General features: G+C 60.0%; 53 protein-coding genes and 3 pseudogenes (1 of these 56 running past the window's edge). 20 read left to right on the forward strand and 36 right to left on the reverse strand.

The genetic code is table 11. From position 1 onward, the window contains the following. Positions 1-119: 119 nt before the first annotated feature. The 5 genes from N8A98_RS00005 to N8A98_RS00025 form a co-directional block, all read right to left on the reverse strand. Positions 120-371, reverse strand: a complete 252-nt coding sequence (locus N8A98_RS00005; protein ID WP_262165507.1) for a YMGG-like glycine zipper-containing protein — start codon at positions 369-371, stop codon at positions 120-122. Between the two features lie 114 nt (positions 372-485). Continuing rightward, complete coding sequence (locus N8A98_RS00010) at positions 486-1,874, reverse strand: sensor histidine kinase (protein WP_262165508.1); 1,389 nt, start codon at positions 1,872-1,874, stop codon at positions 486-488. A 14-nt stretch (positions 1,875-1,888) separates the two neighbouring features. Next, a complete protein-coding gene (locus N8A98_RS00015; protein WP_262165510.1) occupies positions 1,889-2,563 on the reverse strand; it encodes a response regulator transcription factor in 675 nt (224 codons plus the stop codon). 209 nt (positions 2,564-2,772) lie between these two features. Next, positions 2,773-3,384, reverse strand: coding sequence for an outer membrane protein (locus N8A98_RS00020; RefSeq protein WP_262165511.1), 612 nt, complete (start codon positions 3,382-3,384; stop codon positions 2,773-2,775). A 744-nt stretch (positions 3,385-4,128) separates the two neighbouring features. Next, on the reverse strand, positions 4,129-5,097 hold the full coding sequence (locus tag N8A98_RS00025) for a quinone oxidoreductase family protein (protein WP_262165895.1): 969 nt from the start codon (positions 5,095-5,097) through the stop codon (positions 4,129-4,131). A gap of 171 nt (positions 5,098-5,268) precedes the next feature. Between N8A98_RS00025 and N8A98_RS00030 the strand changes: the two genes are divergently transcribed. Further along, complete coding sequence (locus tag N8A98_RS00030) at positions 5,269-6,159, forward strand: LysR family transcriptional regulator (protein WP_262165513.1); 891 nt, start codon at positions 5,269-5,271, stop codon at positions 6,157-6,159. 320 nt (positions 6,160-6,479) lie between these two features. Here N8A98_RS00030 and N8A98_RS00035 read toward each other — a convergent pair whose 3' ends face one another. Then, the gene (locus N8A98_RS00035; protein ID WP_262165515.1) at positions 6,480-7,373 is read right to left on the reverse strand and encodes an NmrA/HSCARG family protein; all 894 of its coding nucleotides are present in this window, start codon (positions 7,371-7,373) and stop codon (positions 6,480-6,482) included. A 110-nt stretch (positions 7,374-7,483) separates the two neighbouring features. On the opposite strand from N8A98_RS00035, the gene N8A98_RS00040 reads away from it, so the two are divergent. After that, entirely contained in the window at positions 7,484-7,876 is a 393-nt protein-coding gene (locus N8A98_RS00040) for a winged helix-turn-helix transcriptional regulator (RefSeq protein WP_262165517.1), read from the forward strand. 55 nt (positions 7,877-7,931) lie between these two features. Here the strand turns inward: N8A98_RS00040 and N8A98_RS00045 are convergent, their stop codons facing one another. Then, a complete protein-coding gene (locus N8A98_RS00045; protein ID WP_262165518.1) occupies positions 7,932-8,834 on the reverse strand; it encodes a LysR family transcriptional regulator in 903 nt (300 codons plus the stop codon). 117 nt (positions 8,835-8,951) lie between these two features. Between N8A98_RS00045 and N8A98_RS00050 the strand changes: the two genes are divergently transcribed. Next, positions 8,952-9,365 carry a RidA family protein gene (locus N8A98_RS00050; protein ID WP_262165520.1) on the forward strand — a complete coding sequence of 138 codons (414 nt, stop codon included), beginning with the start codon at positions 8,952-8,954 and terminating at the stop codon, positions 9,363-9,365. 95 nt (positions 9,366-9,460) lie between these two features. On the opposite strand, the gene N8A98_RS00055 is transcribed toward N8A98_RS00050, so the two are convergent. The 3 genes from N8A98_RS00055 to N8A98_RS00065 all read right to left on the reverse strand — a co-directional run bounded on the left by N8A98_RS00055 (position 9,461) and on the right by N8A98_RS00065 (position 13,277). Then, positions 9,461-10,138: a CPBP family intramembrane glutamic endopeptidase gene (locus tag N8A98_RS00055; protein WP_262165521.1), complete on the reverse strand. Its 678-nt coding sequence runs from the start codon at positions 10,136-10,138 to the stop codon at positions 9,461-9,463. Positions 10,139-10,453: 315 nt separating this feature from the next. Beyond that, the gene (locus N8A98_RS00060; RefSeq protein ID WP_262165523.1) at positions 10,454-12,565 is read right to left on the reverse strand and encodes a mechanosensitive ion channel domain-containing protein; all 2,112 of its coding nucleotides are present in this window, start codon (positions 12,563-12,565) and stop codon (positions 10,454-10,456) included. Positions 12,566-13,025: 460 nt separating this feature from the next. Further along, the gene (locus N8A98_RS00065) at positions 13,026-13,277 is read right to left on the reverse strand and encodes a YMGG-like glycine zipper-containing protein (protein ID WP_113122743.1); all 252 of its coding nucleotides are present in this window, start codon (positions 13,275-13,277) and stop codon (positions 13,026-13,028) included. Between the two features lie 524 nt (positions 13,278-13,801). Here N8A98_RS00065 and N8A98_RS00070 point away from each other — a divergent pair. Next, positions 13,802-14,557 carry an aminoacyl--tRNA ligase-related protein gene (locus N8A98_RS00070; RefSeq protein ID WP_262165526.1) on the forward strand — a complete coding sequence of 252 codons (756 nt, stop codon included), beginning with the start codon at positions 13,802-13,804 and terminating at the stop codon, positions 14,555-14,557. Positions 14,558-14,861: 304 nt separating this feature from the next. Here N8A98_RS00070 and N8A98_RS00075 read toward each other — a convergent pair whose 3' ends face one another. The 12 genes and pseudogenes from N8A98_RS00075 to N8A98_RS00130 form a co-directional block, all read right to left on the reverse strand. After that, the gene (locus tag N8A98_RS00075; RefSeq protein WP_262165527.1) at positions 14,862-16,187 is read right to left on the reverse strand and encodes a HipA domain-containing protein; all 1,326 of its coding nucleotides are present in this window, start codon (positions 16,185-16,187) and stop codon (positions 14,862-14,864) included. Further along, a complete protein-coding gene (locus N8A98_RS00080) occupies positions 16,187-16,525 on the reverse strand; it encodes a helix-turn-helix transcriptional regulator (protein ID WP_262165529.1) in 339 nt (112 codons plus the stop codon). The genes N8A98_RS00075 and N8A98_RS00080 overlap by 1 nt, the downstream gene beginning before the upstream one ends. A 301-nt stretch (positions 16,526-16,826) precedes the next feature. Next, positions 16,827-17,742 (reverse strand): annotated as a pseudogene (locus N8A98_RS00085) (nucleotidyltransferase and HEPN domain-containing protein). Between the two features lie 292 nt (positions 17,743-18,034). Beyond that, positions 18,035-19,042: an aldose 1-epimerase family protein gene (locus tag N8A98_RS00090; protein ID WP_262165530.1), complete on the reverse strand. Its 1,008-nt coding sequence runs from the start codon at positions 19,040-19,042 to the stop codon at positions 18,035-18,037. A gap of 34 nt (positions 19,043-19,076) precedes the next feature. Further along, the gene (locus N8A98_RS00095) at positions 19,077-19,928 is read right to left on the reverse strand and encodes an inositol monophosphatase family protein (protein WP_262165532.1); all 852 of its coding nucleotides are present in this window, start codon (positions 19,926-19,928) and stop codon (positions 19,077-19,079) included. After that, on the reverse strand, positions 19,912-20,715 hold the full coding sequence (locus tag N8A98_RS00100; protein ID WP_262165534.1) for a glycerophosphodiester phosphodiesterase: 804 nt from the start codon (positions 20,713-20,715) through the stop codon (positions 19,912-19,914). The genes N8A98_RS00095 and N8A98_RS00100 overlap by 17 nt, the downstream gene beginning before the upstream one ends. A gap of 16 nt (positions 20,716-20,731) precedes the next feature. Then, positions 20,732-21,592, reverse strand: a complete 861-nt coding sequence (locus N8A98_RS00105; RefSeq protein ID WP_262165535.1) for an ABC transporter permease — start codon at positions 21,590-21,592, stop codon at positions 20,732-20,734. Beyond that, positions 21,579-22,511, reverse strand: coding sequence for an ABC transporter permease (locus tag N8A98_RS00110; RefSeq protein ID WP_262165537.1), 933 nt, complete (start codon positions 22,509-22,511; stop codon positions 21,579-21,581). Before N8A98_RS00110 ends, N8A98_RS00105 begins: the two co-directional genes overlap by 14 nt. Continuing rightward, positions 22,508-23,509, reverse strand: a complete 1,002-nt coding sequence (locus N8A98_RS00115) for an oligopeptide/dipeptide ABC transporter ATP-binding protein (protein WP_262165538.1) — start codon at positions 23,507-23,509, stop codon at positions 22,508-22,510. Before N8A98_RS00115 ends, N8A98_RS00110 begins: the two co-directional genes overlap by 4 nt. Continuing rightward, a complete protein-coding gene (locus N8A98_RS00120) occupies positions 23,506-24,453 on the reverse strand; it encodes an ABC transporter ATP-binding protein (protein WP_262165540.1) in 948 nt (315 codons plus the stop codon). The genes N8A98_RS00115 and N8A98_RS00120 overlap by 4 nt, the downstream gene beginning before the upstream one ends. Positions 24,454-24,514: 61 nt before the next feature. Next, positions 24,515-26,086: an ABC transporter substrate-binding protein gene (locus tag N8A98_RS00125; protein ID WP_262165541.1), complete on the reverse strand. Its 1,572-nt coding sequence runs from the start codon at positions 26,084-26,086 to the stop codon at positions 24,515-24,517. Positions 26,087-26,566: 480 nt separating this feature from the next. Further along, positions 26,567-27,466 (reverse strand): LysR family transcriptional regulator, encoded by a 900-nt coding sequence (locus tag N8A98_RS00130; protein WP_262165543.1) that lies wholly within the window; start codon positions 27,464-27,466, stop codon positions 26,567-26,569. A 241-nt stretch (positions 27,467-27,707) separates the two neighbouring features. Here N8A98_RS00130 and N8A98_RS00135 point away from each other — a divergent pair, with 241 nt between their 5' ends. Both N8A98_RS00135 and N8A98_RS00140 read left to right on the forward strand, forming a co-directional pair. Further along, positions 27,708-28,553: a glycerophosphodiester phosphodiesterase gene (locus N8A98_RS00135; RefSeq protein ID WP_262165544.1), complete on the forward strand. Its 846-nt coding sequence runs from the start codon at positions 27,708-27,710 to the stop codon at positions 28,551-28,553. Between the two features lie 177 nt (positions 28,554-28,730). Further along, a complete protein-coding gene (locus N8A98_RS00140; RefSeq protein ID WP_262165546.1) occupies positions 28,731-30,371 on the forward strand; it encodes a Na/Pi cotransporter family protein in 1,641 nt (546 codons plus the stop codon). A gap of 24 nt (positions 30,372-30,395) precedes the next feature. Here the strand turns inward: N8A98_RS00140 and N8A98_RS00145 are convergent, their stop codons facing one another. Then, positions 30,396-31,274: a LysR substrate-binding domain-containing protein gene (locus N8A98_RS00145; protein WP_262165547.1), complete on the reverse strand. Its 879-nt coding sequence runs from the start codon at positions 31,272-31,274 to the stop codon at positions 30,396-30,398. Positions 31,275-31,381: 107 nt separating this feature from the next. Here N8A98_RS00145 and N8A98_RS00150 point away from each other — a divergent pair, with 107 nt between their 5' ends. The 6 genes from N8A98_RS00150 (at position 31,382) to N8A98_RS00175 (ending at position 38,682) form a co-directional block, all read left to right on the forward strand. Next, positions 31,382-32,332, forward strand: coding sequence for an extracellular solute-binding protein (locus N8A98_RS00150; protein ID WP_262165549.1), 951 nt, complete (start codon positions 31,382-31,384; stop codon positions 32,330-32,332). Continuing rightward, positions 32,332-33,420, forward strand: a complete 1,089-nt coding sequence (locus N8A98_RS00155) for an ABC transporter ATP-binding protein (RefSeq protein ID WP_262165551.1) — start codon at positions 32,332-32,334, stop codon at positions 33,418-33,420. Before N8A98_RS00150 ends, N8A98_RS00155 begins: the two co-directional genes overlap by 1 nt. Before the next feature lie 16 nt (positions 33,421-33,436). Beyond that, positions 33,437-35,566, forward strand: a complete 2,130-nt coding sequence (locus tag N8A98_RS00160) for an ABC transporter permease (RefSeq protein WP_262165552.1) — start codon at positions 33,437-33,439, stop codon at positions 35,564-35,566. Further along, complete coding sequence (locus tag N8A98_RS00165) at positions 35,566-36,816, forward strand: aminotransferase class III-fold pyridoxal phosphate-dependent enzyme (protein WP_262165554.1); 1,251 nt, start codon at positions 35,566-35,568, stop codon at positions 36,814-36,816. The genes N8A98_RS00160 and N8A98_RS00165 overlap by 1 nt, the downstream gene beginning before the upstream one ends. Positions 36,817-37,144: 328 nt before the next feature. Further along, a complete protein-coding gene (locus tag N8A98_RS00170) occupies positions 37,145-37,444 on the forward strand; it encodes a helix-turn-helix domain-containing protein (protein WP_262165555.1) in 300 nt (99 codons plus the stop codon). After that, positions 37,441-38,682, forward strand: coding sequence for a type II toxin-antitoxin system HipA family toxin (locus tag N8A98_RS00175; protein ID WP_262165557.1), 1,242 nt, complete (start codon positions 37,441-37,443; stop codon positions 38,680-38,682). Before N8A98_RS00170 ends, N8A98_RS00175 begins: the two co-directional genes overlap by 4 nt. A gap of 238 nt (positions 38,683-38,920) precedes the next feature. Here the strand turns inward: N8A98_RS00175 and N8A98_RS00180 are convergent, their stop codons facing one another. The 7 genes and pseudogenes from N8A98_RS00180 to N8A98_RS00210 all read right to left on the reverse strand — a co-directional run bounded on the left by N8A98_RS00180 (position 38,921) and on the right by N8A98_RS00210 (position 45,105). Next, positions 38,921-39,952 carry an Atu2307/SP_0267 family LLM class monooxygenase gene (locus N8A98_RS00180; RefSeq protein ID WP_262165559.1) on the reverse strand — a complete coding sequence of 344 codons (1,032 nt, stop codon included), beginning with the start codon at positions 39,950-39,952 and terminating at the stop codon, positions 38,921-38,923. Continuing rightward, positions 39,949-40,637, reverse strand: a pseudogene (locus tag N8A98_RS00185) (NADPH-dependent F420 reductase). The gene N8A98_RS00180 and the pseudogene N8A98_RS00185 overlap by 4 nt, the downstream one beginning before the upstream one ends. Further along, on the reverse strand, positions 40,638-41,690 hold the full coding sequence (locus N8A98_RS00190; protein ID WP_262165560.1) for an LLM class flavin-dependent oxidoreductase: 1,053 nt from the start codon (positions 41,688-41,690) through the stop codon (positions 40,638-40,640). Between the two features lie 9 nt (positions 41,691-41,699). Next, the gene (locus tag N8A98_RS00195; RefSeq protein WP_262165562.1) at positions 41,700-41,873 is read right to left on the reverse strand and encodes a DUF2934 domain-containing protein; all 174 of its coding nucleotides are present in this window, start codon (positions 41,871-41,873) and stop codon (positions 41,700-41,702) included. Positions 41,874-41,881: 8 nt separating this feature from the next. Continuing rightward, positions 41,882-43,138 (reverse strand): DUF5996 family protein, encoded by a 1,257-nt coding sequence (locus N8A98_RS00200; RefSeq protein WP_262165563.1) that lies wholly within the window; start codon positions 43,136-43,138, stop codon positions 41,882-41,884. Positions 43,139-43,179: 41 nt separating this feature from the next. After that, positions 43,180-44,115, reverse strand: a complete 936-nt coding sequence (locus N8A98_RS00205) for a pirin family protein (protein WP_262165565.1) — start codon at positions 44,113-44,115, stop codon at positions 43,180-43,182. A gap of 120 nt (positions 44,116-44,235) precedes the next feature. Continuing rightward, positions 44,236-45,105, reverse strand: a complete 870-nt coding sequence (locus N8A98_RS00210; RefSeq protein ID WP_262165566.1) for a LysR family transcriptional regulator — start codon at positions 45,103-45,105, stop codon at positions 44,236-44,238. Positions 45,106-45,641: 536 nt separating this feature from the next. Between N8A98_RS00210 and N8A98_RS00215 the strand changes: the two genes are divergently transcribed. The 5 genes from N8A98_RS00215 (at position 45,642) to N8A98_RS00235 (ending at position 48,438) form a co-directional block, all read left to right on the forward strand. After that, complete coding sequence (locus N8A98_RS00215; protein WP_113122769.1) at positions 45,642-45,896, forward strand: DUF2171 domain-containing protein; 255 nt, start codon at positions 45,642-45,644, stop codon at positions 45,894-45,896. A 152-nt stretch (positions 45,897-46,048) separates the two neighbouring features. Beyond that, on the forward strand, positions 46,049-46,408 hold the full coding sequence (locus tag N8A98_RS00220; protein WP_262165568.1) for a nuclear transport factor 2 family protein: 360 nt from the start codon (positions 46,049-46,051) through the stop codon (positions 46,406-46,408). An 84-nt stretch (positions 46,409-46,492) separates the two neighbouring features. Continuing rightward, positions 46,493-47,329: an alpha/beta fold hydrolase gene (locus N8A98_RS00225; protein WP_262165570.1), complete on the forward strand. Its 837-nt coding sequence runs from the start codon at positions 46,493-46,495 to the stop codon at positions 47,327-47,329. A 100-nt stretch (positions 47,330-47,429) separates the two neighbouring features. After that, positions 47,430-47,891, forward strand: a complete 462-nt coding sequence (alaE, locus tag N8A98_RS00230; RefSeq protein WP_262165571.1) for an L-alanine exporter AlaE — start codon at positions 47,430-47,432, stop codon at positions 47,889-47,891. A gap of 199 nt (positions 47,892-48,090) precedes the next feature. Next, entirely contained in the window at positions 48,091-48,438 is a 348-nt protein-coding gene (locus N8A98_RS00235) for a EutQ-related cupin domain-containing protein (protein WP_113122772.1), read from the forward strand. A 269-nt stretch (positions 48,439-48,707) separates the two neighbouring features. On the opposite strand, the gene N8A98_RS00240 is transcribed toward N8A98_RS00235, so the two are convergent. Next, a complete protein-coding gene (locus N8A98_RS00240) occupies positions 48,708-49,448 on the reverse strand; it encodes an SDR family NAD(P)-dependent oxidoreductase (protein WP_262165897.1) in 741 nt (246 codons plus the stop codon). 54 nt (positions 49,449-49,502) lie between these two features. Then, positions 49,503-50,609, reverse strand: a complete 1,107-nt coding sequence (locus N8A98_RS00245) for an alpha/beta fold hydrolase (protein ID WP_262165573.1) — start codon at positions 50,607-50,609, stop codon at positions 49,503-49,505. Positions 50,610-50,754: 145 nt separating this feature from the next. Between N8A98_RS00245 and N8A98_RS00250 the strand changes: the two genes are divergently transcribed. Further along, complete coding sequence (locus tag N8A98_RS00250) at positions 50,755-51,636, forward strand: AraC family transcriptional regulator (protein ID WP_262165575.1); 882 nt, start codon at positions 50,755-50,757, stop codon at positions 51,634-51,636. Between the two features lie 340 nt (positions 51,637-51,976). On the opposite strand, the gene N8A98_RS00255 is transcribed toward N8A98_RS00250, so the two are convergent. Next, complete coding sequence (locus N8A98_RS00255; protein WP_262165577.1) at positions 51,977-52,696, reverse strand: DUF6683 family protein; 720 nt, start codon at positions 52,694-52,696, stop codon at positions 51,977-51,979. 154 nt (positions 52,697-52,850) lie between these two features. Beyond that, the gene (locus N8A98_RS00260) at positions 52,851-53,141 is read right to left on the reverse strand and encodes a hypothetical protein (RefSeq protein ID WP_262165578.1); all 291 of its coding nucleotides are present in this window, start codon (positions 53,139-53,141) and stop codon (positions 52,851-52,853) included. A gap of 270 nt (positions 53,142-53,411) precedes the next feature. Here N8A98_RS00260 and N8A98_RS00265 point away from each other — a divergent pair, with 270 nt between their 5' ends. Then, positions 53,412-54,095, forward strand: coding sequence for a hypothetical protein (locus N8A98_RS00265; protein ID WP_262165580.1), 684 nt, complete (start codon positions 53,412-53,414; stop codon positions 54,093-54,095). A gap of 359 nt (positions 54,096-54,454) precedes the next feature. On the opposite strand, the gene N8A98_RS00270 is transcribed toward N8A98_RS00265, so the two are convergent. Next, complete coding sequence (locus tag N8A98_RS00270) at positions 54,455-54,922, reverse strand: hypothetical protein (protein WP_262165582.1); 468 nt, start codon at positions 54,920-54,922, stop codon at positions 54,455-54,457. Positions 54,923-55,254: 332 nt separating this feature from the next. Here N8A98_RS00270 and N8A98_RS00275 point away from each other — a divergent pair, with 332 nt between their 5' ends. Next, a complete protein-coding gene (locus N8A98_RS00275) occupies positions 55,255-55,854 on the forward strand; it encodes a YcxB family protein (protein ID WP_262165583.1) in 600 nt (199 codons plus the stop codon). A gap of 452 nt (positions 55,855-56,306) precedes the next feature. Here N8A98_RS00275 and N8A98_RS00280 read toward each other — a convergent pair. Continuing rightward, positions 56,307-56,498 (reverse strand): annotated as a pseudogene (locus N8A98_RS00280) (hypothetical protein) (it continues 718 nt past the right edge of the window).

Consider the following 56,498-nt stretch of genomic DNA (forward strand, 5'->3'; position numbering starts at 1 on the left):
CATAGGCGTTGGGGACGAAATCCCGCAGGGCCTTGCTCCATTCTGAATGTCGCAATGAGCTCGATTTAAGCCGTCCGCGCGGGCAGCAACGGGGTGGAAGTTCGGGAGCCGGCCCAGCCTCAGCAGACATCGATATACTGGCGTCCATAACGATCGCGGTAGACGCATTTGCCCGGCTCGGACGCCTTACCGATGACCGCACCGGATGCACCGCCAACCGCAGCACCGACTGCCGCACCTTCCCAGGAATTGGTCGTCAGCCCTCCGATGATGGCGCCGGATGCCGCGCCAATCGCCGCCCCCCGGCCTGCCGATTGCGAACAACCGGAAACGGCGATGGCAACCGCAGCGATCGCGATGATCTTTTTCATAGTGGCTCCTTTACTAAGCAGTTCGGCTTCTGCGTCGTATTCGACGCTGCGTTTCAGACCTGCTCGGTGGGCTTGGAGCCATTCACTTACATGAGCATTACGCGGCCTGTGCAATTAAGTAGAATCTGCAGGCGTGAGGAACTTTCCATCCCTGATGCCTGCATGAACGTCGCTGGGCGAGACGACGGGAAGCCTTACGACGAAGCGGCTTCCCGAAGGCGAACTCTCCGCGAGAGTGGCTTCACCACCGTGAAAATGTGCAATATCACGCACCATTTTCAGGCCCAGGCCCGAACCGGCGCCATGCGGGTTGACCCGATAGAAGGGCTCGAAAATCTGCTCGTGCCGATCAGGGGGAATACCTGGACCTTCGTCTTGAACGGCAATTGCACCATCCGCCGCCAAGGTTACCTTCAGAGCACCCCGTTTTCCTCCGTGCTGGACGGCATTCTGCACCAAGTTGATTACCAGTCTGTCCAGAGCCTGCGCGTCGCCATGCACCCAGACCGCCGTCTGGGGCTGGTCAAGCTCGATGGAGTATCCCTCGGCAATGGCATAGGGCGCCAGATCAGCAACTACCGTTGAGACTGTAGTTCTGAGATCAAGAAGCTTTTTCTCCATTGGATTCTGTCGGAGGCGTTCGAGGTCAAGGATTTGATTGACGACAACTGTTAAGCGCCGAACCACGGCCCTCAGCTTCTCGTGCGCGATGTCCGCCGGAAAGGCATCGAGCTGAACCTGGAGGATTGCAATGGGGGTCCGCAGCTCATGTGCTGCATTCATGAAAAAGCGCTGAGTAACCTCGAAGCCGGCATCTATACGCTGAAGAGCCTCGTTGACGCCGGCGACGACGGGAAGAATCTCGCGCGGTACCCGGCTATCGGTGAGCCGAGTGCCACGAGCTGCGAAATCAATCCGATCAATCTGCTCGGTCAGATCCCGGACTGATCTGAGGCAAAACCTGATGACCAAAGGAACGCCGATCAGGGTAAGAACGGTCAGCGCTATGCCGGGAACGATGGTTGCAATATGGCCGAACAGCAGGACGGCATGGAACAAGGACAAAAAGCCGCCGCCACCAGATAGGATAGCGAAAGTTCCCACAGGTGTGGTTGTTCGGTCGAAACGAGCGGTGACTTCAGGACTTTCTGGTTGCCCCTCAAACGTGGCGGAAGTCAATCTGTCGGCCATGTCGGCGACCGCCAGCATGGAGGCGGGGGGTACGCCGAGCGTCACCCGCTCGCCGCTTTCAGAAACGGCGACCGCCCAGAGGCCGGGCGTCGAAACAATCAGTTCTTCCAGCTGCGGGCTGGGGGTGATGTCGAGCGTACCGGAGGCGTTGCGCGTGAGTGATTGGCCGACCGCCTCGTTCAAGTGCAAGGAGGCGATCACGCCCAGTGGGGCGCTTTGAAATGCTAGAGCGAACGTAAGAAGCGAGGAGACGACAAGGGCCAAGACCTGAAAGATCAGCAGGCCGATGGTCAGCCGCCAGCGAAGCGACAATTGCCGGGGCCGTATCATGCTGCCGGCCGGATCAGGTAGCCAACACCACGGATATTGTGGATCTCCACGCCAGCATCGATATCGACCAGTTTCTTGCGGAGGCGCGAGACATTGGCCTCGAGCGAGTTGGATTGGATCTCGTCGTCAAATGTGTAGACGGCGTCTTCAAGGAAGGTCTTTGTGACGGTCCGCCCAGGCCGCCGAAGCAGGCTCTCCAAAATCAGTAATTCGCGCCGGGTCAGCTCAACGCGGATGCCGCGGACCAAGGCCTCGCGCGACTGACTGTCATAGCAGAGTTCCGCCAAGACGGTCTGCTGTTCCGACAATTCGCCCCCGCGACGGCGAACGGCTGCAATCCGGGCAAGCAGCTCCTCCACCTCAAAGGGCTTAGGAAGATAGTCGTCTGCGCCCAGATTCAAGCCCTTTATCCGGTCGCCCGACGTGCCAAGCGCGGAGATGACAATAGTGGCGATGGGTCTGGGACTGACGCGCAATGTGGCGATCAACGATACGCCGTCACCATCGGGCAGTTGTCGATCGATCAGGACGATGTCATGAACATTTCTGGCCAGCGCCTCGCGGGCCATGGCCAGCGTCCCGGCATAGTCGACGGCGATGGCGTGTCGCGAGAGTGCGGCACCAAGGGCTTCCGCCATGTCCGGTTCGTCTTCAACCAAGAGCAGTCGCATGGAGTTTCTCCTTCACGCGGGTGCAAGATAAAATGACAAAATCTGGCAGCATGTGCCGCCGGATTGAAGAAGCGTGCCGCCAGGCAAGTGTCAGCGGTTTCTGCCAAGTTACATTGGCGGGCACCCGTTCAATAGCTACCCGCCATCCTGGCCGGCCACGACATACGCCGCGATACGCCGCGAGTTGTAAGTGCAGCCGGGAGCAGCGTCTAGAATTGGAGGTTAAGGCCAGCCTTGACACTGTGATTGGTCAGGTTGTCGGAAAAGCTCACGCCATTGGTAACCGTGCTGACGTCATCGAGGCGCATCTGGTTATATTCGAGGCTCACCGAGAGAGCGTCGCCGAGCTTCTGCTCGACGCCACCGCCAAGAATCCAGCCGCCGGCCCAGCCCGCGTCTTCCGTGCTGCCGGAACCAGATTCCAGATTAGCGAAACCATAGCCGCCGGTGCCAAACACCATGGTCGAGCCCAGAGCTACACCGGCTTTGAGCTTGGCCGCACCCGACCAGTATTGCTCCAGCACGCCGCCACCGCCGGTGGCGTAGGACTCCCCGTTCGAGTAGTTGCCCTGCAGCTCCCCGCCAACGACACCGGGGCCAACCTGCACCCGATAGCCAAACTGGGCGCCGCCAATGAGGGTGGCATCGCGGAAGATGTTGAGGTCGTCATCTTTGGAGAGGCCACCAGTGACACCGACATAAGCACCCGACCATGTGTCGCCGCCATAGGAATTGTAACTTTGGGCATAGGCACCCGATAGACCGACGCTGGCAATGAGAATGGCAAGGGTCGATCGCATGGCCAAGGTTGAGGTTTTCATTCTGCACTCCGCGGTGCCCGATCACGTGATCCGGGCGAACACAACAATCCCGCGCCGAGGCGACATCTCGCCTGACTGCGGATAATGCGGTTCTGCGTCAGTTGACTTACGGCAAAGTTACGCGGAGTACTCAAAAGGCCTTGTCGGCGGCCATAACATCATGCTGTGTACGGCCAAGATCAGAGCCAATCGCCCCCAAAGCTAACTGTTCGCTTGATCTTATTCCGATACTTGCACGCCCCGTTTATGCGTTCAGATCAGCAGCGCGCTCCCATTGCGGCTGGCGCGCGAGCCCACTCCACTGATGGCATCGGAAGCCTCACGCATCGAGAATGCCCGGGGATCGATTTTCTTGCTTCAGATGAGCATAATAATTCCGAGGCTCGGGCCAAAATGCATGCTGAGACGTACCCTCGCAAAGCCAGCCCGATACAAGAAGCCGACGGCCTAGTTGAAGAGTGGTGCGGGGGGCCGGGGTCGATCGGCACTGCTCTCGGAACTGGATTTTAAAGTCTGTCGTGTCTTTCCGCGCCCGCATCTAGGCAATATTGCCTGCGTCGTATCGTTCTTGTGCTTGCTCAATGTACTCGTTACTGCCGATCTACAGGTCCACTTCTGCGATCCGCATACCTGTGATCCGAGGGTAAAATGACATCTCGCGGACAGCGGCCAATCATTGCAATAGGCATCAACAGTACTGTGCGGCGACGTTGCGATAGGGAGCGCGAGAAAGCACTGCAACACTCATTGGCGAGCCGGAGTGATTATTACACGTCCGAGGATGGAATTGCCTTCGGCATAGGAATGGGCTTCGGCAGCGGCCGCAAGTGGAAAGGTTTTGTCTACTATCACCCGGAGATCGCCAGTCGCGGCCGACTTCAGCATCTGGACCACCGTACCATAGACGTCTGGCTTTTCGAATTGCGTTCCCATGAAAACGCCCAGCAGCGACTGATTCGACTGTAGCGCCGGCCAAAGATCAATGCTGAGCGGCGAACCCCCGGCGTTGCCGACGAACACAAGACGTCCCTCCGATCGCAGTGCCGCCAGCGAGCTTTGCAAGGTGGTTCCCACAGGGTCCACGACGAGATCGACGCCACGCCCCTTTGTCAGACGCATGACCGTATCGACGACATCAACCGACCGATGATCGATTGGATGATCAAGGCCAAGCCCGACGAGATAATCGGCCCTCTCGGCTCCAGAAACCGTTGCAAGCACGGTGGCGCCTGCCTGGTGCGCGAGCTGGATGGCGGCGAGCCCGACCCCACCGGCACCTGCCTGGACCAAGACAGTTTCGCCACGCTTCAAACCACCTCGAGCGAAGAGGCAGTGATGAGCAGTCCCGAAAGGGATCGGCAGCGCTGCAGCCGAGGCCATATCGAGTTCTTCCGGCACGAGCCACGTTCGGCTGGCGGGAACCGCACGCAATTCGGCATGCGACCCGGCGAGATCGAAGCTCGTGACCCTTTGGCCGACATGGCGGTTCTTCACGTTCTCTCCGACAGCGATGATTTCGCCCGCGGCAGCATAGCCGACGACGAAGGCCGGATGGGGTGGAGGGGTGGACGAGCGGTTGATCAGGTCACCTCCCTCGATCGCGGCAGCCTCGACGCGGATCAGAACGCCGTCGATTGGGTAGACCGGATCGGGGATATCTGTGTAGCACAGGACGTCTGGAGTGCCAGGGTAATCATAGACCGCTGCTTTCATGGTTCTCTCACTGTGCATCACTTGCTTGATGGCGCGGCTCATCGCCACAGATAGGACGAACATATTTGTGGCACGAGCCAGTCCGTTGGCTGCCAGCAATTTGTCGTTCCTTTTGACGATGCGGTAGCGCCACACTTTGATAAGCAGTGTCGCGAAACAAGGAACGCTGGAATGGATATTGAAGATTTACAGACATTCGTTGCGGTGGCTGATGCCGGGGGTATATCGGCCGCCGCGCGTCGACTCGGGGTCTCCAAGTCAATCGTCAGTCGGCGGTTGGTCCGGGTTGAAGCGGAACTTGGCGTTCAACTGCTTGCCCGAACGACCCGTGGTGCTGCGCTGACAGAAGCGGGCATGACGTTCAGGGACCATGCAGCGCGAGCCAGCGCCGAGATCGATACCGCCAAGGAGGCGATCCTACCTGCCGGTGAGCTACGCGGCCGCCTGAGAGTTGCCATGCCGCTTACCTTCGGCCCGACGCACTTTGCTCCCGTGCTTGCAGAAATGGCGTATCTGTACCCGCAGCTTCACATCCACACTTCCTATAGTGATCGTTTCGTCGATCTGATCGGCGAAGGTTTCGATTGCGCGATCCGCGGGGCTTATCTTCAGGATTCCGATCTGAACGCGAAGCGCGTCGGGCCGATCCACGGCAAGCTCGTCGCCAGCCCGCACTATATCGAAGCAAACGGGTCACCAGGCACGCCGGGCGAACTTGTTACCCATCAAGCCCTGTTGCAGGGAACGGAAGTCTGGCAGTTTATGGATGGCGACAAGATTGTCACGGTCCAGCCGCATGGCAGGTTCAAGGCCGATAGCGCCGCAGCCCTTGTTGCGGCGGCAGCAGCAGGGCTCGGCATTGCCCGTCTCCCCGATTGCATCACACACCAATACGTAGCCTGCGGTACGCTGGTTCCGATCATGACGCGCTATCCGGTACCTTCAGGGGCTGCCTACGTCGTTCGCCCTCCGGGTCATCCGGCGCGGAAGGTTCGGGTGCTCACCGATATGCTGGCAGAATATTTCAGACGAAACACAGATATTTGGGGCCTCGACGGCTAGGGCCGTAACGGTGTTAACCTCGCCGCAAAATGCGACGACGCGACACTCGCCCCGGCGGCAAGCTGTTCAAGCGCCGCCTGCAGGCGCAACTGCTGGCGCCAATGGCCGAATGCCCGTCTGACGGGTAGCAAAGATCATCGGGGCGATCGTTTCCTTCGAGCGAACTTCCGATGCCTTGGCGTTCCTTACGCGATGTTGCTGTCATTCCTCAATCGTGACCACCATAGCGGCGGCTGTCGGTGGCGAATAGGACGGGTAACGTCTTTGAATGGGTTCCTACCCGCCACATGAAGCAGATTATTCCGCCACCGAGGCTGGGGTCATTTCAGTGGATCCGCTGTCCCCAAGGCTTCCTCAAGCGCTCCGCGCCCGCTGCCCGCGAGCCACGAACGGAGGCTGAGCAGCTCCGGGTTGATCTCACGCATGGCATTGAGGTCGACCCACTCTGCGAGTGGGCCGTCTTCCAGGCTCTTTGCCATATGCGCGAGGTCCGCATTTGCTGCGAGAACATCATCAGGAAAGCGTTCATAGGTGATCGGACGTCCGGCAGCTTCAGTGAAGGCGGCCTCAAGCTCACGCCCTGTCACCCGGTCGCTGGCAATCTTCACGGTCTTACCGCCAAAACGGGCCTTGTCGGCAAACACGGCAGCAGCAAACTTGCCGATGTCTTCCACGGCGGTAAGGTGAATCGAGTGAACCGGTCGGATCAGCGACACCAACCGGCCCCGATCCAGGCCGAAGCCCGGCCGCACCAGCATCTCCATGAAGATCATCGGCCGAATGATGGTGGTCATGATGGGAAGTTTGCGGAGGTGCGCTTCGATACGCGGCTTGGCGTCGAAGCGCGGGACACCTGTCAGAACATCCCCGGAACTGGCCCCCGAAGAATATACGAAATGCTCAATACCGGTTTCGGCTGCGATATCCGCAATCGCGAGCCCATGGCGAACTTCGTCTTCAGCAGTCAGGTTGGCCGGCAGAACACTGAATACACCATAGGCATCTTTCATGGCCGAGCGGATGACATCCGTGTCCTCGAAAGAGCCTTCCACAAGCTCAACGCCTGAATTCCGTAACTTCAAAGATGAAGTGTCGGCGGCGTCTAGTACAAGCGCGCGAACGGACAATCCCGCCCTCAGCAATGCTTTCGCGACAGATCCTCCCTGCCGCCCGGTGGCGCCGAAAACCAGAATGGGTCTTTTGTCATTAGTCATTGGATACCCTCGCATGGAATAAGGGTTCTCCATATATACCGATATAAACCCGCCGGAAGACGGCACATTTTTCTGCATCGGGCACAAGTATGGTACCCTTGGACAAACAAATGCATGCCAACGCACCACAAGGATCAGGGGATGGTCGAGCGTTCAGACCTGTTCCATCAAACGGGGTCTGCACTCTGCTGAGCGACAAGTGGACTGTCCCGGTCCTTTGGCGGCTTTCACTCGCGGAGGAAACTCGGCTCCGCTTCTCAACGCTCAAAAAGGAAGTTGACGGTGTCACTCAGCGAATGCTGACGCTCACACTCCGTAACCTTGAGCGCGACGGACTGGTTGCCCGCCACTATTTCCCGGAAGTGCCACCGCGTGTCGAATATGAATTGACCGAAATGGGTATCGGAGCTTTGCGCGCGCTTGAGGTGTTTAACTTCTGGGTCCAAGATAACCTGCACACCATCAGAGAGCACCGCCGCGCTTACGACGACGTGAGATTGTAAGCCTGTATCATTCAGGGCGACCGCCAGAAACAAACTCGGAGAAAGCAGCCTTCGATCAGGCTGTGGACCTCAATGCCGTCGCAAGCGTATCGATAAAGTGTCGCACCTTGCCTTCAAGGTGCCGTCGATGCGGATATAGGGCGACAATGGGCACACAATCACGCGTGGCTTCAGCAAGCACGCGGCGCAACTGTCCAGTGGAAAGATCGTCCTCGACCAAAGAATAGGGAAGGTAGGCGATGCCTCCACCGGCAATTGCGGCAGCCTGCAATGCTGCACCGCTGTCGAGCCTCAACCGACTACGCCCGCGCGCAATGGTGACGCTGCCGTCGCCTTCGCGAAGGCTCCAGCTCTGACGTTCATTGAGGTGCGCGTGGAACAGAAGGTTGTGACTATCGAGTTGGTCGATGCGTTCGGGTATGCCGTGCCGGTCGAAATAGGCGGGGGCTGCGCACAGGACCACCGGCTCCTCGCGCAGGACCCGCATGATCAGGCCGGGATTTGGGCTGGTCACGCCAATCCGGATCGCAAGGTCAAACCCTTGCTCGACCATGCTGACGACCGCGTCAGAGAAGCTAACCTCCACCTGCACGTGGGGCCATCGATCCAGGTAGTTGGCTACCACAGGGAGGACAAACTTCCGTCCGTATGCATCGGGCACCGTCAGCCGCAGCGTGCCCAGCGGTTCCGAAGAGTGTTGCGCAAGGCTCGCCTCCGCATGATCAAGCGCAGCCGCGATGGCCAGACCCTGCTGATAAAGGCTGTGACCTTCATCAGTCAGGGCCATTGAGCGCGTATTGCGGTTCAATAATCGGGTGCCAAACTTGGCCTCCAGCCGCGCGATGGCCTTGCCTGCGGCAGACCGCGACAGGCCCAGCGTACGACCACCCGCCGCAAAGCCATTCGCGTCGACGACAGCCATAAACATCTGAATGTCGTCAACATCGCCCCCATCCATCGATAGCACCGTAGCTTGAGTTTCGGCAGACTGACGCCGTCACTTCGTCAGTAGTTTGTTTCATACTATCAGCGATGGGCGCCGTCACGCGTCCCCAGCTATCGAAAGAACTATTGGATGACCGCACCGAACCGACTTAACCCACCAACACTTCCCAACAGTGAGGCCATCGGCTATTCGCAGATTTCGATCACCACGGGCCGCCTCGCCTTCGTTTCGGGCCAGGTGGCGATCATGGCGGACGGCGGGTTAACCCCTGCGGACATTGTGTCGCAAACAGATTTGATCATCGCAAACCTGACCGAAGCCTTGAAGGCCCTTGAGGCATCGCCCCATGACATCGCGCAGATTCGAATTTACGTCGTTGATATGACCCCGGTCGAGGTGGAGACCGTGATGAGAAAAATGGGCGAATTCCTCTCCGGCGCAAAGCCGAGCCTGACAGGTATTGGCGTAAGCGCTTTGGCATCTCCGGAATTTCTGCTTGAGATTGAGATGGTCGTTCAGCTTGCGGATCGATCTGCAGACTGACCCCATGCCTTGGAGTTTGGCTCGGCTACTCTCAATTCCACGCGCGCGAAGACCTTACGGTCCCAGGCCCTGGTGGTTCCGACGCACAGGATCGCCTACAGCGTGGCGTAGTGCAGCAGGTGAGCGCCGTTGTAGATGACGTGCACGACGATTGCTGGCCATAGCGAGTTGGTTTTTCTGAACAGGTAACCGGTCAGAACACCCACCATGAATGCGTCCAGCAGGATAACGCTGGGACCGTGAACGACTCCAAAAATGGCCGCGCTTCCCACGATTCCCGCCCAGGGACCATATCGATTGAGAGCATTGGCGATAACACCCCGGAACAGGACTTCCTCGCCGAAAGGGGTGAAAAGCGCGCCTGTCACCACCAGCACGATCAGGGATACCGGACCCGCTGTTGCAGCTGCCTGAAAATCGGCCTGGGTATTCGGCTCGGTCACGAACATGAAGTAGATGCCCTCGATAGCAAAGCTCAGGCCAAACGCCAGCAGGCCCAGACCAATGCCGGCTGCCAGCCACTTCTGCTCGACGGCACAGAAACCGAAAGCACGGAAATTTCGTATGCGCACAATCCAGGCTGCCAGCAGAGCCAGGCCGCCGGCCACGCCATTGGCAGCCATGCCAAAGATGCCGCGTATTGCGGCCTGCTCGTCCGGCATTTGGAGCATTGATACGCCGATGACCACGATGAGGGCGAGGTAGACGGCCAGTCCGACCGCGACCTCTAGCCAGCCGGGTCTAATCTCGTTTTCAGAGGAGGTGGCGTGCATTATGTTCTCTTCGAATGGCGGCGTTGAGGCGGCAGCAAAGCCGATGCCATGCGTTCGGGCGCCGAGTTGCCGCTAACCCTGAAGCAGGCCCCTTACGCCTGGATTACGGCGGGCGGTGCGTGATCAGTCGACTGATCTGGTGATTCTCGACCCGTTGGTTCGACGAAGCTCCGATTGCCAGTGTTCGCCTGCCGCATCGTATCCCGCCGGGCTTCCAGGGGAACTGGAACGAGAACGCGACGTCCCGCTAGAACCGGTTCGTGAGTGCCTTCGAGATCGACCTTACGGGCGGCTCACGACCACACCCGAGAAGACTCACAACTCGATCCCTCTCTCCGCAAGAAGCGCGCGGAAAGTGCCGTTGAAGGCTCTGGTCAGGTCGGCCTGGCGGAGTGGGGCAGTTCGCAACGAACCGCTGACGATGACGGAGCCGGCGTTGATTTCCTCGATACCAAGGTTCTGCAAGTCGCCCATGAAGGCGGAGGTGTAGCGCGGATTGGCCTTGAGTGTGGCGCTAGCATCGCGCATCGCGTCCAGAACCTGTTCCGGATCGACGCTCGATGGCACCGAGTAACGGGGACGGAAGACCCCGAAATTGCGCGAACTGTTCTTCAGCGCCTTGATGGTAGAGAACGGTATCGAGTGCAGCGCTCCATCGGCATCGCGCAGGCGCACCGTGCGCAGGGAAATGCCCTCCACCACGCCGCTTCGATCGCCCGTGTTGATGGTGTCCCCTATGGCCAGGGTATCCTCGGCCAGAATGAACACACCGGTGATGACGTCTTGAACCAGTTGCTGGGAGCCAAAGCTGATCGCCAGGCCAAAGACACCGGCACCGGCAAGCAGCGGCGTCACGTCGACGCCGATATTGGCCAGGATCGCGATACCCGCCAGCAGAACCAATAGCATCATCAGGCTGTTACGCAGCAGCGGCAGAAGCGTTTGTGCCCGGTTGGAGCGTTGGCGTGGCCGCCCGAACGCGTCGGTGGGGGTGAGGGCGCTGGCGATCCAGGCATCCAGCGCCACCCAGATGAGCCAGGTGATCACGGCACATATGGCTGCGGCGGCCAGCGGTTGGCTCAGCTGGCGGCCATCCGCTTGCAACCAGCTCCAGAGGTCAAAGCCCCATATGCGGGCGATGACGACGATAGCAAAAAGAGCGATCGCTATGTCGGTCGCCAATCGCGTGACACGGAGCATACCGGCAATCAGTGCGTGCCGCACCGCGCCATGCAGCCTGCGCCGGCGGTTGAGTACGCCATCGTAGAGGCGATGTAGAAGGGCAACGGCGACCAGGCCGACAAGCACGGTGCCGAACGACCAGAAGACCTGGGTGAAGACGTCGTTATCGCGCTGTCCGGCAAACAGGCTGACGGCACTCAAGCCGATGAAGGCGTAAGCCAGCAGGTGCCAGTACCTGGCAAGGCGGCGCGTGGCATTTCGAATGGCATTTTTTGACCTGGGACTGTGCGCGGCGCGACCAAAAATCAAACGGCCAATGACCATGCGATGCCGGATGACCAGCGCCAGGGTTATGGCGGCGGCCGACATGTTCAGCGTAAAGGATGCGATATCGGCCGCGGACCAGCCGACGACGCGGCGCAGTTCGGCATCGCGCAGGAGCGCAGCGAAGGTCGACAGCATCCCGATCGGCAGCGCCCATTTGAAGAGGCGCCTTTGGGCAAAGTGGACGACGCGGACGCCGCGCATCCCGCCAAGTGCCGACAGTCCTGCCATCGCCAGATCGGTCATCAGGATGGACAGTAGGAGGCCGGCCGACAGGGTCAGAAATATCCGCGTGCCCAGATCCTGCGGAAGCATCAGGGACAATATCAGTGCGGCTAGGAGGAAGAATGCGACGTTGGCGATAATCTTGAGGCTCACTCCGACTGCCAGCAGGCGTTTGCGCACAGGCTGGGTTGGGGCAGTAAGACCACGTCCGACCCGGCGCAGAAAAAGACCGCCAGCAACGACGATCATGAAGCCGGGAAGGGCCCACATGAAAAAGCGCGTCAGTTCGCCACTTGCCACCCCGGCTTCTATTCGCGTCGCCAGTTGGGTCTGTGCCTGCTGCGCTTTCTGATCGATCGGGATGCCGAACGTGGTGGTCGGCAATTGCTCGACAATAGTCGTGGACCATTCCGACAGTACATCGATGAGCCCGGGAGCGGCGATGTCTTCTCCTGGCTGGGGCTCTGTGGTCGGAGTCTCGTCCTCACCGCTCTGATTGCTGGCGGCCGGTGGCGTGGCCGACATCTTGCGCAACTGCTCCAAGAGGTCCGTACGGACAGCGTCGTCCTCGAGCACGAGAATGAGGCGATCGATGGCCTCGGTGCGGGGATCGCGCGCGGGTGCGTCCTGCCCATTGGCAATCGAGGCCGAAAGCATGACCAGCAGCGCTGTTGCGATTGTCGCCAAGATTTTCAAAGCGTAGTCCTGGTTTGTGGTAGGTCGATTGCGCAAGGGATGTCGAGTGGCTGCGACATCCCTTCACTTTTGCAGCGCCCCGGTGCGTTGGCTACGGTGCATACCGGAATTGGAGGTCGCTTCGCCGCTCAAGTGTTCTGATTGAGGAAGCACCGTCAGAAGCTCAAGATGTGACACAGATGAGCGTTATTTTTGAGCTCCATTACGGCATGATGGAGTAGTTGAGGTGCAGGTGATGGGAAACCAGGTGCAGCACCACGGTCGAGATCGGCAGGGGGTTTGCAGAACAGAAGGCCGGCTTGAATGCCGGTCGCGACCGCGTTCTGCATCGACGCCGCCTTGTCGGATTTCTCGTATGCGGCAACGGCGCCTGCGCTGAGCCGATAAAAAAGGTTGTGACCAGATCCACATCGCCTTGCTCCATTTTCCGGATGGGTGGTTGGCGGTATTTTGGGGCCGATCAGCAGACGTCTATGTACTGGCGGCCATGGCGGTCGCGGTAGACGCATTTGCCCGGTTCGGTCGCCTTGCCGATGACGGCTCCGGATGCGCCGCCTACGGCCGCGCCGATTGCGGCCCCTTCCCAGGAATTGGTGGTCAATCCGCCGATGAGAGCGCCGGACGCAGCACCGATCGCTGCGCCTCCGCCCGCAGACTGCGAACAACCGGCAAGGGCGACGGCTACCGCTGCGATCGCGATGATCTTCTTCATGATGGTTCCTTTCGTAAGCAGGTTCTGGGATCAGTGTCGCAATCGACACCGCCGAGTCCGAGCCTGATCAAGAGGCTGTGGAGCCATTCGCTTACGGGGGACTTACGGCGAGCGGACAATCACACCAAACGCGGGGGCGTCAGGAACCGTCCATCCCATATGCGGTCGATGCTGGGCGGCCGCAGCCATCGGAGGAGGCGAAAGCGTCAGATTCGCATAAAATGCGGTCTGAAATGGCAACTACCGACCTCATTGCGGTCACAGGTGTAGGTGGTGGGTCGTCCTAAGACCGGACGTTGCAACGTATTGCTGCTGTCACGTTTGTGACCTATCATCGAGTTCATGTTCATGTTCATGTTCGCGAACATTGCTGCGCTGGTTGTTCCGGCCACCTTTCTTGGTGGCGCCGGTCGTCGAGGTATTGGCGTCTTCCGCTAGACGCGGAGCTCGGCAGGTGCCGTCTCCCCATGCTGGAGACGTAAAGCCCAGAGCACACCTCCGATAAACCGATTGCGAGAGAGCAAATGCTTTCCCTTTACGATGCCAACGGGCTCGTCCACTGGACAGAGCGCGACATTCGCGTGCGCGAAAGCGCCATCACCCATCTTTCTACCGAGGTCTCGACTGCACTCAGGGCAACCAACTCTGCTTGGGATATTCGGCGAGTAGAGGCACCTTTGCTGTTACCTCGTGCGATGGTTTCTGAAGCCTATACGGCTGAGGATATCTTCGTTCAGCAACGCCTGACAGAGCATGACCATGATTTGGTACTACGGCCCGAAACCACGCCGTCCACCTATGTCTACATGAGCCATTTGTTGGCCTCACACACTAAGGTTCGGTTGCCGCTCTGTGTCTGGCAGGCGGGCAAATCGTTTCGCCGTGAACAAGATCAGGCGACGAAACATGTGAGGCTCAAGGAATTTTGGCAGATAGAATTCCAGTGCGCCTATGCCGCCGATACTGCCAATGATTATCACAGCGCAATTCTCGAACCAGTGCGGCGCATGCTTGCCGCCATCACGCGGCTTCCAACGCGCATTGTCCCCTCTGATCGGCTACCAGCCTATTCAGAGATCACCATGGATGTGGAAGTGGACAATGGCGACAAGTGGATGGAAGTCGCTTCCATTTCGCGCCGAACGGACTTCCCGGGGACCGTAACTGTGGTCGGTAAATCAGGCACGCGCCAGATCGAGGTCAAGGTACTCGAAATCGCCATTGGTCTAGATCGATGTGTCTACAACTGGTCGATCGCAGACGAACGCGAGCCGGCCTGAACTAATAGGGAGGGGTGTACGCACCCCTCTCTTATCCTATCCAGCGGAGATGCGTCCCGGCGGGGCGATGGCGGATGTCAGCTATCTCCTATGCGTTTCCAAAAGCTGTCATTCTGCTTACCACCCCAATCTGGTTGCGCATCTGAGTGGACTCTGCTCCCAAACGGGGGTTCGTTGCCTGTCAGTCGAGCGGGCTACGCGATCAGAGCGGTTAACCGCTGGGCGCGCACCCGCCTCACGAAATCGCTGCAGGGTGTCGATCACGAGCTTCTCCGGCAGAAGCGCTCACCAGCCTGCGGACATGCTAGCGGACGAAGGTGTCTCGGTCGCCGGCCGGCGTGGGGATCTCGATGTCCAGCCGACGGCAAGTCGTGCGGATGTTGGTGGCTAAAAGGTCCGCGAAGTCCTTAAGGTATTCCGCAGCGATGTCTTCGATTTTCTCGTTAAGACGCCGAATTGTGGCGGGAACGATGTCGCCAGCCAATCGACGCCGCCCGGCTCTTGAGGAAAAACCTAGGGCGGCCAGAAAATCGTCCACAGCGTCCCAGCTCAACGCGTTGAGAAGTTCAGCATTTCCGATGCGGTAAGCAAACTCGTCGGTGGTGCCGCGGTCAAGCATGGTGGGCATGACATCGTAACGGGGGGTGCTATGTATTCGGTTTCCCGGAAGATGAAAGATTGAGAAATTCTTGGCGTGACCGTCGACATTTCCGATGAGGAGATCGAAGAAGGTCTCTTCGACGAAGAGACGCTTTTCTACGGCCGGGTCAATCGTTTGGTCGAGCAGTTGACCAACGGCGACCGCATCGAAGCGCCGTCCTTCGGTGCCCCTTCGTTCGTATTTTTGTCGGGCAGGGAGCCCAAGGGCTTGGCAGAAGTCTTCCTGATGGCGGCGAATGATCCTGCCGTCTTGATCGATTTTCCGGTCAAATCGCTCTACAGCCAGAACGGAAATACCGCCTATTTCCACAACGCTTGTGGATGCGGTCGGGAAGCCAAATGAGCGAGAAAGCTCCATTGCGGCGTGCTCGTGCAGCGCGTCGCGCCGGTGTCGGTCATCGGGCACTTTCAATATATGCGTCGTTGGCGCGCCAGACCCTTCACGCGGCTCAGCGAAGCGTCCGTCGGGAAGGCGGGTAACCGCGATCTTGCTTTGGACGCCTGCGAGGGGCGAGGGATCCTGCACGTCCGCGGGTAGGGCACGTCTCTCGTGCAACGACTGGATGATCGCGATAAGACGATCATCGGCCAGAGGCACATAGTCCGCCAATAGATCGCCTGGCACCTTTGTGGCCGGCGCTCCCTCCGGTAAGACCGATATTGCGCCCGAACAGTCCTTGCCGAGGTGAAGCAATATGCCTGCGATGTCATCGTTGGCGATGTCATACTTGGCGATTATGTCGGCTCTGGCCGTATCGCGCTCCTGCAAGAGATTGTCGAAGTAGGCGCGAGTAGGTGGGTCGCCGTAACCGGTTTCGCTAAGCGGAAGAGACATTGATATCGCCATAGCGTCCGGCCGCGCCAAATAGTCGGGGCGATATGCAAACGCGACCCCGCCGCGGTCGTCCCCAAACAGGTGACCGATCGGCTGGTCGAAACCATCAAGTCGGACGTCCAACGTTATGGGCATCAACGATCCTTCACGATGAGGTCGATACCCAGGGCGTTCAGCACCTTTAGGACTTTGCCGATTTCCGCAGTTGGCTTGCCGGATTCGAGCTCCGACACAAACCGCCGACCCACACCTGCTAGATCGGCAAACTCCTGTTGGGTGAGCTTTTTTGCCTTTCGACGGGTCATCACGAATTCGCCAAGCTGGTCTAGAGAGCGGATCTCACGGGATACGGTCAGCTTTGCTGACAATGTCCCCTCTCCGCTAATGGCCCCCTTTAGGTACTGGTTTGTCTTTTTAGCCGCCAACTCTAGGGCAGATACAGCGTCCTTCGTATCACTGGGCTTCATCATCATTATGCTCCCGTACGGTAGCTGGTACCACATCTTGCGGGTTCATGCTACTAGTTGCTCCCGTACGGTAGCTTTGTACCAGCGGTCCCGCAATTTGCACCCGTACGGTAGCGTTATCCGAAACAGAGCATTGGCTCAGTTCGAGCTGGAGGACACTGCCTTATTGCACCTTCAGCGCGCCGACCTCAGTTCGGCCCTCTAGAGCCTAGGTCTGCCTTAACGCAACGGCTTTGCCGTCCTCCGCTCCGGCATGCTGTGCGTTCACGACATTGAGGGATACAAACGCCGTATGCTTCGCCGGCGGCTAGCGCTCGTCTATCGCGACTTTTTCTAGGTTTTCCAGGCGTTCTTCACTCACCGTCCGGACAAGCGCGTGCAGATGCTCGGTGCGCTCGATGAGCCATGCCAGCGCTTCTTCGCTGATCTCATAATGCTTGGAATAGCGGGCCTTGACGTAGGCTTCGTTGAGAACATTAAACCAGGCATTATGGCGGTGCTGGTCGGGTGGCCAGGCCTCAATGAGGCGACGGTCACGATCCTCGGCGAGCATCCGCAGGAATTTCAGGTTATGCGAGGGCGGGCTGTAATTCGTCAGCACCAGCAGCACTGTTGCATAAGCTTGTTCAATCGACTGGTGAAGCAGAAATGCGGCTTCTTTATCATTGCGTTCGGTCTGATAAAATCTGGCACCTTTCAGAAAATTGAAGGCAACCTGAAAGCGTTGGTTGTACTGCTCTCGACCGATTTCCAAAGCCTGCTGCGGCGAGAGAATGCCCGGCTCAGCTAGCTCCCGATCATCCATCTCATAGAAAAGGACGCCTTCTTTGCGGATGTCCGAGAAGAAGTACTGCGCATTGCGCAGAGTATTGTTCACTTCGCGACCTGAATGCACGATCAGGCCTACTGGCACGCCGATGGCGGCGTCGCGGTTCAGTCGGTCCGTGGCCCGATCCCAATATTCAAACCCCGCGAAACGGCTCTCGTTGACGAGCACCAGGACATCGAAGTCTGAACGATAGCCCTTCAATGGTGTGAGGCTCATCGACCCAGGTGCCCTTGGCGTAAGATCCGAACAGAATGATCTTCAGGATGCGCCCACGGCGCTTGGCCTCTGACTTGGCTTCCTTGAGCGCGTCATCGAACTCCTCGTGGATGATCTCGACGATACGCGCGACATTGCGCTGCTTGCTTTCGGGAAGGTGATCGAGGCTGATCTTCATTCCAGGACGGCCCCCTTCAGGTTCGCGAACAATTCGGCTTGTGAACTATGCCCAACCAGGAGTCGACACACAACTCCACTGGGCCGGCTGAGGAGAACGGCGTGAGAGATCTTTGCGACGTTCGACCTCCTGCCATGGCGATTTTGCGCATAAGCGTGGCGTCAATCAACTGACCAGAATTCATATCGAATTATTGGTCAGTAAAACCCTCGCTGAGAGACCTCGGCTCCACAGTCGGCGCCGATGCGGCGACCCTGGCTTGTCGATCCGGACACGGCACCAGGGGCATTCTCTATTCGCTGGTGGGGCGCAGTGCTATTTCGATCTGGTAGGCGGCGGTCTCTCCGGCTCCCAGAGTGATTGAGTCATCTGCCCCGTCCCAACTAAATCGGCGGGCCGGCTCCAGCGCGAATGCATAAACACCGGACTGAAAAGCTCTCCAGATTCCGAAAGTCGGCAGTGCTTTACGAGGAAACGACAGCTGGACGCATAATCCTCCGAGCAGAGCACTATTGTGCAGCTCGACCGAAGCCGTCGGCAGATCGGAAATGACGGGCGTCTCCTGGTAATAGTCGACGAAGTCATCCCGTGGGCGCTTGTCCTCGCTGTTGAATGCCGAGACGATATCCTTGGTCAAGTCACCGGAGATTCGGGTCGCCTGATCAAGAAACGGATAGCCGAAGTTTATGTGGTAGAGGATCGCATGCGGCGTGGGGCGGAATCCTCGATTCTCGACGGCATCGTCTATGCGGATCGCCTGGCCGAAAACATCCACCACGATGCGACGGCGCAGCACAAGGTTCTCTCCGAACACCGAACTCTGCCTGACAACGCCCTCGGCCCATATGATCGGGGCGTCTGTCGTCCAGTCGATGCCGTAGCCCGAAAGCGTGGCCCGCTGGCTGGAAATCCTGCCATGCAGGGGATGGAAAACCTCCTTCCGATGTTTGTGGATATAGCGGTCCGCGTCACTTCGGCGGGCGCCACCGATATGGTCCAGGCCACAGGTGACAAGGAAGCCATCGAAGTTCCTGTAAAAACCAACGCCCTCTTCGGCATCGACCGAGTTGGGCGGCCACGGCATCCCGTTTGCGCTGTTCCAGCCGATATTTATGCCGCGCCAGGTCATGTTGGAAATATCAAAGCCCCGGTCCACAGCGATCTCGAAGGCAATGCCCGCCGCGTTGCGAACGACAAGCAGCCGCTGTCCTCGCCCTGGACCATCCTCAACCTGCAACATCCGAATGTCGGCGGCGCCCCTGCCGTCCACGGTGCGCCGGCGCAATTGCGCAGCCGACATATCACGACCCGGGCAAACGTTTGAGGGGACGCCGCTATCCATGGCTGGCAGCGCCCGACATGGGGTTGCCGCCGACGCTCTCCAGTAGAGGCCGCACCTTTGCCAGAAACGCCTCGCTTCCGCAGGCGAAGCGTAGCTTTGCGCCGAGATCCGTGCGATCCCAATCGATTGTGTGAGACACACCAAGATTGCTGAGGATGGGCAGCCCGGCCATCACATCCCAGGTCGAATCGCCGAGCGCCACGTAGCCATCGGTCTCACCCATGGCCACCTCGATGAGGGAGAGGGTAGAAGACCCGCAACAGCGGAACGCGATGCGTAGTTCGTCGGAAATATAGCGCAATAGTTCGAGACGATCCTGTGTGGCGACCGAAGGATGTAGACCGATCCCCATAGAGGCCTGCGATAGATCGAGCACAGGCAAAGATCGCATCGGCTTGCCGTTCAGCCGGGTTTCGACAGACCCACCCCCGCTCAACATGAGGTCGCGGACAGGGACGTAGATTACCCCGAATGTCGGACGCCGATTTTCATAGAGGCCGATCGAAATCGCCCAGTTCTGCCCGCCCCGCACGAAATTGAACGTCCCATCAATCGGGTCGATCACCCATATCCGCCCGGAAGTGCCCGCGATGTTGCCGCCCTCTTCGCCATAGACACCGTCGTTTGGAAACACCTGACGCAGGCTGGCAATCAGGAATTCCTCGACCTCTCTGTCGGCCTTGGTGACGAGATCAAGATGGCCTTTCTTCTCAACCGGTATGCTGGCCAATGACCGAAAGTACCGCAGAGCAATTTCTCCTGCGCTACGTGCGATTTCCTCGATAACGGACTCCGTGGCGCGTTCAGGCAATGTCGATCCGTTAAAATCAGCCACGAGCTTCATTCCTGATCCTGGCCATCTGCGCGACGTCGTCACTGATGATCTGATCCAATTGACCCTCCCGTACCCAACGGACGGCCTGAGCCTCCACGTCCACGCCGTATGACTTGAGCTTCTCAAGCCGCTCCGGGCGCGGAACATGCAAGAAGACCGCGAAGCCGGCGTCGTGGAGCTGATGCGCTTCGCCGCTTGGGAAGTGCTGGATTTCGAGATTGATCGCATCCACATTTGCTTCCCGCGCAATGGCGGCAGGATCGATCAGGCGGGAATGCGACAGACCGACCGTAGGAACCTCAGGGATAGCCTTCTTGAGCGCCCTCAGTTGAACGAAATCGAAGGAAGAGAACTGCAATAGGTCGGCGCAGCCCAATTCGTCGATCAGCGCCCTTAGCTTGGGGAGGATGACATCGTCCCGGTCATATATCTTGAGCTCGAGCTGGTAGATGATCCCCAGTTCGCGCGCCAGTTGTAGGGCGTCCGTGAGACGCGGGACGCGTTCTCCCGCGAAGGCTTCACCAAACCATCGGCCTGCATCGAGCTTGGCGAGATCGGCATAGCTCATGTCGCGGACAAGACCATGACCATTGGTGGTGCGGTCCACGGTCTCGTCATGAATCAAGACGAACTCGCCATCGCTGGTCAGCGCAAGGTCGGTCTCGCAGGTGATGCCATGGCCGCCAAACTCGCGAGCTTTCCGGAACGCGGCGATGGTGTTCTCCGGCGCACCGGCGCTATGGCCGCGATGTCCGGCGATCCTTATCGTCTCCGGCGTCATGAGCAGCGGGTTCATTATTTCTCCTATTTTTCTAGCGTAGGCGCGCGTCAAAACGATCGCGCAAATAGTCGCCGAGCAGGCTTATGGACAAAGTGGTGAGCACTATGATCAAGCCGGGCAGGGCGGTGAGCCACCAGGCGATTGCAACGTAATTTCTGCCGTCGGCAACCATGAGGCCAAGGCTCGTCGCGGGCGGTTGGATACCCAGACCCAGAAAACTCAACCCGCTCTCGAGCAAAATGATCTCGGGAAAGTTCACCGTGAGCTGGACGATGAGAGGGCCAGCAATATTGGGAAGAATGTGGCGCAGGTAGATGCGCAGGGATGGAACGCCCACGATGCGAGCCGCCTCTGCATAGCCGTCCTGGTTGGCACTCAGTACGAGGCCACGGGTCAGGCGCGCATAGCGTTCCCAGGAGGCCACGCCGACGAGGAAGACAAAAAGCAGCGGACTCGAACCGAAAAAGGCCAGTACGCCCAGCGCAAAGATGATGAAGGGCACTGACGCCATGGCGTCGGCAAAGCCCATGATGAGATTGTCGATCCAGCCGCCAAAATGGGCGGCAAGGAAGCCGAGGCTTGTACCAATAAGTGCGCAGATCGCCGAGCCGGCAAGCGCGATCATCAATGACGTCTGGGTTGCGACCAGTATGTTGCTGAGCAAATCGCGGCCAAGATAATCGGTGCCCAGCAGATGCCCCGGCAGCGCGCCGGGCGGCGCGAAGCGCGAAAGCGGGGCCTGCTGCAGATAGTCATAAGGCGAAATCCATTGTGCCGTTGCGCCTACGACCACGACCACTACCACCCAGATGGTGCACAGCCAGATACTGGCCGGCAGGCGGGAGGCGAACGTTCGGAATTGCCAGCTCGGCAGCGTCCTAGCTTGCGTCATTGTTCTGCAACCTGATTTTCGGATTGAGGACGGCGTATAGAATGTCGACGGTCAGGTTGATCGTGACCATGAACGTGGTGAAGGTGATAATCATGGCCTGCACGACGTTGAGATCGCCGGTATTGACGGCGCGAACGAAGCCGCTGCCCAGACCGGGCCACGCAAACACGGTCTCGACGAGCACCGCGCCTCCCAACAACCCTCCGGCGCTAAAGCCCAACATGGTCACCATGGGGATCGCGGCATTTGGAAGGGCGTGCCGAAGGATGACCTCCCATTCGGGCACGCCGTCTGCACGGGCCGCGACGATATAAGGCTGGCCAAGCACGTCGATCATTGTGGAGCGGGTAAAACGGGAAATTGCTGCCGCGCCTGCCATGGCAAAGGTAACTGTCGGCAGGATCGCATGTTGCCAGGTGGAACTGCCCGAGCTGGGCAGCACACGCAACCAGACGGCAAATACGAAGATCAGGGCAACGCCGAGCAGGAAGTTGGGAACGCTGTATCCAATCACCGCACCCGCCATGACGGCTTTGTCGGCGGGACTCTCACGACGCACCGCTGCGAGAATTCCGGCCGGAATCCCGAAGAGCATAATCAGGACGAAGGCCGAAACGGTCACCAACAGCGTCTTGGGAACACGTTCGGCAATGACCGCGAACACCTGCCTACCATCGGCGGATGACACACCGAAATCGCCACGCAGCGCGTTGGTCACATAGATGAAGAACTGCTCGGGGATCGATCGGTTGAGGCCCCAATTGCTGCGGAATGCCTCCAGCGCTTCGGGCGAAGCGAGATCGCCCAGCATCTGTTCGGCCGGATCGCCGTTCACCCGAAGCACGATGAAGACGAATGTCACGGTGAGAAAAAGGACAACCAGGGCCCGAAACAGGCGTGCGAGGATGAAGGAAATCATTGCGCGACCTCCATCCGGGTCGCAACCGGCCGTGGGAATTCCTCGGCTCGATGACAGGCCACATCCTGGTGTTCAACCAGACGAAGCGCCGGGACCTCGGTCGTGCATCGCTCGATGGCGAATGGGCATCGTGACCGAAACGCGCATCCCTGCGATAGCTTACTGATGTCCAGTTCACCCTGGATGGGCGGCGCCACGTTTCGGACCAGCGGGTCCATCGTCGGCACCGAGGCCAGGAGGGCTCTGGTGTAGGGGTGACGCGGCCACGCATAGACGGACCGAATGTCCCCTGTTTCGACAACACGGCCCAGATACATGACAGCGATGCGGTCAACCAGGTGTCGGACGATGCGCAGGTCATGCGTGATAAAGACATAGGCCAGGTCCAACTCCTGCCAGAGCGACCTCAGGATCGAAACCACTTGCGCCTGCACCGATACGTCGAGAGCCGAAACGGCCTCGTCGAACACAACCAGCTTGGGCTGCAGGATCAAAGCGCGCGCGATGACAACGCGCTGTCGCTGGCCGCCAGACATCTGATGGGGAAAACGGCTCATCATCGCACTCGACAGGCCAACCCTTTCGAGCATGGCGGCCGCTCGTTCGCGGGCACCGTTGCGATCGGCCACCCGATGCACCCACACGGCCTCTGCCACCTGCTCCCCAATGGTCATTTGCGGGTTGAGGGCCGAGAGCGGATTTTGCTGCACTAGGGACGTCTGCATGCGAAATCTGGACCAGTCCTGCGGTCGGCGGTCCCTGTGTTCCACGCCTTCGAACCTGACTTCACCCAGCGTCGGCGGGGTCAGGCCGAGCAGGAGACGGCCCAGCGTCGACTTTCCGCTGCCGGACTCGCCCACCACGCCGATGCGTTCTTGGGGCGCGAGCTCCAGGTCGATGGCGTTGACCGCTACATGGCTGGCTTTTCTTGCAAACAGCCCGGATCGCAACCGGAAGGTTTTGGTCAGATTGCTAGCTTGGAGGAGAGGGGGGCTCATGCGGCCACCGGGTGGTAGCAGGAGGCCTCATGGAAAGGGCTGACATTTGTCGGATCGGGGAAACTGACGGTGCACACTTCGGTCGCGCGAGGGCAGCGGGGATGGAAATAGCAGCCCGCCGGAAGGTTCTCGAGCAGCGGAACCGATCCGGGGATGGGAATTGGCGGCGCAAGGTCGTCGGGATCAATCGTGGGCATGCAGTCGATCAAAGCGCGGGCATATGGATGGGCAGCCCGCTCCAGCAGCTCACCAACGGGCGCTGTCTCGACGATCTTGCCGCAATACATGACGGCGGCCCGATCTGCCAGGCGGGCGATCACACCCAGGTCATGCGACACGATCAAAAGGGCCATGCCGGTTTCCGCTCGCAGTTCCTCCAGCAGGTAGAGGATCTGGGCTTGCGTCGTGACGTCCAATGCCGTTGTGGGTTCATCGGCGATGAGCAATTTTGGTTTGGCAGCCAGAGCGTGCGCGATCATCACGCGCTGGTTCATGCCGCCCGAGAACTGGTGGGGATATGAGCGCAGCCGGCTCTTGGCCTGGTCGATGCCCACACGTTCCAGCAGCCGCATCGCCTCCATGCGCGCGTCGGCGCCCTTAAGGCCCTGATGCCGATAGAGGCTCGATTCCAGATAATACCCAATCGTATGAACTGGATTGAGGCTGCTTGTGGGATCCTGAAAGATCATGGCTATCGTCGGGTCGTCCGGCTTGCCGGTGCCGTCAGTATCTTTGGCCAGCACTATGGAGCCGCCCGTTTGTGCTATGCCACGCGGCAACGCCCTGGCGATGGCGTAGCAAGTCATGCTCTTGCCACAGCCAGACTCGCCGACCAGCCCGAGCGTCTGGCCGGCATCAAGCGAGAAGCTGATGCCATCAATGATTTTGGTTGATCGCGCCGGCACCTGAACGACCAGGTCTCGAACCGTTAGTAGATTTGACAATGAATGTTCCTCCGCGGGCGGCGCGCACCAGGATGCGCGCCGCCAACTCGTCCAACGCCTCTCAGTTGAAGCTGAGATTGTGCGCCCGCAATTCCATCGTTTCGAAGCTTACCGGCTTCCAGTTCACGTCCTTGCGTGCACCATAAACGTCGAACGGCTGGTAGAGGATGACGGCTGGCGCCTCTTCCTCGAAGATGTCGCGCATGCGGTTGAAAGCGTCGAAACGCTCCGGACCGTCCGGCAGCTCCTGCACCTTCATCGCCAGTTCGTTGAACTCGGCCGGCGCCTCCCAGCCCCAGCGCGTTTGAATGCCGCGGCCCGGTCCGAACTCGGAGACGATGGTGTTCAGGGCATCGGTCAGGGAGAGGCCGTTGGACCAGTTCCTGATCCAGATATCTTCGTCCTTGGCCGTCGTGCCGGGAGCATAAATCTCCGGCACGACATTGACGCCGATCTCCTTCCACATCTCGATCATCATCAGCAATGCCGGGATAGCGTTGGCGTAGTAGTTGCCCATAGTGCGGTAGGTAATCGCCGTGCCGTCGTAGCCGCTTTCTGCCACCAGCCGCTTGGCCTCCGCGACGTCATACTCCAGAGGACGGCGATCCGGATCATAGGTCGCGCCGAAATGCGGGAAGTTGAGGCCATTGGGGATCACCGCCAGGTTCTTCCACAGCGCCTCGACGATCAACGGGCGGTTGACGGCGAGAGCCATGGCGCGCCGAAGCGTCTTCGACTTGAAGACTGGCTGGTTCATGTTGAAGGTGAACATGTGGAAGTTCTCGATCAGAGTTCCACGGGTTTCGAGATCCGGATAGCTATCGACGAGTGCCACGTCGTCCGGGGTCAGCGTCGTAACAATATCGTATTCGCCGCTGATCAGCCCCGCCACGCGGGTGGCCGGTTCAGCCACCACCTGGTAGGTGATTTTCGAGGCAGACGGCTTTTCACCCCAATAGTTGTCATTGGCGTCAAGAACCACACGGTCTCCGGCAATGAACTCGACGAACTTGTAGGGCCCAGTGCCAATGGGCTTGTTGCCGAACTCGACCGCCCCAAGACCCTGATAATATTCCTTGGGAACGACGCGACCAACCCATGACGCCACGATCTTTTCGATCAGGTAAGACGGCGTTTTGGTACGCAGGACCACGGTATACTTGTCTTCCACGACCGGCTCGTCCCAGTTGGGCGAGAAGTTGCGGCCATTGGGGATCGTTTTGATCGCCTCGTCGCCCCACAGCCGATCCGATGAGAATGTGTAGGCCACGTCGTCCGCCGTCATCTCCACCCCGTTGTGGAACAAGACGTTCTGACGCAGCTTGAAGCGGACCGACTTGTCGTCGATGCGCTCCCAGCTCTCGGCCAGAGCCGGCACCAACTCGCTGCCGTTGCCAGGGGCACCGTCGTGAAACCAGTCACGTGCGATAAGCGTGTCGAAAATCTGGGTAACAATGCGAACGCCGGTATTGCTGATGGCATTCACCGGTTCCAGCGAGTTGGGGAGCCCATTAACTCCCAACCGCAGCTCGCGCCGCTCCTGCGCAAACGCCAGATTGACGCCCGACGTTGATGCCAGCAAGGCCGCGGCACTCACGCCAATCAAAAAGTTCCTACGATCAGTTCTGAGCATTTGGTTCCTCCCTGCTCTGTGTCGATGCTGTTGATGGGCTCACAAAGATAAAGAGCCATCCGGTGACGTCACGCCAGCTCCCGGGAGAACAGTCTCTCGGGACGATCATCCGGCGGTCTAGACTGCGTGTCATAGCTATTATTCCCTGTCCTCGAACACCGTCCAAGGTGCGGCGAGGGCAACGCAAAAACAGGTCATAGAGAGAATTGTGAAACGCCCGGAAAGCGAGGGTATTGGTGGTGGGCGTTGTCTCCTCTGCAGGCATTTTTAGGCCGGACGAAGCGGCTGAGGCCAATGCTTAGTGCGCGGAGTTCTATGCCTCCAGGCTATAAGCGTCATGCATCTGAGATTATTTCTGCCACGCCGCCCGAAGGGGTGATTTGTTCGGGGCATCAAGGCTTTCGGCTATAAAGCGGCCGTTTGAGCCATCGCAAGTGAGCGTTGCCGGCCGATGTTCTACCGCCAACCCAGTGGTGTGCCTCAGCGTACCGCGCTTGGCAGAGCAGGATGCGCGCCCGCGCGCAGTTCACGTTTCCAAAGGTTGAAGATCGCTCGGGTGACGCCGCGGCTACTACCAGTATGGGAACAAGCGAAATGGAGAGCGACCGACATGTCGGGCTCATCAAAGGTAACATAATGGTCGACGCCGCGCTCGATCAGGCCGGTATAGCCCATGAGGCCGACACTTGCCGAGTTGCGGATGACATCGAGGATGACTTCGTTAGAATCGAGCACCTGTACGATATCTATATTGAGATTGCGGGATTGAAGCGCCCGGTCGAGAGCGTGGCGCGATTGGCTGAGATGCGATGTCGCGACGACCGGCTGTCCCACTAGCTCGAATACCGAGACCGTTTTTCTGCTGCGCCAAGGATGATCATTCCCCACGAGGGCAATTAATGGATAGGTGCCGACGGTGAAGTGGTCAAACTCGGTACTGTCCTGTGGCAGGGTCAGCATGCCGATATCGCAATCGCCATCGAGCAGCGAGCGGTAAACCTCGTTGCTGCGCCTCATGCGCACATCGAACCGGCAACTCTTAAAGTTGCGGTGACCGAAGGCCAGAAAGTCTGTCATGCGCGATGTGTATACCGAGTCCACTCGCACCAGCTTTTCATGCTCGGTCCTGAGATAGCTCTCGGCTTCTTCGAGACCTGCAAAGATCGGCTCGCAGATTTCCAGCAACCGCCGGCCCTCCTCGGTTAGTTCGAGTTTGCGCGTGCTACGGCGCAGCAACTTGACGTCGAAATCACCTTCAAGCGTCAGTAATTGCCGCGTCAGCGTGGGCTGGGAAACGCCAAGTGCCTTCGCCGCCTGGGTGAAACTGCCCAGCCGAGCAACGTGATAGAATGATCTTAGATGCGTGACGTTTATAGCCATGGGGCATAGAACTCCGTGCACTAAGCATTGGTCTCTTCCCCGTCGCTCAGCCTAAAAATGGCCCTACAGGGAAACGATGTCCACTGTTGGTACCCACGCTTTCCGGGCGTTTCGGTACTCCAGCGACAAATCTGTTCGCGTGGCACCAGCCGCGTTGCGGACGGTGCCCTGCGACAGGGAATAATAGCTATGACACGCAATCTCAACCGTCGACAATTGCCTGTCTCCAACAGGAATTCCTATGTTTGATCTTTTACCCTCGCGCTCTCGACACATTCTCGTCTGCGGCCATCGTGGCCATGTCGTAGACGGCCACGAAAACACCCGTCCGGCCTTCCGCCACGCCGCCGGGCTTGGCGCCTCGCTATGTGAAATTGACCTGCGTTTGACCCGCGATGAGCGGCTCGTGGTGTTCCACGACGATATCCTCGACGACGCCTCGACCGGCGCCGGCCTTATCTCGCAGTTGGATTATGGGCAAATCGCCCAGTTCCGCACCAAGGCACGCAACGGCATGCCAATTGAGGGACAGCCGATCGAACTCTTCGAAAACGTGCTCGCCTTCTGCCACGACCTCGGACTTGGGCTGATCGTGGAGATTAAGGACAAGGTCGAGGACGCAGCCTATCTCGAGCAGGTGGTCGCACTGCTCAGGGCGGCAGGAATGTTCGAGCGGGTGCTTATCAGCTCATTCGACTATGTGGTGCTGCGCGACATCAAGCGTCTTGCCCCTGGCATCCGTACCATGGGCATCAACTACCATCGTCTCGTTGAGCCGGCGGCCAGCGCCCGCTCGGCAACGATGGATGTCATGAATACCGACTATCCGCAGTTTGCGCCCGATCTCGCCGAGAGCCTTCATGGCGCCGGTATCGGGGTGAGCCATTTCGTGCCGCGGCCCGAATTCTTCGCATTGCGGCGCGGCTATGGCACTGACTATCTCGAAAAACTCGACGTCTATCTGCGCGCCGGGTTGATCGACATGCTGGTCTGCGACGATGTCGGTTGGGCCGTCGATTTTGTCGTCAACAGCGGCCTCACCGTCGCCCGGCTCGATCCCATCACGTCACCGGGCCCGGCGGTCTAGCCCCTGCGCGCGCCGAGCCGATGCCGGTGGACGACCATCCCGCCGCGAATTCGCCATCCCGGCCACTTTGTGAGGCGGGCGGGAAGCCGGTGGGCAGTAAACCTCCCGGTTTGCCCGCCGGCACCTTCATCAGGAGCGTGTCACTCAAGCGCCTCCCCTCGATCGGCGGAGTGTCTGTTGGCCTCAACACTTGTTCTAATTGATCTATTGGGGGCCGCCGCCCTGCTCCTATTGGGCTTGCGCCTGCTTAAGTCCGGCGTGAGCACTGCGCTTGGTGCCCGCCTGCGCCAGTTCCTTGCTTCCAGCACGCGAAACCGCCTCACGGCGTTCGGAGCCGGCTTACTCACGACGCTCGCCCTCCAGAGCAGCACCGCCATGGCCGTCATCGTCAGCTCGTTCGTAGCGCAAGGGCTCGTCGCGCCCGCAATGGCGCAGGCCGTTATGTTGGGCGCCAATGTCGGGACAGCTGTTGTGGCCCAGATACTCTCCTTCGATATTCATTGGCTCGCGCCAATCACGATCCTGCTGGGCGTGATCGTTGGCTCACGAAAATCGCGCCGTAGCCGGGGACTAGGTGAGATCGGCATCGGTATCGGACTGATGCTGCTTTCGCTCCGACTGATGTCGGAAGCGACAGAGCCGATGCGAGAGTCGGAAGCGCTTGTGGCGTTCTTTGCTCTGCTCAGCGATGCTCCGGTTATCGCGATTGGGTTGTCTGCGGCGCTTGCGGCCGTATCCGCTTCCAGCCTCGCCGTGGTTCTTTTCATCATGTCGCTAGCTGCCGCTGGCAGCATCGGTCACGAACTCTGTCTGCTTCTAGTCGCCGGCGCCAATGTGGGCGGCGCGCTGCCCCCGGTATTTGCCACCGCATCCGAAGGCACGGCAGCCCGGCGTGTTGTCATCAGCAACCTGGCAGTCAGAGGAGCAGGTGCGATGGTTCTGCTGTTGATAGCCGGGTGGCTGACTGATCATCTGCCAGCTTCCGTGAACCTGGCTCAATTGACCATCGAGGCGCATCTGGCCTTCAACGTTGGGCTGGCGCTGGTCTTTCTTCCCGTCATCGGTCCGATGTCGCGACTGCTCACTCGGCTCTTTCCCGACAAGCCAACAGCAAAGGACACCGGCCCTCGCCATCTTGACGAGGCGCTCATATCCGACCCGCCATCCGCGTTAGCCGCAGCGATGCGCGAGACCCTGCGTGTCGGAGATCTCATCGAAAAAATGCTGGAGATCAGCCTCGTCGCACTCAGAACCAATGACGAACATCTCTGCCGGAGCGTGTCACAGCTCGACGACGAGGTGGACGCGGTCCATCAAGCCATCAAACTCTATCTCGCTCGCATCGAAAGAACGGGTATGGACGAGGCAGCTCGCCGGCAGTCCAGTAACATCCTCGATTACGCCATCAACCTCGAGCATGCGGGCGACATCACCGAGCGCAGCCTCTCGCGGCTGACTGTCAAGAAAATCGAGAAGCAGCTTCAATATTCGCCCGAAGGCATGAGCGAGATCGAAGATCTGTTTCGCGACACCATCGACAATCTCCAGCTCGCACAGCGGGTGTTTATCAACCGCGACGCCCAGATCGCGCGGCGGCTCATGGAGGGCAAAGTCACGATCCGACGCAAGGAGCGCGCCTCGGTTGAGCGGCACATGTCCAGGCTGCAGGATCAGCGGCCCGATACATTGCAGACGACGTCTCTCCACGTGGACGTGCTGCGCGACCTCAAGCGCATCAATGGCCACCTGATGTCCGTGGCAGCGCCGATCCTCGAGGAGGCCGGCATGCTGCGCGCGAGCCGCCTTCGGAAGGGATGAGTCATCGCGCGCGCTGCGCGGGGTTTACAATACCTCGGTCCTGGCCGCCGAAAAGCTTGTTGCGATGAATTCCCTTACCGCGCCTAATTCGCTCACTTCAGGATGGGCGACGAGATACTCCGCGGCCGAGAGGTCGGCACCTGTCAATTTTACTCCAGCCAGCCGGCTATCATATCCCAATTCCTTGTCGAGCACGACACCAAGGCCTAGCCCCGCAGCAACGGCCTCCTTGACGGCCTCCCGGCTCGACAGTTCGAGTTCACGCCGTATGCCGACGCCGCTGGCCGCGAGCGCGGTGTCGAAAACCCGCTGCGTCATCGACCCATGCTCGCGAAGCACAAAGGGCCGGCCTTCAAGCTCGGCGATATCGATGGCGTCCCGTTTAGCCCATTCGTGATCCGCCGGCACCAGCAGCAGCACATCTTGGTCAGCCAGTTTGTGGCAGACGAGGTCGTTGACCGGGACAGTCAGGGTTACCACCGCCAGGTCGACGCGCAACTGGGCCACTAGTTCTAGAAGCTGGCTGCTATTGTGCATGCGCGTATCGATCCGCACCCCAGGATGGGTGGCACGAAATTGGCGGATCAACGGCATGGCCACATGCGGTCCGCACAGGCCGATGGCAAGGTGCCCGACGCGGAGCTGTTTGCCGTCTTCCAGGCGCGCGTAGACATCCTCGAATCCTTTGATGATCTGATGCACGTGCGGCAGCAGGTCATTGCCATCGGCCGTTAGCTCGACGCCGGTGCCGCGTCTGTGAAACAGCCGACCGCCGATGGCTTCCTCGAGCGCCCTTACATGTTGGGTCACGGCTGGCTGGCTAACGCTCAGCGCCTGCGCAGCGGCTGAAAAGGTGCCGTATTGGGCGACGGCGTGGAAGGCACGCAACTGGACGAAGTTCATTCCGGTCTCATCGTCAAATAAGTGTCACTTAAATCGCACATGCTCTCCATACAGCAAACTTATAACGGTTGCGCAACTGCCGAGGCAGGAAATCCAAGGAGACAGTGATGCGTCCAGTTCTTTTCACCACAGCCGCAGCCATCGGCTTGCTGCTCGCCGCAAGTGCCCAGGCCAAGGACCTGGTGGTCTATGATGCGTCTGAAGACGTCGGCGCAGCGCTGAGCGCTGCTTTCAGCGCCGCTCATCCCGAAATCAAGCTTCAGGTCGTATCCGGCTCCACCGGCCCAATCACCGAGCGCGCTATTGCAGAGATGGGCAATCCGCAGGCCGACGTAGTCTATCTGGTCAACAACGTCGCGCTTGAGCAGCTCAAGAATGCCGGAGTGTTCGAACCCTATGCCCCGGCCGGCACCGACATACGTGATGAATTCCGCGACCCGGACGACTTCTACACCCGCTACTTCGCTACCACTATGTGCATGGTGATCAACCGTGATCGCCTGGCCGACAAGGGGCTGCCCATGCCCGCCACCTGGGAAGACCTGATCAAGCCAGCTTACAAGAACGAAATCGCTATGCCCTCGCCGATGCAGTCCGGTACCGGCACCACCATTCTCGCGACCTTCGTTGATGCCTTTGGTTGGCCCTTCGTAGAGAACCTGCACGAAAACGTCTATCAGTATTCGGATGGGGGGTCGGGCGGCGCGCAGCTCGCCGGAACGGGCGAAGTCACAATTGGCCTCTCCTACGACACCACCTGTTATGCCACCCAGTCTTCGGGTCGCCCGGTTGACGTGGTTTTCGGCCGCATCACCCCTAACACCAGCGAGGGTGGCGGCCTGGTTGCCGGCGCGCAGCATCCGGAAGAGGCGAAGGTCTTCCTTGATTGGCTGGCCAGCAAGGGCGCTGCCGAAATCCTCGGCGACCTGGTTGGCGCCACCGCCGTCCCGGGCTATGGCCTCGTCAATCTCGACGAAGTCACCACCTGGAACATGCGCCGCCCGGTCGATATCGAGGCATTCCGCCGCCAGTGGGCCGAAAAGTTCGTCAACAACTGATGCTCGATCAAGTCGAACACAAGCTCGAAGCGCGGCTCGCCCAAAAGGGTGGGCCGCATCTTCGCGTCGAAAAACTCAGCAAGAGTTTTGGCGACACGCGCGCTGTCGATGCCGTTGAGCTCAGCATCGCCAAGGGCGAGTTCGTGACGTTGTTGGGCGATTCCGGCTGCGGCAAGACCACACTGCTCCGCATGATTGCCGGCTTCACATCGCCCGATACTGGCCGCATCTGGCGACAGGACGCCGATGTAACCCATATGCCGCCGGCGGACCGGCGTATGGGCTTCGTATTCCAGTCCTATGCGCTGTTTCCCACCAAGACCGCCGCGCAAAACATCGCCTTCGCCCCGCGCATGGCGGGTAAACGCCGCGCTGAAGTAGCGCAACGCGTGGAGCAATTGGCGACATTGGTCGAGATCGATCGTCTGCTCGACCGCTACCCGCATGAACTAAGTGGCGGCCAGCAGCAGCGCGTCGCTTTGGCGCGGGCGCTGGCTGCGGAACCGGAAATCCTGCTGCTCGACGAACCCATGTCGGCGCTCGATGCGCGTATCCGCGCCAAGCTGCGCAGTGAGTTGCGGGGATTGGTGGATCGACTGGGCATGACGGCACTCTATGTGACGCACGATCAGGAAGAGGCACTGGCGCTGTCCGACCGCGTCGCGGTGATGCGGGCAGGGCGCATCGAGCAGGTCGGCACACCGGGCGAGATCTACCACCGGCCGCGCTCGCGCTTTGTCGCCGAATTTATCGGAACATCGAATCTGATGACTGGCACGGTCGAGACCGGAGGCCTGCGTATCAATGACTTGCTCTGGCCGGTGAGTGTCGACGGCGCTAAAATCGGAGATCTGGTCACGGTCCTGGTACGTCCCGAGCACCTAGCCATCGAACCCGGTGGCCAGTCTGGCTCCATCGCCGGCACGGTCGTCTCCGCCACCTTCCTCGGCCCGACCCGGCGCCTTACTATCCGCTGCGACGATGGCTTGCATATCCTAGTCGAGGAACATCGACGGCCACCGCCGGAAACCGGGCCAGGGACGGTCGGGTTCATGTGCGCCCCGATTATGCCCATGTCGTGCCGCTAGACCGCGAGGCAGCGTGGTGAGCTCTATCATCCGCAGACTGCCCGGCATTGTCGCCGCATCGCTGGTGTCGCTGCTGCTGCTTGTCTTCATCGTCGTGCCGGTTGGCCTGGTGCTGATCAAGAGTTTCGACAATAGCGGGCCGCTGCCGCACTGGCGTCTCGCTGCGATTACCCAGGAGGCGTTGGACCTGTTGCCCGAGGCCGACCGTACGGCTTCGATCGAGCGGTGGGTGAGGGAGTCCACGCTGTCCGAACGGGTCAAGGCGACCGCGGTGGCCTATGAGCTGGCCGGGTTCGAGCCCACCTGGAACACAGCTGATCCTTTCGAGCACCAACAGGTGGCCATCGATACTGCGTTAGCAGCGCTGCCTGGGGCCGAACGGCAGGCTGTAGACGTGGCCTTCCCCATAGCACACATCATGCTGCACAAGCGGATCGCGCTGGCTTTTGCCGTGCGCGACAAGCTCTCGACGGACGATTTCGGCCGGCTCCGCGCCGCCACCGACGAGCGCTACGGGCTTGCCAATTACGTGGCCGTCATCGCCGACTCCTACCTGCGCAAGGCCGCGGTCAACAGCGTCACGCTGGCACTGATCTCGGTCCTAACCACTGTCAGCATCGCATATGCCATCGTCTATGGTCTTAATCGCGGTGGCATCGCCAATCCGACGCTGACGCGCAATATCCTGCTGCTGCCGCTGGTGGCGCCGCCCATCCTGGTGGCGACGGCGACTACCATGCTGTTCGGCCGGCGCGGCCTCGTCACCTATACGCTGTTCGAGCAGACACTGGGTATCAGCAGTGCCGATACGTTCAATGTCTATGGGCCACTGGGTATCGTCATTGCGCAGACCCTGTCCTTCCTGCCCACCACGCTGATCGTGCTCGATAATGCCATGCGCCGGCAGGACGGGCGGCTGGAGGAAGCAGCGCTGATGCTGGGGGCAGGGCGCTTGGCGCTGTTCCGCAACATCACCCTGCCACTGAGCTGGCCCGGGCTGAAACGCGCCGTGGTGCTGGTGTTCATCCAGAGCCTCACCGATTTCGGCAATCCCATGATCCTGGGTCGCGATACGCCCGTATTGGCCGGCGTGATTTACAACGAGATCACCGGCTTCCAGAACACGCCGCTGGCCTCGGCTATCTGCCTGTGGCTGATCGTGCCGTCGCTGCTGCTCTACTTGGCGCTCGAGCAGTTCGGGCGGCGCAAACGCTATGTCAGCAACGATGCGGGCACGCCGGCCGAACACAAGCAACCGCTTGCCGTCCGCGTTGGGTTGACGGGATTGGCCGGGTTCTTCTGCGTGCTGATCGTCGCTATCTATCTTGTCATGACCCTGGGGTCGGTAACTCGCATCTGGGGCGTCGACTGGACCTTTACGCTAGCCTATTTCAGTCCTGAGGGTCTCGGCGCCGGCATGGAGGGAACCGGCTATGGCTCGCGCGACGGGGGCCTCGGCGAGGTCTGGAACAGTGTCCGGGTCGCGGCCATCGCGGCGCCGATCGGTGGTCTCCTGGCGCTTGCGATCGGCTATGTCGCCGAACGGCTGAAGCCACCGCTGGGTGACATCATCGGGTTCCAGGCGCTGATCCCGGCTATCCTGCCCGGTATCATCTTCGGCGTCGGCTATATCATCGCCTTCAACGCGCCCTTTGGCATTAAGCAATTGTCGCTGACGGGTACTGAGGCGATCATCGTCATCAACATCATGTTCGGTAATCTCTATGTCGGCGTGCTGGCAGCGCGGGCCGCGTTGCAGCGGATCGACCAGTCGGTGGACGAGGCGGCCGAAAGCCTGGGTGCGGGCATGATCCGCCGGTTTTGGGAGGTCACCCTTCCCATGCTCCGCATCGCGGCGCTGCTGGGCGTGCTCTATGTGTTCATTGACGGTTTGACCACGCTCTCTTCGATCATCTTCCTCGTCAGCGGCAGCACCGACCTTGCATCGGTCGCTATCTTCAATGCCGCCAGTTCGTCCAACTACGGCTACGCCGCTGCCAAAAGCGTTGGACTGCTGGTGGTTTCGGCCCTGGCCATGGCCATCGTCGTCTGGGTCGAGCGCAGCACGCGGCGGGCGCAGGGGCTGGGCAGCGGATCAAAGCAACAGCAGCAATTGAGCGTCGTTGGCGCAGGAGCCACTTTCTGATGATCGAACGTGATGTGCCCGGCACCGCCAGTGCCGCCCTCGTTGACCGCGACGCCGCCGTGTTTTTTCATCAAGACGGGTCGAGCCCCTGTCTGGCTGCACTCCGACATGTGTCGGGCAGCTGGATCGAGGATATGGATGGCCGGCGCTATCTCGACCTCCACGGCAATACCGCCCACCATATCGGCCACGCGCATCCGGAACTGGTTGCCGCGCTCAAGGCGCAACTCGACGAGTTGACCTTCTCGCCGCGCCGTTATGCCAACGAGCCGGCGACCGAACTCGCGGAACTGTTGACGGCGCAATGGCCCGACGGACGGGCCAAGGTTCTGTTCACCACCGGCGGATCTGATGCCATCGAATTGGCGATGAAATTGGCGCGGGTAGTGACGGGGCGCAGCGCGACAGTCTCGCTCGAGGGCTGCTATCACGGCCACGGCCTAGGCGCCTTTGGCCTATCGCGTGCTGAACCGGACAGGCGTCTGGGAAGTTTCCTGCCAGACCGTGTGCATGTCCGCTCCTATTGGAAGTACGGCGCGGCGGCGATGATTGAGGATATTGAGCGGGCGCTGCGCGAGACGCCGGGCGGCGTCGCCGCGATAATCGCCGAACCGATACGGTCCAATTGCCACGTCCCTTCCCTCGAGCTATGGCCCGAGGTTCGACGGCTCTGCGACGCCGCCGGCACGCTGCTGATCTTTGACGAGATTCCGTCGGGTCTGGGCAAGACCGGCCTCTTCTTCGCCTTCGAGCATTTTGGTGCACGGCCCGATATGGTCGTGCTGGGCAAGGCGCTGGGCGGTGGCATATTGCCTATCGCTGCTGTGCTCGCCGACGCCCGTTTCGACATCGCCCCTGAGTTGGCTCTGGGCCATTATACGCACGAGAAAAATCCGCTCACCACACGGGCAGCGCTAACCGGCCTTCGCATCATCCTGCGCGACCAGTTGCCGGCACGTGCGGCACGGCTGGAGCAGGTTGTCCGCGAACGCGTCGCGGAACTGGCCCGGAGTATGCCGGCGATCCGTTCGGTGCGTGGGAAGGGTTTACTCCTTGCCATCGAACTCGACCAGCAGGCTCTGGCTGGCGTTACTGAAGCTACGCTGCTGCAGGCGTTGCTCGACCACGGCATCTCCACCACCACCAAGGGTAGGGATGCGCTGGGCTTCTCACCGCCGATGACGATAAGCGACGATGAGCTTGTCACAGCCCTTAACAGCATCGCGATCGCAGTGAGGTCGGTGGTCTGAGTGAACGACAGTATCTGGCTATATCGGCGTGCTCGCGACCGCGTGACCAAGGTGCAAACCGGGCGTCAACGACTCGCATAATATGCGGCCTGGAATGTTCGAGCTTGACCGCGAAATCTGGACGTCAAAAACCGTCCGGGAGGATGCCGTGCTCATAGGATGGTAGCATACCGTCGCAGGTTGTTTCAGACCTGATTGCGGCTCGCATGGTCCGTGCCCCATTATGCGGTGGGCGTGCAGTTGCACAAATCGACTTCATACGGAAGACATAACCAGCAAGGGATATTATCTTTTCCATTATGTGCGATTATCCCATATAATGGGCATTATGATATCCATTAAACTGAATTCACCTACTGACGCAATGCGTGGTGTCGCCGTACGGGCGCGTCGTGCCAGGCTGGAGCAGAACCTAACTCAAAATGGATTGGCGTCTCGCGCCGGGGTAAGTCTGGGTACGCTGAAGCTGTTCGAGAGTTCCGGCAAATCTTCTTTCGAGACGATCGTGAAGATCGCGTTCGCTCTCGGTGCCGAAGCCGAAATCGAAACGCTATTTCCTGACCGGCCTATCACCAGCATCGATGACGTGCTCGAGGCGGCGCCACGCAAGCGAGGGCGGCGCAAATGAAACAAATCGACCATGTGGTCCTAATCGACGTCAGCCTGGACGTGGGCGCCGACAAGTTGCCTCTCGGACGCCTTGGATGGCGAACTGGGGAACGTCGCAGCTATTTCGAGTACAGCGAGGCAGCCCTCGACTCCAAGCTTGCACTTTCTCCCTTCGGCCTACCCCTGAAACGAGGGGCCCAACCTGCACCGAATGCACCCTTCGATGGCATGCACGGACTGTTCAACGACAGCCTTCCCGACGGATGGGGTCGTAAACTGCTGAACCGACGCATCCAGAAAATGGGCTATGACTACTCGACCCTTTCACCGATGGACCGGCTGAGCTTCGTAGGAAACACCGGCATGGGTGCACTGCGTTATACACCTGTGGGCGAACTCGAAGACGTTGACGTCGGTGAACTCGATCTCGATTGGTTGGCCGAACAGGCAGAATTGGTCCAAGCGGAGTCACCGACCGCCGACGTGGAGCGATTGCAAGCGGCTCAGGGCGGCTCCGGAGGCGTTCGTCCCAAGGTCGTCATCGGTCTCAACCCCGATACCGGGCTTTCGATGGGTGACCGAAACCAAGGCCTTCCCGCCGGGTTCGAACCATGGATAGTCAAGTTCCGTTCCGAACAGGACCCGAAGGAAATCGGGCCTGAAGAGTATGCCTATTCGTTGATGGCGAAGGCAGCGGGCGTCGAAATGCCCCCGACGAGGCTACTCCATGGCGGCAGCGGAGCCGCTTACTTTGCCGTGCGCCGCTTCGACCGGACATTGGACGGGCCCCTTCACATGCACACCCTGAGCGGCTTGCTTCATGCCGACCACAGGGCCCCAGAAGTCGACTATTCGGCGCTTTTGAAAGCGACCCGTCTGCTGACACGGGACGAACGCCACGTCGACGTCATGGTGCGTCGTATGGCCTTCAACGTCCTTGCCCGCAACCGGGATGACCACTCCAAGAACCATGCTTTCCTCATGGCACCTGACGCCAGCTGGTCTCCCTCCCCGGCCTATGACTTGACATTCTCGCTCGGTCCGGGCGGTGAGCACAACATGGCGATTGCCGGTGAGGGCCGAAATCCGACCTCAAAGCACCTCGTGGCCGAAGCGGTCAGAGCTGGCCTAACCGTCGCGCGCGCCAACCAGATAATCGATGAGGTGAAAACGGCGATCTCGGTTTGGCGTGACCATGCCGCGCAAGCTGGCCTTTCCGAGGAAAGAACTGAAGAGCTGGCGGCATTCCTCCGATGATCGCCTTACCATTCTAGTGTGGATTGCGGATGGCGTCGTGGCTGACGATTGCCCGCGCCGCCGCTTGCGACGAATATCCTCGATATCGATTCGCATAATATGTGGTCCGGAACGAGGTTCGAGGCGGCTGCTTGCGACCCCATTGCGGCCGCCGACGGTCTCTAGGCCGTGGGCCGAAAGCAGCCTTGCGCCTCCAGGAAACCTTCTCAGACCTATTGCTTTTGCCTCACCATTGGCGTCACTGGACCGACTGCACGGCTGGGGCCACCTCCGTACCAAGCAGTTCGATCGAGCGAAGCATGGCTTCTGTCTCGAAGGCTGCGGAGGTCATCTGGAAGGCCACGCGCGAAAGGCCGTTGAGAACGTCATCGGCGTGTCGGATCTTTGCCACGACCGTCTCCGGACTTCCCACGAGGAACGCGCCCTTTGGGCCGGTCATCTGGTCAAACTGGGCGCGATCGGGCTGGGGCCAGCCGCGCTCATGGGCATATTTGCCGATCATCTGCGCCCAACCCGGATAGAAGCTGTCACGCGCCGCCGCATCGCTGTCGGCGACGAAACCCATGGCATGCACCCCAACTTGCAGCCTGGCCGGGTCATGCCCCGCCTGTTCCCCGGCCTTGCGATAGAGCTCGACCAGCGGACGGAACCGCTCGAAGCTTCCACCAATGATCGCGATCATCAGTGGCAGGCCGAGCGTACCGGCACGGACAAAGGACTGCGGCGTCCCCCCGACGCCCGCCCAGATCGGCATCCGCTCCTGATGCGGTCGCGGGAACACGCCCTGTCCGGTCAGCGCGGGACGGAAACGCCCTTTCCACGTTGGATAGGCAGTACCGCGCAACAACAGCAGCAGGTTGAGTTTTTCGGCAAACAGGTCGTCGTAGTCGGTCATGGGCAGGCCAAATAGCGGAAACGCCTCCACCGACGAGCCGCGCCCCGCGACGATTTCCGCCCGGCCGCGGGAGATCAAGTCAAGCGTCGCAAAATTCTGAAACACCCGCACCGGGTCGTCGGCGCTCAGCACCGTCACCGCACTGGTCAATCCGATCCGGCTGGTCCGCGCTGCAGCGGCCGCCAGGATCATCGCCGGCGCGGAATCGAGGAATTCGGGTCGATGGTGCTCGCCAATGCCGAAGAAGTCGAGGCCCACCTCCTCTGCCAGTTCGATCTCGTCCAGCACACCGGCCATCCGATCGGTAGCCGATGGTGTTTCTCCAGTCCTGGGGTCAGGAAACAAGGCGGCGAAGCTATGAATACCGATTTTCATGATGGGTCCTTGCACTCTTTTTCGGTAGGGCACGCGACCTCAGCGGCCCGCCTGAGCAGGTCTTCGAGCTGGGATGAAGCAACATTGGCACCAAACGCGGCCGTGCCCGGCTGCAGCCTGATCCCGTCGCGCAGCGCGCCCGCTTGCACGGCGTCAAAGCCGATCGCGTCGATGAACTCAACGACGATCGCGACATGCCCTGGATCATCGCCCGCCACGGCAATGGCCTTCCTGTCTGCTTCTCCCCTGGGCCGGGCCTGTTCGTCGAGGTCGTGATAGCCCATGTGATTGAGGCCCTTCACCACCCGCGCGTTGGGCAGGAATTCCTGCACGATCTCGCTGGTAGACCGGCGGGATCGATCAGATCGGCCCTTTGGCCATCGGTCTCCCACCAATAGTTCATGGCGTCGATGACCAGTTTGCCACCGAGTTCCGAAACCGGCAGGCTCTCGTACTTGCCGAGCGGCAAAGCCAGAATAACGAGGTCCGCCCGTCGCGCCGCGTCCGCAGACCAGACAGGCACAGCGCCAGGCGCGAGCACATCCACGGTTAGCGCGATCCTGTCGGGATCGCCCGACCCGCCGATGAGAACCTTGTAGCCGGCAGCGACAGCAAGGCGGGCCAGGACGACCCCTAACTTGCCCGCACCCAATATGCCGACCGTCTTCACTGTCCTGTCGGTCATCTAGTTCTGCGCCGCCGCTTTTCGCTCGGTCAGAATGTCCCGCACGCGCGGCACGACCCTGGTGCCAAAGAGTTCGACCGCCTTGAGGCGGGCGCTCGCCGAAACGGCTCCGGCGGCCGAATAGATCAGGTCGAACCGGCCGACATCCAGCGACTCGATAGCTTTGGCCATCTTGCGCGCCACGGTTTCGGGCGAGCCGACATAAAGCGAGCCGCTCTCCACATCGGCATCGAACTCGTCTTTGCGCAGCGGCGGCCATCCGCGCAGGGCACCGATGCGATCGCGTATTTCCCGATAGCCGGGATAGAACAGCGCGCGTGCCTCTTCATCTGTCTCGGCAACGAAACCAGGCGAGTGCATGCCCACCGGCAAAGCGGAGGTGCCGAATTGCTCGCTGGCGCGCCGATAGAGGTCCACATAGGGCGCGAAGCGAGCCGGCTGCCCGCCGATAATGGCCAGCATCAGTCCAAAGCCATATTTGGCCGTCCGGATCACTGATTGTGGCGAACCGCCAACCCCCACCCAGGTCGTCAGCCGCCCGGACTCGGTCTTGGGAAACACCTCTGCATCCCGCAGCGCCGCCCGTGTCGTTCCCGTCCAGGAAACCGGCTTCTCCTCAAGGAGCCGATTGAACAGGTCGATCTTCTCCTCGAAGAGGGTGTCATAATCCTTGAGGTCGAATCCGAACAGCGGAAAGGATTCCGTGAACGAGCCTCGGCCGAGAATGACTTCGGCCCGTCCATTGGACAGGGCATCGACCGTGGCGAAGCGCTGAAACACCCGTACCGGATCATCGGAGCTGAGTACCGTGACGCCCGAAGCAAGGCGAATGCGCGAGGTCCGGGTCGCTATTCCCGCCAGGACCGTTTCCGGGCTGGAGATCGCATATTCGGGCCGATGATGCTCACCGAGCGACACCACGTCTATACCGACCTGATCGGCCAGCACCGCTTCTTCGACCGTGGCGCGTATGGCCTCTGCATGGGATACGATCGCGCCACGGTCGTCCCGCGGCAGATCGCCGAAGGAATCTATTCCAAACTCAATGCTCATCAGAAAACCCTATAGTCCGGCCTCGGGGTGGTCCCGCGTATCCAGCTCCAGCCGCAGCGCCGCGAACCAATAGTCCGTCTCGCGCCCTTCTTGCCTTCCGTCTTTCTCCCACAGGTCATAAGCCCGCCGGCGCACGCGCTGCTCGAAATCGAGATCGACGAATTTCTCGGTATCCTCGTACATGGCCGTCCTCACGCCCGGGACCGTTGCAGCACGTCCTGCCATTCCGGATGCCGGTTGATCTGCGCCTTGGCGAAGGGGCAGAGCGGCAGGATGGCAACGCCGTCCCGCCGCGCATCCTCCACTGCCTGCCGCACCAGGCGCTCGCCGATCTTGCAACCGCGCAGAGCCTCCGGCACACCGGTATGGTCGATGATGATCAACTCAGAGCTGATCCGGCTGTAGGTCATCTCCGCCTCGACGCCATCGATGACGATGCGGTAGCGCCCCTTGGTCGGGCCATCCTGCCGCTCGACAGTGCCATCCTCCGGGGTGGGTGCGGCGTCATGCTGACCCGCATCGTGCGGACGCACCTGTCGCGGGTGACCCGGTCCGCATTCGAGCAGGTCGCGATCCCAATGACCGAGATCGGCAGCGGCGTCATAGGTTGAATTGAGGAAGGCCGTCAGAGTTGCGTCGGGATCAACTGCCGACTGGACCGCCGCATAGGGCAGGATGAATTCGCCCAAAGTATCGTGCCAGAAGGCATGTTCGGGTCGCACAGAAGCCGACTTGAAGCCTTTCGGCGAAGGATAGGCATAGGCATAGAAGGCTGGGTAGTCGAGGCCGCCGCCACCGGGCCAGAAGCCAACCGACGCAACTTCGCGATCATAGGCTTCTTGGGCGACTTCGAGCGGCAGCGCCGGCACGCCGCCGGGGTGAAGCGGCGCACGGCGCCCGGAGAATCGGGTGACAGCCAGATCGAAACTGCCCCAGAACAGGTGCACCGGGCTGGATTTCCCGAGAAAAGCCGTCCTGAAACGTCCCATGACCCGGTCCATTGCGACCAGTGCCTGATGGAAACGCTCGACAGAATCCCGATCGTAAGGGCGGTCGCGATGATCCTCCACGAAGGGCACCGGATCGGGCACTTCATTGGGCTCGCCGTTAAAGGTCGGCGTGCCGCCCAGCTCGGTGACCAGCTGCACGAACTTGCCGTGGAATTCAGCAACGGTCATTGCCTCGAGGGCAAAGGACACCTTGTGGCCATTGCCGCAGGTGCCGACCACGGCATGGTTCTTGAGGTCGAATAGAATCTCGATGCCTGGCCCATCGGGAATTGGAGAGGAGGCGAGGCCCAAGGGCGTCACATAGAAGGTCGCGTGCCAGGAATGGTTGAGCCAAGGTGTATGCGCGAGCCGGTACTTGCCTGCCACCTGCAAATAGAGATGCAGTGCCGAGCAGGTGTCGCGCCAGGCGAGATAGTCGAGTTGAGGCCAGTTGGTCATGATAGTCCTGTGCTTGATGTCGGTTTGCCCAAGTCTGTGGATCAGTCAGGCAGCGGGATGAACTCGTCACGGTCATTGATCGGCAGGTCGAAAAGGCCCTGTCCCCAGTTCTGGGCGCGCCATTCGGCCTTGGCTCGTTCGATCCGCTCCTCGGACGAGGCGACGAAGTTCCACCAGATGTAGCGCGGTCCGCTGAGCGTCGCGCCGCCCAGGATCATCAGCCTGGCTCCCCCCTCGCCGGCCACCACGGTGATCCTGTCGCCAGGCCGGAACACCATCATCTGCGGCGCCTGGAAATCCTGACCGGCGACCGAGATTGATCCCTCGACGATGTAGATGCCCCGATCCTCGTGATTGTCCGGGAGGGGCAAACGGCTTCCGCCGGCCAGGTGCACGTCGGCGTAGAAGGTTTCCGAGAACAGGGTCGCTGGCGCCTCCTGCCCATAGGCCTTGCCCAGGATCAGCCGCAGCGACACGCCCTTGTCTTCCAAGACGGGCAAAGCCCGCTTGCCATGATGCTCGAATGTCGGTGCCATCTCCTCGTGGCTCTCCGGCAGGGCGACCCAGGTCTGGATGCCGAAGAGACTGTTCGGCCCGCTTCGCGCCGCCGCCGTGGTCCGTTCGGAGTGCGAGACGCCGCGCCCGGCAACCATCCAGTTCAGCTCGCCCGGCCGGATCACCTGATCGGCACCGGTGCTGTCGCGGTGGTGAAAGTCGCCCCAGAAGAGGTAGGTCACCGTGCCGAGACCAGTATGCGGGTGCGGGCGCACATCGATTCCCTGGCCGGTCAGCAGTTCTGCCGGGCCAGCCTGGTCGAAGAAAATGAACGGGCCCACCATCTGGCGCTGCGGGGAAGGCAGCGCCCGGCGAACCTCGAAGCCACCGATGTCCCGGCTGCGCGGAATGATCAGTGTCGCGATCGCATCGGCGCCTACGTCATCGGGGTTGCCTGGTTCCAGCGCCGGATTCCAACTCACAAGCCATGCTCCCTGTCCCGTTCGGTCAGGCAGTAACTAGGCATGCGCATAGCGTCAGAGCTAGGTGTGCCTGGTGAGGTACTGTGTCGCCAGAAATGGAACGCTAAGCGCAATGGACATCTATTCGGTTCCAAAGTGCTCGATTAGGAATTCGGTCAAAACCCGGACTTTGTGCGTTGGGAACTGGCCGGGTGGGCGCACGACATAGATTCCGGCTGCCGGCGGAGGGAAGCCTACCAGGATGGGGATCAAGGCGCCGCTGGCGACGTGGTGGTCGACGAGACAATCCGGCAGCCAGGCAATGCCGATGCCCGCGAGTGCTGCAGGAACGAGGGCGCTGCCATTGTCGGCTTTGAACCGGCCCTGAGGTTGGACGCTCACCACCTGATCGCCGTCGCTGAACTGCCAGGTTTCGGTCCCCTGCATCAGCGCTTCATGCGCCGAGAGTTCATGGGGCGTCTGCGGCTCACCATGGATGGCGACATAGTCAGGGCTGGCGACGAGCTTGCCATAGAACGGGCCGACCCGCCTCGCGATCAAATTTGAATCCTGGAGATAGCCGACCCTGATCGCGCAATCGAAACCTTCGGCAATCAGATCGACGAAGCGATCGCTATAGGACGCGTGGATATGCAGGTGAGGGTGGTGTTTTGCCAAATTGGCAAGCAAGGGGGCAAATTCGGTTGGTCCTACGGAAAGCGGCACCGATACGCGCAGTCGTCCCTTCAGATCGCCATTGGGCAAGATCACTGCCTTGGCGGTCTCGATTTCCGCCACCACCCTGGCAGCATGGTCCCGGAAGGCAATGCCGGCTTCCGTGAGGGCGGCGCCGCGGGTCGTCCGGGCCAAAAGCTGCACGCCTAGCCCGGTCTCAAGTCGGGCGAGCCGCCGGCTGACAATGGACTTCGATACTCCAAGCCGACGAGCTGCGGACGTGATGCCCCCAGCATCAGCGACTTCCACAAAGGTCTGGAGTTCTTCAATATCCATAATGTTCCCTTGTGCGACACACCGGCGCAACTGCCGGACTATCGCATCCACATGCGCAACTGCAAACACCAGTCCTGCCAGTCGGTGCGCGCCAGTAGTTGAACGCCAAACTCGGCTTAAGCGTGAACAGGCGTCGACTGCCTATGGATTTGCACACGCCCACGCCCCGGTCCCGCCGAACCGCCCCCGAAGCTGCAAACTCGACAAAGTCACTAGGTCCACGATCTCCAGCGGCGTTCCTCTCGGCGCGACACAGCGTCCGCTCACCCGGCACTACCGCGTCAGTCTAAGCAGTGACAAGGTGCGGCCGAGCGGTGGATCAAGCATCGCAGCTTTGGGAGCTGGATGACGGGTACCATCGACACGAGCAAGACAGCCCACTGGTCCGAAATTGGTCGGTTTGCTTAGCATTGGATTTGTGGGCATCGGCCGCTCCCTCCTCGTGGTGCAATTGCCGCTGAGCCCGATGCTTATCGGCTTGATCCTATGTCGGATCGAGTTCTCAACATTTATCTAGCGTCAAAAAGGAACATCGCATGAGCGAACTCTCGAATATCGCCAAGGGAATGACTGTTGTGGGTGCCGACGGCGCCAAGATTGGCGTTGTCGCTGCTGTGGTGGACCAGCGCATCCAGCTCGAAGCCAATGATGTCGGCGATCACGCCGGCCAGAGCCACTTCATACCAGGTGGCCTCGTCGCCGACGTCGAGGGCGACACCGTTCGCCTCTCGGCAACAGGCGCAAACGCAGTCCTGCTCGATGAAAACGAAGACGGCACCATGGCTGACTGATTGCGGTCAGAGAGGCCTGCAGACGGCGACTGACCGAGCCTGCTTGCTTTTAGTTTGCCGCCTGAGCTGAGATGCGACGCATTGAAGGCGGCCGGTCGTGCACGCCGCTTGGGCGGGCGATCATCGGCTGCTCTGCATCTTTTGGGGGTACAATGGATTACGAAACAATCATGCAGGCAAACCTCGACCTGGTCTTTGGCGAGCGTGATCCGACCCGGCGGATGGAGGCAATTCGTCGCCTCTATTCGGAACGTGCGGAGTTCCATGAGCCGCATCGTTCGGCACAGGGGCACGAGGCGATTTGCCAGGCTGTTACCGAGCTTCTGGCAAGCTTGCCACCGGATTTCAGCTTCACGCCGATCAGGCCGGCACTCGGCCACAACGGCGTAGGCCGCTTGCAATGGCGTGCCGGTCCGCCGGGCGGCCCCGCCGCCGTGACCGGTACCGATGTCGCCCATATCGAAGCTGGCGTGATCCAATCGCTGCACGTTTTCCTCGATCAAGTCCGGTGAAGCGGGCTGACCGCGATTACTCAACTTGCGCCTGTCTGTCCGAGGGCATGGCGCCTGCCACCGGTGTTTTCAAAGGAGACGACCATGGGCTTTGTCACGACCGACGACAACGTACAGATCTTCTACAAGGATTGGGGTCCCAAGGACGCCCAACCAATCGTGTTCCATCACGGCTGGCCACTCAGCTCCGACGACTGGGACGCCCAGATGCTCTTCTTTCTTTCGAAGGGCTTTCGCGTCGTAGCGCATGACCGACGCGGCCACGGACGCTCCGAACAGGTGGCCGACGGGCACGACATCGAGCACTATGCGGCCGACGCTTTCGCCGTCGCCAAGTCGCTGGATCTCACCAATGCCGTTCACATCGGCCACTCGACGGGCGGCGGCGAAGTGGCCCGTTATGTCGCCAAGTTCGGCGGACCGGCGGGACGCGTTGCCAAGGCTGTTCTTGTTTCCGCCATTCCGCCGCTGATGCTCAAGACCGCTGCCAATGCCGAAGGAACGCCGATGGAAGTCTTCGACGGCTTCCGCGCGGCTCTGGCAGCCAACCGCGCCCAGTTCTTCCGGGACGTTCCTTCCGGCCCCTTCTACGGCTTCAATCGCGATGGCGCCCAAATCCATGAAGGCGTCATCCAGAACTGGTGGCGGCAGGGCATGATGGGCAGCGCCAAGGCCCACTACGACGGCATAAAGGCCTTCTCGGAAACCGACCAGACCGAGGATCTGATGGCCATCACGGTGCCGACATTGGTGCTGCATGGTGAGGACGACCAGGTCGTACCCATCGCCGCGGCGGCCCTCAAGGCCGTCAAACTGCTGCCAAACGGCACGCTCAAGACATATCCCGGCCTTTCGCATGGCATGCTCACAGTCAACGCGGACGTCCTGAACGCCGACCTTCTGGCCTTCGTCAACGGCTGACGTCCTAGGACGGGGCCTCGGTCCCGTCCCTCACCTATGGTCGGATCGGCAATATCCGCTGCCGGCGAGCACGTCGTCGCATCGAGACAGGAACAGCCATATGGCGGAAACGACAAAGCGGCCAAACGGCGTCCGCGGCTACATCGCGGATACGTTGGCCTTGCTTTTGTTCTTCACCACGACCGGAATCATCAACGAGCGCTTCATCGCCGGCATGACATGGGAGCAGGTCTTGCACGCACGCCTCCTGGGCGGTGTTCTGATGCTCCCGGTCGGGCGGCCATACGGTCTCTGGCGCGACTGGATGGTGAGCCATGCAAAGGCAAGCCGCTTCTCCCAGGTTCTCTGGGATAGCGTGGCTCTCATGAGTTTCCAGGTACCGATCTACGCGGCGATCATCGCGCTGAGCGGCGCAACAGGAACTGGGCTGCTGATGGGCATACTCGGCGCCGCCATAATGATGATCGCGCTTGGTCGCCCGTATGGCGCCTTCCTCAACGGGGTAAGGCATCTCTTCGGCCTGTCTCCCGGAGGCAAGAAGCCGATGTCACTCAATAGCTAAACCGTCTGCACCTTCCAGGCTGAGAAAAATCGCCGGAAATCTCGCAAGCCACGGCGATGACTGATCTCACGTTTTCGACCCGATCGACCAACCCCTGCTGCTCGGTCTTGTTGACCTCGAACGCACCTGCCGTGCCAACTCCGCTCAAGGCGCGAGTGGGTAGGTACCTTCTCATTTTAAACTTCAGGGGCTCGCCTTCATGCCACTACGCAAGGTCGCTATTTCGCAAGCGCAATTTGAACGTTCACCTGATCAGGACGCCGATATTTTTACAGCTGACATGATCGGTCATGACGAAGGTGCGCCCGTGACCATTGGTTTCGGACGCTATGGACCTCATCAGGAGCTCAACGAAACCATGCTGGTGGACGATGTCATGATGGTGATCGCAGGCCACCTCACCGTAACCGGCGGGAATGGAAGTGTGACCGCTGGTCCTGGTGAGGTCGTCCATATGCCTAAAGGCGAAAGAATCCAGATTCGGTCGCACGAGCATGGCGCCACAACGGCCTATGTGACCTATCCCCATTGGAAAGATGCCAGGTAGAGCAATGCACCGCCGCAAACCGTTGAGCTTAAGGGCGGCCGCAACAAGCATCGGCTGCAAACCGTTCCGCACAATTCTTGCCACCGTATGACAGTAAATTCATGCTGGATATACGACGGAACTGTCCTTGTGCACGATCACGCGATGCGCACGATGTGCGGGGCGTGCCGGTCAGCGCCCTCTCGGGCGCGACGACATCGGGATGCAGCCTTTTGATGCAATCCCGATGCCTGAGAAGACGACCGATAGGCGTCCTTGTGTCCTCTGGCTTAGGCGTTCGCGCCCCCATCCACCGCAACAACGCTCCCTGTCATCATGCTCGCCGAAGGGCTGGCAAGAAACGCCACGACATTGGCGATTTCGCGTGGATCGGCAAAGCGCCCAAGCGAGGTCAAACCACGCTGGAAATCAGCTCCCGCGCCATCTGCGGGATTTGACTCCGTGTCAGTCGATCCCGTGGCGATCAGGTTCACCGTTATCCCCTTTGGCCCGAGTTCGCGGGACAATCCGCGTGTGAACGAAAGCAATGCCGATTTCGACATGGCATAGGCGGTTACGCCAGGAAACGGGACGCGGTCTCCTAGACCTGATCCAATAGAGATAATGCGACCGCCTTCGGGCAGGTAAGGAATTGCGGCTTGCGAGAAGGCAAGGGGCGCTCGCACATTGATGTCCATCAATGTCTGATACTGCGTGAGATCGATGTCAGAGATCGGCCCGGAAAGACCGATGGCTGCACTGTTGACGAGAATATCAAGCCCGCCGAGCGCCTGGGCCGTGGCCTCGACTGCCCGTTTGATCGCATCCGTGTCAGCGCTGTCGGCTTGCACGGCCAGGCCGCGGCGCCCCAGGGCCTCGATAGACGAAACAACCGCGCTCGCTCGTTCGGCCGAATTGAGATAGGTGATGGCGACATCGGCTCCATGCTCGGCCAGCACCAGCGCGATCGCAGCGCCAATGCCGCGGGAGCCACCGGTGACAAGAGCTCGCTTGCCCGTGAGTTTAATCATTTCATCTTCTTTCATTTTTGGGGGTGGCTCTAGATCGAGTGCAACCCTCAATTTTCAAAGGCCTGCCAGGAAGTCGATGAGCGCCTTATTCACCTCATCAGGCGCCTCGATCTGGATCCAGTGGCCTACATTTTCGAGCCTGACTTGATCGACGAGGTTCGGCTGCAATGCGCGCAGCTCTTCCAGTGTCGGAGGATCGGGATGATACATCCGGCTCAAACCATCCTCTGCACCCCAGATGTAGAGCGATGGCTGCTGGAGGGCGGCGTTCTTATAAGCGACCATCAGTTCGAAGGTTTTCGGAAAGGCGCGGTAGTAGTTCATTCCGCCGCGGAAGCCGGTCTGGGTGAACGCCTCGATATTGTGGCGGACGTATTCGGGATCGGCCCATTCCGGCACCTCAACCGGTGCGGGCCGAAGCATGTGAAGTTCGGGATTGAGTGGATCCCAGCCCTCGGACACTTCTGGGCTACCAGAAAGCCAGTAGAGAATGCTCGGAATTGATTGCGTGGCATCGGAAAACTTGGTTTCACTTCCCTCCGCGGCCATTGCGCAGCCGTAATAGACATCCTGCGATCCCTGATTGCGGATGATATCGTCAAAACTGATGTCGCCGCGCGGATAGATCGGAATGGCAAGACTGACGAGGGCAGTAAACCTGTCAGGCCGCAGGAGCGCCGCCATTTGCGACTGGTAGGCGCCCCAGTCGTGACCGACGATCACAGCGGTTTCGATGGAGAGCGCGTCGAGCACGCTTACGAGGTCACCTGTAAGATGAAGGGCCGTGTACTGGTCAGCGGCTTCTGGGGCATAGCTTTGGCCGTAGCCGCGCATATCCAGCGCCACTGCGCGATAACCGGCCTCGGCGACCGCCTCCATCTGGCTGCTCCAGGTTGCAGCAGTGTCGGGAAATCCGTGCACGAAGAGGACCGCAGGACCTTTGCCCTGTTCGATGACGTGGAACTGGCCGTAGCCGGCGTCCACCATATGCTCGCGGACTGGCGGGGGTGCATCCACTTCGCCGGCCAAAGTAGAAAAAGGCGCCAGTGCCAGCACTATGCCGAAGACCAACGATGTTTGCAGGAGGCGCCGCCTTGAGATCACGCTGTCGGCACGGTTGAACGTTAGCGCATCGGCGTTGCGAAGACTACGAATTGACATGAGTTGTATCCTGAGCAGGAACGGGTGCCCGCCACTCGTCGGCAGGGTCGTTCGTTGGGCGCCAAAATAAGCCTGAGCCCGCGAAGTGACATTGCTGATCTGACCTTAGTCTTGCACAATCCTGCCAATTGACTATCTTCAGGCCATGCTTGACACGCTTAATCCGACAGACCGCCTTCTCGCCGACATCGCTCCTTTTCTCGTCTCAAATCCGGAGAAGATGGGCCAGTCGACTCCCGTGCCGCGCTTGACCGTGTGGACCAGCGCCTATGACACCCGGCCGACTGCTGCGGTGTTCGAGCCTATGTTTTACGCGGTATTGAGCGGCACCAAGGTACTGATCATGGGCGCCAATCGCTTCGATTTGCTGGCCGGCGCCTGCGCAACTTCGTCCTTTGGCCTTCCCTATACACACCAATTGACCAAGCCGTCGCCGGACTTGCCCTATGTGGGGATTAGTCTACATCTGGACGCCGACCTGCTGACGCGCGTTATGCTCGATATGCCCACGTCCCACCATCGTTGGACCTGCGCCGTCGCCGCGGCGGAACTCAATGGCCCGGTCGAGGAGGCATTCGCGCGGCTTGTGGGGTTGGTGAACACGCCAGCTGATGTTGGCATGCTTGCGCCCCACTACGAAGCCGAACTCTACTATCGCCTTTTGCAGAGCCCGATGGGCGATACGCTCCGCCAGGTCAGCCAGCGCAACGAGCGGTTCCAACAGCTCAAGACGGCGGCCGATTGGCTCGCAACTAACTACAGCAAGCCGGTTGTCATTCCTGAACTCGCCGCTGCAGCGGGCATGAGCTCGACCTCTTTTCACCGGCATTTCAAGGCCGTGACTGGCCACAGCCCTCTGCTGTTCCAGCGTAAGGTGCGCCTCATGGAAGCGAAAAAGCTCCTTGGCGCCGGTAGCGCCAGCGTATCTCAGGTCGCCTACGAGGTAGGCTACCTCAGTCCCGCGCAATTCAGCCGCGAGTACAAAAGCATGTTTGGAAGCTCGCCTAAGGCCGATCTGCAACGCTAGCCTGGCCGGGAGAGGATTACGGAGACATTCGTATATCCGTTTGCTGGGCTTCTTTTGACCCGAAGCCGATGTCGCTACGGGATTTGGCTTGGGCGGGAGGTGCCCACGGCCGCGTTCTGCCGCCCAGCGCATCGCCTGATCGTAGCCGCTTGGACCTTGCCCAAGCAACTACCGCCGCCGAAAACAGACTGTCAGAAAGCCACCCCAAGGCGGCCGGTCATTTCCGATCCATGGTCAGTCGCGAAATCGCAATGGCGGTTGCCGTTGCCTTAAAGCAGTCCTTCCCCGGCCAGTGTGGGCTGGCTGTAAACAGAAGTCAGTTCCGCCGTAGGCGCCGCGTTCAAGAGGCGCTAGCAACAAGGCCGTCCGATGTTGGCTTGAGCGTCCGGAGGTCAATGCCCATTTCCGACTTAAAGCGTGCAACTGCTGCCTCTGCCAGTTCTTGCATCATCTGCGTATCACCACGGACGTAGGCATCAGACAGCACCGCCTGTTGGAGCAGGAAATTCATCATCAGCACTTCCGCAAATTCCTGCCGACCTGCATCGTCGAGCGCCTGGAATGTCGGATCGGACTGCATGGCGGCGCGTACCTGCCGTTGCACGCCGGTAAGCGAGAATTCTGCATCCGGCTGTTGATTGGCGATGACCCAGTTCAGGGCGAAGTAGGACACCATCGGGTCGACAGCGTCGCCCGGCGCCAGTCCGTCTTCGGCGACAAGCTCGGCCCACATATCCTGCGGCGCGCGTTGCGCGAAAATGCCGGCCACAGCGCGTTCTGCCGCGTCCCCTGAGCGCTCCTTGATATAATCGAGGAACTGTCGCTGCGCCTTGGCGCTGACTTGACGAGATGTGGAGTAGGTGGTCACGGTTTCGGAGGCACCGAGCGTCGGCGCGGAGCCACCCGGCGACTGCGAGCCCTCGATGGTTTGCCGCAGCAGCTGAATGTGCAGCGTGTTCATGGCGTCCTGAGCAGCAAAGTTCTGCCAGGCGTAGTCCTGTGCATCAGTCGGCAGGACCGTCACGAGCATCCCGACGAGGGCCAGGGTAAGTCTGCGCATACTGTCTCCGATCGTTAAGCTGCGGTTTGAGAGTGGTGCAGCGTTAAATTTGCCGCCGCTCTGGCGCTGCCGTTGCGGGGTTCCGGAAGCGGCACCTGCCACATGCGAGCTCATCTGTTCGGCAGAAATTTGTTCATGGAGATCCCCGGAGAACTTAGGTGTCCATATCCTGTAACAGGCACTCGGCCATCTTTGCCTCATCGAGGCGTCCAGCTGTCGTGCTGGATTGCTCGCACCCCATCCAGTCGCTGTCCGGGTTTGTAGCGCCGCCTTCTTTATAGGGCCACATGTCGTGGCATTGCTGAAATTGCTCGAGGGCGGGAAAATGGTCATTGCAGAAGTGGTTTCGCTTGACCGGATCGGACAAGACGCTGTCCTGCGCCTGGCCGACCGCCACCGTGCAAATCAGTATCTGCAACGCCAGAACATATCTAAGTGCCTTCATTCGATGTCCTCTCGCTCGTGGCCTCAGTCCGGTGCGTCAGCGACCCACCCATTGCTCAGCATAGGGCGTCTTGCCAGTGGACGCGAATTTGCGGTCAGACTGTCACCCGTCTTGATGTCGTCAAGGTCACGAGGCAGGTTGATCTCGCTCTGAGCTGACCCCAACCTATCTCGCCTGCGCCACCGACCTCCGGCGCAGGCTTCTTTTTGACAGAGCTGCTGCTCTCGCCAAACCCGTTGCCAGCGCCCTTCGACACAGGAGATCCAGCCAATGATCCGTCGCAGTTTCATATTGATAGCCATAGCCTGTTTGATCCACCCAGTTTTGGCTCAACAGGCGGTGGTGAAATCCTCTGCTGTGGAGACTTGGCAAGCATTCATGTCGTCCACTGGATCCATACTGGATATGCCGACCGCTCAAAGGGCGCCGCAGCTTGCTCTGCTCGGCGCAGCTCTTCTTGAAAATCCGGTAGCCATAAGCGACGACCTGGAAAGGAGCGGAGGAGGAAAGCGCGCGCTGCGCGCCTATGCACAGGCCATGATTGAGGATGGCAACCTGGTCCCGCTCGTCCATCAGTTGCATGTAGTCATGCATGGTGGCGCGCCCGCAGGCAATCTCGCGGAAGCGCTGAACGCGTCCCGCTATCAGGATGGTTCGGTTTGGTTTCCGCAGGCCGAGCAAGCCGGCTTCTTTGCCGGCGCCATTGCCGCAGTTCTCGACGGCAAGAGCATCGATGATGGCAATGCCGTAGGCGACTTCTTGTCGTGGGTCGAGGGACAGAATGGTCCATCGAAGGCTAGCGAGACAATCGCCCAGCGTTTCGGCGTTCGGCCGCCTGCAGCGGAAGAGACCGTCGCAGAGTGGATGCTGGCGGTCTTCACAAACTCAGCGAGCCAAGTCTCAGTGCCCGCCGCTCAATGGTTCGAGAAGGGCTTTGCAGCCGGCTACAGATGACGGCGAGGGCTGCTTGCTTGGGCGTGCGCTGGTCCCATCCCTTGCTAACGTTCCTCAAGGAGGCGGCTCAGTCAACTGCAGCGCCGCATCGCTATTGCGTCGCTGCACTTGTGGCGTTCGCTTCAATCCGCCGGCGATGAGTGGAACGACCTCGTTGAGCGCCGCCATCTGCTGGTCTAGCGATCGAACGGGTTTCTACCTCGACGTTGGGGCGTATGGCCCTCAACGAGTCCGAAAAAGGCAGTGCGAGAACCACGTCCGCTTCTATTCAATCCGGGCCGAAAGCGGACCAACAGTTCCCACCCCGGAGTCGCCGGTTTGATTTCGCCCCATTTCGGTTCCCAAACCCAAGTCGGTGGTCACCCAGAAGCTATCGTACTCGGGTGGGAACTTCCTTCGCCAGGCAATGCCGTCGCTACCATGGCGAGTGCGCCGACGGTCGCTAGCATCGCAAGCCCTTGAGGCGTGATGTGGGTCGCCTGAAAATAGACCGGGAAGATTGGCCATCCCGCCGCCACACTGCTCATTGCACCAATTCCCAGCGCGGCCAGAACACGAGCCCAACCTGTCACGCGGGGCGCAACAAAACGCCAAATAATAGCGGACAGGATGGCTGGGAGGAGCCCGGCAACCCAACCAAAGCCGATGACTAGACCAGAGCTCACGCCTATAACGTAGACCAGGTTATCGGCAGGTGGTGGGTTGCCAGCAATGAAGCTGGACACGAAAACACCGGCAAGAACGACCAGCGCACCGATCAGTGGACCAAACACTATTATCGCAAAGCTGCGGGGGAACCGATGCGACTTGCGATTATCCTTGTTCATGGAGGTGTTCCTCAAGTCAGTAGATGCGTTTTGGGACATCTTTGGCGCCAAAAAAGCAGGGGTAAGCGCTCAGGTGCGACAGTTCAGATAAGACCCTAGTTTGCGCAGCCGCCATCCTGTATCTGCAAACAAGTTTAATTAGCTTGCTGCTGATGATTGCCGAAAATCAAACTGGCTGCGAAACACTTCCCTTGGCCGTGGCAACAGTGCGCTTACCCCGAAAAAGCCTTCTTCCACGTGCGCATTGTCAGGTGCTTCCTAGCGGCCTGGATCGCCACAACTTCTGCCTGCATTAAGTCCTGGTCAGACTCTAACGTTAATAGGTGACCGCGTTGAGCCGAACCGCTTACCCCAAAATGGACTTCACCTACCAGGTGGACTTCAACGACCTCTTTTCCGCCAGTGCGCTTTTGGCACGCCGGCGTTATCCGGCCAGCCACCGGCTGCGGCTGAATCTCATCATTGTGGTGACCATGGTGCTTGGCGGTATTTTTAGCGCGACTGCCGGGGTAGTCGCACACATGCTAATGCCAGCCGTTCCCGGATGGACGGCGACCGTGGCGCTCCTTGTCCTTATTTGGCTGTTTTACGCGAAGGTATTGGTGCCTTGGATAACCCGCCAGTCTGCGAAGATGATCAATGCAGCATATCACACCGGTCAGATGCATTTCAGTAGCGATGCGGAGGGTTTGCGCTGGCAAGATGCCGATATCGATTTCCTCCTTCGGTGGAACGGCATCGAGGCAATTTTTCGCACCCCGACCGCGCTGGCGTTCATGAGCGGTGTGATAGCCCTAGTGCTGCCCTTGTCAGCATTTCCTGACCACAAAACGCTCAAACGTTTTCTCGAGCAGGCGCTGGAAAAGATGCCCCCTCAGGCGGCTGAACTCAGTCGCAAGGATCCATCTCTCCAAGCCCTACTCCGTCCATGAAAGGTCCGCCCAGGATATTTGTTAGCCGCGCTGGTGAGGCATGAATCTAAATCGAGGACTAGCGCCAAAGTAATCGCCAGGCTGGCTTCTCGATGGCATGGCTACCCTCTCAGCGTTCAAGATCAACGCCGTGCCAGCAACAGGATTGATCGGATTTCAGTACGAATCCCAATTGTTCATTTCAGCAAGTGGGCAGTCGGGTCCCAAACTGCCGCTCCTTTTCTCGCTATGAACTGAGGATGCGTGCCGTGATAGCGGCGCATTGGCGGCGGATGCCGGGGACGGCTTCGATCTCGCAAAATGGCCGCGTGTGCGTGGACCCACGGCAAGCAGGTGGCGCGATGGCTTTTCCCTTGGCGTCGATGACTCAGCAGTCGTCGTGGACATCAAGCCCAATACCGGACGCGGGTCACTCGTGGACCTCTCCGGGTGCACAGGAGCAACCTTCGAGGCTACTGCGCCCAGTCGAATTTCATGTCCTTGAAATCGAGCTGGGCATTGCCCCCGCCGAAATTGTAGCCGCCGAAATATTCTTCGAAGCCGATGTGGTAGGGGCTAAAGTCGGGGAAGCCCTGGATGGGCCGCATCGTGCCGCCGACATGATTGGGCAGGTGGCTCTTGACCCACTTCTGCAGGCGATAGTT

Source organism: Devosia neptuniae (genome assembly GCF_025452235.1).
In the GTDB taxonomy this organism is placed as follows: domain Bacteria; phylum Pseudomonadota; class Alphaproteobacteria; order Rhizobiales; family Devosiaceae; genus Devosia.

What these genes read in the sequence shown, in the direction of transcription:
- N8A98_RS00005 (WP_262165507.1), bottom strand. Translation starts at nt 371, where the DNA reads ATGAAAAAGATCATCGCGATCGCTGCGGTTGCCATCGCCGTTTCCGGT.
- N8A98_RS00015 (WP_262165510.1), bottom strand. Translation starts at nt 2,563, where the DNA reads ATGCGACTGCTCTTGGTTGAAGACGAACCGGACATGGCGGAAGCCCTT.
- N8A98_RS00020 (WP_262165511.1), bottom strand. Translation starts at nt 3,384, where the DNA reads ATGAAAACCTCAACCTTGGCCATGCGATCGACCCTTGCCATTCTCATT.
- N8A98_RS00025 (WP_262165895.1), bottom strand. Translation starts at nt 5,097, where the DNA reads ATGAAAGCAGCGGTCTATGATTACCCTGGCACTCCAGACGTCCTGTGC.
- N8A98_RS00030 (WP_262165513.1), top strand. Translation starts at nt 5,269, where the DNA reads ATGGATATTGAAGATTTACAGACATTCGTTGCGGTGGCTGATGCCGGG.
- N8A98_RS00035 (WP_262165515.1), bottom strand. Translation starts at nt 7,373, where the DNA reads ATGACTAATGACAAAAGACCCATTCTGGTTTTCGGCGCCACCGGGCGG.
- N8A98_RS00040 (WP_262165517.1), top strand. Translation starts at nt 7,484, where the DNA reads ATGCATGCCAACGCACCACAAGGATCAGGGGATGGTCGAGCGTTCAGA.
- N8A98_RS00045 (WP_262165518.1), bottom strand. Translation starts at nt 8,834, where the DNA reads ATGGATGGGGGCGATGTTGACGACATTCAGATGTTTATGGCTGTCGTC.
- N8A98_RS00050 (WP_262165520.1), top strand. Translation starts at nt 8,952, where the DNA reads ATGACCGCACCGAACCGACTTAACCCACCAACACTTCCCAACAGTGAG.
- N8A98_RS00055 (WP_262165521.1), bottom strand. Translation starts at nt 10,138, where the DNA reads ATGCACGCCACCTCCTCTGAAAACGAGATTAGACCCGGCTGGCTAGAG.
- N8A98_RS00065 (WP_113122743.1), bottom strand. Translation starts at nt 13,277, where the DNA reads ATGAAGAAGATCATCGCGATCGCAGCGGTAGCCGTCGCCCTTGCCGGT.
- N8A98_RS00070 (WP_262165526.1), top strand. Translation starts at nt 13,802, where the DNA reads ATGCTTTCCCTTTACGATGCCAACGGGCTCGTCCACTGGACAGAGCGC.
- N8A98_RS00075 (WP_262165527.1), bottom strand. Translation starts at nt 16,187, where the DNA reads ATGCCCATAACGTTGGACGTCCGACTTGATGGTTTCGACCAGCCGATC.
- N8A98_RS00080 (WP_262165529.1), bottom strand. Translation starts at nt 16,525, where the DNA reads ATGATGATGAAGCCCAGTGATACGAAGGACGCTGTATCTGCCCTAGAG.
- N8A98_RS00090 (WP_262165530.1), bottom strand. Translation starts at nt 19,042, where the DNA reads ATGTCGGCTGCGCAATTGCGCCGGCGCACCGTGGACGGCAGGGGCGCC.
- N8A98_RS00095 (WP_262165532.1), bottom strand. Translation starts at nt 19,928, where the DNA reads ATGAAGCTCGTGGCTGATTTTAACGGATCGACATTGCCTGAACGCGCC.
- N8A98_RS00100 (WP_262165534.1), bottom strand. Translation starts at nt 20,715, where the DNA reads ATGAACCCGCTGCTCATGACGCCGGAGACGATAAGGATCGCCGGACAT.
- N8A98_RS00105 (WP_262165535.1), bottom strand. Translation starts at nt 21,592, where the DNA reads ATGACGCAAGCTAGGACGCTGCCGAGCTGGCAATTCCGAACGTTCGCC.
- N8A98_RS00110 (WP_262165537.1), bottom strand. Translation starts at nt 22,511, where the DNA reads ATGATTTCCTTCATCCTCGCACGCCTGTTTCGGGCCCTGGTTGTCCTT.
- N8A98_RS00115 (WP_262165538.1), bottom strand. Translation starts at nt 23,509, where the DNA reads ATGAGCCCCCCTCTCCTCCAAGCTAGCAATCTGACCAAAACCTTCCGG.
- N8A98_RS00125 (WP_262165541.1), bottom strand. Translation starts at nt 26,086, where the DNA reads ATGCTCAGAACTGATCGTAGGAACTTTTTGATTGGCGTGAGTGCCGCG.
- N8A98_RS00130 (WP_262165543.1), bottom strand. Translation starts at nt 27,466, where the DNA reads ATGGCTATAAACGTCACGCATCTAAGATCATTCTATCACGTTGCTCGG.
- N8A98_RS00135 (WP_262165544.1), top strand. Translation starts at nt 27,708, where the DNA reads ATGTTTGATCTTTTACCCTCGCGCTCTCGACACATTCTCGTCTGCGGC.
- N8A98_RS00145 (WP_262165547.1), bottom strand. Translation starts at nt 31,274, where the DNA reads ATGAACTTCGTCCAGTTGCGTGCCTTCCACGCCGTCGCCCAATACGGC.
- N8A98_RS00150 (WP_262165549.1), top strand. Translation starts at nt 31,382, where the DNA reads ATGCGTCCAGTTCTTTTCACCACAGCCGCAGCCATCGGCTTGCTGCTC.
- N8A98_RS00155 (WP_262165551.1), top strand. Translation starts at nt 32,332, where the DNA reads ATGCTCGATCAAGTCGAACACAAGCTCGAAGCGCGGCTCGCCCAAAAG.
- N8A98_RS00165 (WP_262165554.1), top strand. Translation starts at nt 35,566, where the DNA reads ATGATCGAACGTGATGTGCCCGGCACCGCCAGTGCCGCCCTCGTTGAC.
- N8A98_RS00170 (WP_262165555.1), top strand. Translation starts at nt 37,145, where the DNA reads ATGATATCCATTAAACTGAATTCACCTACTGACGCAATGCGTGGTGTC.
- N8A98_RS00175 (WP_262165557.1), top strand. Translation starts at nt 37,441, where the DNA reads ATGAAACAAATCGACCATGTGGTCCTAATCGACGTCAGCCTGGACGTG.
- N8A98_RS00180 (WP_262165559.1), bottom strand. Translation starts at nt 39,952, where the DNA reads ATGAAAATCGGTATTCATAGCTTCGCCGCCTTGTTTCCTGACCCCAGG.
- N8A98_RS00190 (WP_262165560.1), bottom strand. Translation starts at nt 41,690, where the DNA reads ATGAGCATTGAGTTTGGAATAGATTCCTTCGGCGATCTGCCGCGGGAC.
- N8A98_RS00195 (WP_262165562.1), bottom strand. Translation starts at nt 41,873, where the DNA reads ATGTACGAGGATACCGAGAAATTCGTCGATCTCGATTTCGAGCAGCGC.
- N8A98_RS00200 (WP_262165563.1), bottom strand. Translation starts at nt 43,138, where the DNA reads ATGACCAACTGGCCTCAACTCGACTATCTCGCCTGGCGCGACACCTGC.
- N8A98_RS00210 (WP_262165566.1), bottom strand. Translation starts at nt 45,105, where the DNA reads ATGGATATTGAAGAACTCCAGACCTTTGTGGAAGTCGCTGATGCTGGG.
- N8A98_RS00215 (WP_113122769.1), top strand. Translation starts at nt 45,642, where the DNA reads ATGAGCGAACTCTCGAATATCGCCAAGGGAATGACTGTTGTGGGTGCC.
- N8A98_RS00220 (WP_262165568.1), top strand. Translation starts at nt 46,049, where the DNA reads ATGGATTACGAAACAATCATGCAGGCAAACCTCGACCTGGTCTTTGGC.
- N8A98_RS00225 (WP_262165570.1), top strand. Translation starts at nt 46,493, where the DNA reads ATGGGCTTTGTCACGACCGACGACAACGTACAGATCTTCTACAAGGAT.
- alaE (WP_262165571.1), top strand. Translation starts at nt 47,430, where the DNA reads ATGGCGGAAACGACAAAGCGGCCAAACGGCGTCCGCGGCTACATCGCG.
- N8A98_RS00235 (WP_113122772.1), top strand. Translation starts at nt 48,091, where the DNA reads ATGCCACTACGCAAGGTCGCTATTTCGCAAGCGCAATTTGAACGTTCA.
- N8A98_RS00240 (WP_262165897.1), bottom strand. Translation starts at nt 49,448, where the DNA reads ATGATTAAACTCACGGGCAAGCGAGCTCTTGTCACCGGTGGCTCCCGC.
- N8A98_RS00245 (WP_262165573.1), bottom strand. Translation starts at nt 50,609, where the DNA reads ATGTCAATTCGTAGTCTTCGCAACGCCGATGCGCTAACGTTCAACCGT.
- N8A98_RS00250 (WP_262165575.1), top strand. Translation starts at nt 50,755, where the DNA reads ATGCTTGACACGCTTAATCCGACAGACCGCCTTCTCGCCGACATCGCT.
- N8A98_RS00255 (WP_262165577.1), bottom strand. Translation starts at nt 52,696, where the DNA reads ATGCGCAGACTTACCCTGGCCCTCGTCGGGATGCTCGTGACGGTCCTG.
- N8A98_RS00260 (WP_262165578.1), bottom strand. Translation starts at nt 53,141, where the DNA reads ATGAAGGCACTTAGATATGTTCTGGCGTTGCAGATACTGATTTGCACG.
- N8A98_RS00265 (WP_262165580.1), top strand. Translation starts at nt 53,412, where the DNA reads ATGATCCGTCGCAGTTTCATATTGATAGCCATAGCCTGTTTGATCCAC.
- N8A98_RS00270 (WP_262165582.1), bottom strand. Translation starts at nt 54,922, where the DNA reads ATGAACAAGGATAATCGCAAGTCGCATCGGTTCCCCCGCAGCTTTGCG.